The sequence below is a fragment of the Faecalicatena orotica genome (genome assembly GCF_905197545.1).
GTDB lineage: Bacteria > Bacillota > Clostridia > Lachnospirales > Lachnospiraceae > Faecalicatena_A > Faecalicatena_A orotica.
Genome location: NZ_CAJJZH010000006.1, coordinates 1 through 57,671, shown reverse-complemented (window position 1 = coordinate 57,671; position 57,671 = coordinate 1). Strand labels below are relative to the sequence as shown.

General features: G+C 47.6%; 48 protein-coding genes (1 of these 48 running past the window's edge). 43 read left to right on the top strand and 5 right to left on the bottom strand.

Annotated features, from left to right (window positions below; translation table 11 throughout):
* On the bottom strand, window positions 1-1,282 hold the 5' portion of the coding sequence (locus ABIN22_RS13570) for an MFS transporter (protein WP_346909319.1). Its footprint begins 56 nt before the window's first position; 1,282 of the gene's 1,338 nt are visible here — the first part of the coding sequence; it begins with the start codon at window positions 1,280-1,282; its stop codon lies off the left edge, out of view.
* A gap of 189 nt (window positions 1,283-1,471) precedes the next feature.
* Between ABIN22_RS13570 and ABIN22_RS13565 the strand changes: the two genes are divergently transcribed.
* The 11 genes from ABIN22_RS13565 (at window position 1,472) to ABIN22_RS13515 (ending at window position 13,271) form a co-directional block, all read left to right on the top strand.
* On the top strand, window positions 1,472-2,638 hold the full coding sequence (locus ABIN22_RS13565; RefSeq protein WP_346909317.1) for a lactonase family protein: 1,167 nt from the start codon (window positions 1,472-1,474) through the stop codon (window positions 2,636-2,638).
* 9 nt (window positions 2,639-2,647) lie between these two features.
* Window positions 2,648-3,553 (top strand): MBL fold metallo-hydrolase, encoded by a 906-nt coding sequence (locus ABIN22_RS13560; protein WP_346909315.1) that lies wholly within the window; start codon window positions 2,648-2,650, stop codon window positions 3,551-3,553.
* A gap of 29 nt (window positions 3,554-3,582) precedes the next feature.
* The gene (locus ABIN22_RS13555; protein ID WP_346909313.1) at window positions 3,583-4,839 is read left to right on the top strand and encodes an alpha/beta fold hydrolase; all 1,257 of its coding nucleotides are present in this window, start codon (window positions 3,583-3,585) and stop codon (window positions 4,837-4,839) included.
* A 93-nt stretch (window positions 4,840-4,932) separates the two neighbouring features.
* Entirely contained in the window at window positions 4,933-5,823 is an 891-nt protein-coding gene (locus tag ABIN22_RS13550; protein WP_346909311.1) for a LysR family transcriptional regulator, read from the top strand.
* Window positions 5,824-6,013: 190 nt separating this feature from the next.
* Window positions 6,014-6,715 (top strand): hypothetical protein, encoded by a 702-nt coding sequence (locus ABIN22_RS13545; RefSeq protein WP_346909309.1) that lies wholly within the window; start codon window positions 6,014-6,016, stop codon window positions 6,713-6,715.
* A 48-nt stretch (window positions 6,716-6,763) separates the two neighbouring features.
* The gene (locus ABIN22_RS13540) at window positions 6,764-8,389 is read left to right on the top strand and encodes an ABC transporter substrate-binding protein (RefSeq protein ID WP_346909307.1); all 1,626 of its coding nucleotides are present in this window, start codon (window positions 6,764-6,766) and stop codon (window positions 8,387-8,389) included.
* Between the two features lie 58 nt (window positions 8,390-8,447).
* Window positions 8,448-9,395: an ABC transporter permease gene (locus ABIN22_RS13535; RefSeq protein ID WP_346909305.1), complete on the top strand. Its 948-nt coding sequence runs from the start codon at window positions 8,448-8,450 to the stop codon at window positions 9,393-9,395.
* Entirely contained in the window at window positions 9,396-10,262 is an 867-nt protein-coding gene (locus tag ABIN22_RS13530) for an ABC transporter permease (protein ID WP_346909303.1), read from the top strand.
* Window positions 10,263-10,279: 17 nt separating this feature from the next.
* Window positions 10,280-11,263: an ABC transporter ATP-binding protein gene (locus tag ABIN22_RS13525; RefSeq protein ID WP_109731027.1), complete on the top strand. Its 984-nt coding sequence runs from the start codon at window positions 10,280-10,282 to the stop codon at window positions 11,261-11,263.
* Window positions 11,263-12,219, top strand: a complete 957-nt coding sequence (locus ABIN22_RS13520) for an ABC transporter ATP-binding protein (protein WP_346909301.1) — start codon at window positions 11,263-11,265, stop codon at window positions 12,217-12,219. Before ABIN22_RS13525 ends, ABIN22_RS13520 begins: the two co-directional genes overlap by 1 nt.
* Before the next feature lie 11 nt (window positions 12,220-12,230).
* Window positions 12,231-13,271, top strand: a complete 1,041-nt coding sequence (locus ABIN22_RS13515; protein ID WP_346909299.1) for a hypothetical protein — start codon at window positions 12,231-12,233, stop codon at window positions 13,269-13,271.
* 71 nt (window positions 13,272-13,342) lie between these two features.
* On the opposite strand, the gene ABIN22_RS13510 is transcribed toward ABIN22_RS13515, so the two are convergent.
* Window positions 13,343-13,783: a hypothetical protein gene (locus ABIN22_RS13510; protein ID WP_346909297.1), complete on the bottom strand. Its 441-nt coding sequence runs from the start codon at window positions 13,781-13,783 to the stop codon at window positions 13,343-13,345.
* A gap of 191 nt (window positions 13,784-13,974) precedes the next feature.
* Between ABIN22_RS13510 and ABIN22_RS13505 the strand changes: the two genes are divergently transcribed.
* The 5 genes from ABIN22_RS13505 to pgmB are packed head-to-tail and all read left to right on the top strand — an operon-like array spanning window position 13,975 to window position 19,529.
* Entirely contained in the window at window positions 13,975-15,621 is a 1,647-nt protein-coding gene (locus ABIN22_RS13505) for a glycoside hydrolase family 3 protein (RefSeq protein WP_346909295.1), read from the top strand.
* Window positions 15,622-15,651: 30 nt separating this feature from the next.
* Window positions 15,652-16,215: an FUSC family protein gene (locus tag ABIN22_RS13500; protein WP_346909293.1), complete on the top strand. Its 564-nt coding sequence runs from the start codon at window positions 15,652-15,654 to the stop codon at window positions 16,213-16,215.
* A complete protein-coding gene (locus ABIN22_RS13495; RefSeq protein WP_346909291.1) occupies window positions 16,212-17,588 on the top strand; it encodes an MATE family efflux transporter in 1,377 nt (458 codons plus the stop codon). Before ABIN22_RS13500 ends, ABIN22_RS13495 begins: the two co-directional genes overlap by 4 nt.
* 15 nt (window positions 17,589-17,603) lie before the next feature.
* Window positions 17,604-18,890 (top strand): hypothetical protein, encoded by a 1,287-nt coding sequence (locus ABIN22_RS13490; RefSeq protein WP_346909289.1) that lies wholly within the window; start codon window positions 17,604-17,606, stop codon window positions 18,888-18,890.
* Window positions 18,891-19,529 (top strand): beta-phosphoglucomutase, encoded by a 639-nt coding sequence (gene pgmB / locus ABIN22_RS13485; protein WP_109731035.1) that lies wholly within the window; start codon window positions 18,891-18,893, stop codon window positions 19,527-19,529.
* Window positions 19,530-19,624: 95 nt separating this feature from the next.
* On the opposite strand, the gene pepT is transcribed toward pgmB, so the two are convergent.
* On the bottom strand, window positions 19,625-20,842 hold the full coding sequence (pepT, locus tag ABIN22_RS13480) for a peptidase T (RefSeq protein ID WP_346909287.1): 1,218 nt from the start codon (window positions 20,840-20,842) through the stop codon (window positions 19,625-19,627).
* A 176-nt stretch (window positions 20,843-21,018) separates the two neighbouring features.
* Between pepT and ABIN22_RS13475 the strand changes: the two genes are divergently transcribed.
* The 3 genes from ABIN22_RS13475 (at window position 21,019) to ABIN22_RS13465 (ending at window position 24,895) form a co-directional block, all read left to right on the top strand.
* Window positions 21,019-22,311 (top strand): sensor histidine kinase, encoded by a 1,293-nt coding sequence (locus tag ABIN22_RS13475; protein ID WP_346909286.1) that lies wholly within the window; start codon window positions 21,019-21,021, stop codon window positions 22,309-22,311.
* Window positions 22,308-23,099, top strand: coding sequence for a response regulator (locus ABIN22_RS13470; RefSeq protein WP_346909284.1), 792 nt, complete (start codon window positions 22,308-22,310; stop codon window positions 23,097-23,099). The genes ABIN22_RS13475 and ABIN22_RS13470 overlap by 4 nt, the downstream gene beginning before the upstream one ends.
* 89 nt (window positions 23,100-23,188) lie before the next feature.
* Window positions 23,189-24,895, top strand: coding sequence for a sensor domain-containing diguanylate cyclase (locus ABIN22_RS13465; protein ID WP_346909282.1), 1,707 nt, complete (start codon window positions 23,189-23,191; stop codon window positions 24,893-24,895).
* Window positions 24,896-24,941: 46 nt separating this feature from the next.
* Here the strand turns inward: ABIN22_RS13465 and ABIN22_RS13460 are convergent, their stop codons facing one another.
* On the bottom strand, window positions 24,942-25,982 hold the full coding sequence (locus tag ABIN22_RS13460) for a LacI family DNA-binding transcriptional regulator (RefSeq protein WP_346909280.1): 1,041 nt from the start codon (window positions 25,980-25,982) through the stop codon (window positions 24,942-24,944).
* Between the two features lie 306 nt (window positions 25,983-26,288).
* Here ABIN22_RS13460 and ABIN22_RS13455 point away from each other — a divergent pair, with 306 nt between their 5' ends.
* From ABIN22_RS13455 to lgt, 24 genes are all read left to right on the top strand, one after another.
* Window positions 26,289-28,184, top strand: coding sequence for a beta-glucoside-specific PTS transporter subunit IIABC (locus ABIN22_RS13455; RefSeq protein ID WP_346909278.1), 1,896 nt, complete (start codon window positions 26,289-26,291; stop codon window positions 28,182-28,184).
* A 22-nt stretch (window positions 28,185-28,206) separates the two neighbouring features.
* Window positions 28,207-29,487 carry a glycoside hydrolase family 140 protein gene (locus ABIN22_RS13450; protein WP_346909276.1) on the top strand — a complete coding sequence of 427 codons (1,281 nt, stop codon included), beginning with the start codon at window positions 28,207-28,209 and terminating at the stop codon, window positions 29,485-29,487.
* Between the two features lie 39 nt (window positions 29,488-29,526).
* Entirely contained in the window at window positions 29,527-30,933 is a 1,407-nt protein-coding gene (locus ABIN22_RS13445) for a glycoside hydrolase family 1 protein (RefSeq protein ID WP_346909274.1), read from the top strand.
* Between the two features lie 139 nt (window positions 30,934-31,072).
* On the top strand, window positions 31,073-31,741 hold the full coding sequence (locus ABIN22_RS13440; protein ID WP_109731044.1) for a response regulator transcription factor: 669 nt from the start codon (window positions 31,073-31,075) through the stop codon (window positions 31,739-31,741).
* Window positions 31,729-32,652 carry a sensor histidine kinase gene (locus tag ABIN22_RS13435; protein WP_118620119.1) on the top strand — a complete coding sequence of 308 codons (924 nt, stop codon included), beginning with the start codon at window positions 31,729-31,731 and terminating at the stop codon, window positions 32,650-32,652. The genes ABIN22_RS13440 and ABIN22_RS13435 overlap by 13 nt, the downstream gene beginning before the upstream one ends.
* Window positions 32,653-32,782: 130 nt before the next feature.
* Window positions 32,783-33,475: an ABC transporter ATP-binding protein gene (locus tag ABIN22_RS13430; protein WP_118620120.1), complete on the top strand. Its 693-nt coding sequence runs from the start codon at window positions 32,783-32,785 to the stop codon at window positions 33,473-33,475.
* Window positions 33,462-35,951 (top strand): ABC transporter permease, encoded by a 2,490-nt coding sequence (locus tag ABIN22_RS13425; RefSeq protein ID WP_346909271.1) that lies wholly within the window; start codon window positions 33,462-33,464, stop codon window positions 35,949-35,951. The genes ABIN22_RS13430 and ABIN22_RS13425 overlap by 14 nt, the downstream gene beginning before the upstream one ends.
* A 238-nt stretch (window positions 35,952-36,189) precedes the next feature.
* Window positions 36,190-38,787, top strand: coding sequence for an ATP-dependent chaperone ClpB (clpB, locus tag ABIN22_RS13420; protein WP_346909269.1), 2,598 nt, complete (start codon window positions 36,190-36,192; stop codon window positions 38,785-38,787).
* Entirely contained in the window at window positions 38,784-40,010 is a 1,227-nt protein-coding gene (locus ABIN22_RS13415) for a Y-family DNA polymerase (RefSeq protein ID WP_346909267.1), read from the top strand. Before clpB ends, ABIN22_RS13415 begins: the two co-directional genes overlap by 4 nt.
* A complete protein-coding gene (locus ABIN22_RS13410; protein ID WP_346909265.1) occupies window positions 40,000-41,013 on the top strand; it encodes an acyltransferase in 1,014 nt (337 codons plus the stop codon). Before ABIN22_RS13415 ends, ABIN22_RS13410 begins: the two co-directional genes overlap by 11 nt.
* A gap of 103 nt (window positions 41,014-41,116) precedes the next feature.
* Window positions 41,117-42,574: a UDP-N-acetylmuramoyl-L-alanyl-D-glutamate--2,6-diaminopimelate ligase gene (locus tag ABIN22_RS13405; protein ID WP_346909263.1), complete on the top strand. Its 1,458-nt coding sequence runs from the start codon at window positions 41,117-41,119 to the stop codon at window positions 42,572-42,574.
* A 22-nt stretch (window positions 42,575-42,596) separates the two neighbouring features.
* On the top strand, window positions 42,597-44,822 hold the full coding sequence (gene priA / locus ABIN22_RS13400; RefSeq protein WP_346909645.1) for a replication restart helicase PriA: 2,226 nt from the start codon (window positions 42,597-42,599) through the stop codon (window positions 44,820-44,822).
* Between the two features lie 33 nt (window positions 44,823-44,855).
* On the top strand, window positions 44,856-45,332 hold the full coding sequence (gene def / locus ABIN22_RS13395; protein ID WP_109731054.1) for a peptide deformylase: 477 nt from the start codon (window positions 44,856-44,858) through the stop codon (window positions 45,330-45,332).
* Window position 45,333: 1 nt separating this feature from the next.
* Window positions 45,334-46,272, top strand: coding sequence for a methionyl-tRNA formyltransferase (fmt, locus tag ABIN22_RS13390; protein WP_346909260.1), 939 nt, complete (start codon window positions 45,334-45,336; stop codon window positions 46,270-46,272).
* Window positions 46,273-46,327: 55 nt separating this feature from the next.
* Window positions 46,328-47,026, top strand: a complete 699-nt coding sequence (locus ABIN22_RS13385) for a zinc metallopeptidase (protein ID WP_109731056.1) — start codon at window positions 46,328-46,330, stop codon at window positions 47,024-47,026.
* Window positions 47,027-47,052: 26 nt separating this feature from the next.
* Complete coding sequence (rsmB, locus tag ABIN22_RS13380) at window positions 47,053-48,405, top strand: 16S rRNA (cytosine(967)-C(5))-methyltransferase RsmB (protein WP_346909258.1); 1,353 nt, start codon at window positions 47,053-47,055, stop codon at window positions 48,403-48,405.
* A 21-nt stretch (window positions 48,406-48,426) separates the two neighbouring features.
* Window positions 48,427-49,467, top strand: a complete 1,041-nt coding sequence (gene rlmN, locus ABIN22_RS13375) for a dual-specificity RNA methyltransferase RlmN (protein WP_109731058.1) — start codon at window positions 48,427-48,429, stop codon at window positions 49,465-49,467.
* 12 nt (window positions 49,468-49,479) lie between these two features.
* Complete coding sequence (locus ABIN22_RS13370; protein ID WP_109731059.1) at window positions 49,480-50,223, top strand: Stp1/IreP family PP2C-type Ser/Thr phosphatase; 744 nt, start codon at window positions 49,480-49,482, stop codon at window positions 50,221-50,223.
* Window positions 50,217-52,334, top strand: a complete 2,118-nt coding sequence (gene pknB, locus ABIN22_RS13365; protein WP_109731060.1) for a Stk1 family PASTA domain-containing Ser/Thr kinase — start codon at window positions 50,217-50,219, stop codon at window positions 52,332-52,334. Before ABIN22_RS13370 ends, pknB begins: the two co-directional genes overlap by 7 nt.
* Window positions 52,335-52,337: 3 nt before the next feature.
* Window positions 52,338-53,216 (top strand): ribosome small subunit-dependent GTPase A, encoded by an 879-nt coding sequence (gene rsgA, locus ABIN22_RS13360; RefSeq protein ID WP_118620128.1) that lies wholly within the window; start codon window positions 52,338-52,340, stop codon window positions 53,214-53,216.
* Between the two features lies 1 nt (window position 53,217).
* Window positions 53,218-53,880 (top strand): ribulose-phosphate 3-epimerase, encoded by a 663-nt coding sequence (gene rpe, locus ABIN22_RS13355; protein WP_109731062.1) that lies wholly within the window; start codon window positions 53,218-53,220, stop codon window positions 53,878-53,880.
* Complete coding sequence (locus tag ABIN22_RS13350; protein WP_109731063.1) at window positions 53,873-54,526, top strand: thiamine diphosphokinase; 654 nt, start codon at window positions 53,873-53,875, stop codon at window positions 54,524-54,526. Before rpe ends, ABIN22_RS13350 begins: the two co-directional genes overlap by 8 nt.
* A gap of 51 nt (window positions 54,527-54,577) precedes the next feature.
* Complete coding sequence (gene ychF, locus ABIN22_RS13345) at window positions 54,578-55,675, top strand: redox-regulated ATPase YchF (RefSeq protein WP_118620130.1); 1,098 nt, start codon at window positions 54,578-54,580, stop codon at window positions 55,673-55,675.
* A gap of 46 nt (window positions 55,676-55,721) precedes the next feature.
* On the top strand, window positions 55,722-56,669 hold the full coding sequence (gene lgt / locus ABIN22_RS13340) for a prolipoprotein diacylglyceryl transferase (protein ID WP_109731065.1): 948 nt from the start codon (window positions 55,722-55,724) through the stop codon (window positions 56,667-56,669).
* A 169-nt stretch (window positions 56,670-56,838) separates the two neighbouring features.
* On the opposite strand, the gene ABIN22_RS13335 is transcribed toward lgt, so the two are convergent.
* Window positions 56,839-57,671: Rpn family recombination-promoting nuclease/putative transposase (locus ABIN22_RS13335; protein ID WP_346909252.1), on the bottom strand; the 833-nt coding region annotated here is incomplete at its 5' end.

Sequence of the window (57,671 nt, the reverse complement as noted above, 5' to 3'; positions counted from 1 at the left end):
TAAAAATCGCGCCAGCGCATAGAGCAATAGGTATTACCAGGTAAACAGCCTCGATAGAATGTATGGCGGAGGGGGACTGCACAGACAGTTTTTGATTATACCCTCCGATTGAAAGAACAAATCCTGTCAGGGCGCCTCCGGTACTGGACGCAAGCTTTTCCATAAAAGTGGCGGCGGAGAAGGTGACTCCCTGTGTGCGGATTCCTGACTTGTATTCTCCATAATCGATCGCATCTGCAATCATAGCATATAAAAGTCCGGTTGCAAATCCATTTCCAAATCCCGAAATAAACATTCCTATATATAAAACAGGCACTTTGCTGCAGATCAGAATCAAAATCCTTCCAAGAATCCCCAGAAAAAATCCAAAGCATACAAGATTTCTTTTCGAAAATCTTCTGTTCAGGCGTGGTATGGTCAGCATTGCAATGACAGAAGCATAGTTCATGAGCGAAAGTGTAGACATCAGTGCGATGTTATGGACCTTGTATTTCAGATAGTACATGGCTCCGGAATTATAGACAGTCATATACACACTATGAAAAAACGTCAGCGCCATCAGGCAGTACAGTGGTACATTGCCCCTTAATCCGCGCAGGGAGTCCCTTACCCCCAGCTTCGCATGCGCCTGCTTCTCAGGCACAGTTTCCCGAATCATAGTATAACAGAATAACAGACAGGCACCGGCAAAAATTCCGTAGAGGGCAGCTGTCTTAAAATAGCCGGCCTTTTCATTTCCGCGGCCCAGATATGCAACTAATGGTATTGTGATGACAGAAGAGACGGCCCCGGCAAGCTGTCCAAAGACCATCCTCCAGGTGTTTACATTCGTGCGCTCCTGCTGGTCGTTAGTCATATTAGGCAAAATGGCGCCAAGAGGAATATTAACCGCTGTGGCTGCAATGCCATAACCGATATATGTGATGTAGGCAAATGCCAGTTTAAAGCCCCCGGACATGTCTGGAGAGAGAAAACACAGCGCTCCGAAAACTCCGAGAGGGACTGCATCGCCTAAAAACCAGGGACGGCATTTCCCCTTTCGGGAGTGTGTATTATCTACCAGATAACCGAAAAACGGATCATTGACCGCATCGAAAATTCTGGCAGCCAGAAACATAGTACCTACGGCTGCCGGATGAATGCCGGCCACGTCAGTATAAAAGTAGGTAAGATACGACATCTGAACCAGCCTTAGTAAAGTAGTTGATGCATCGCCCAGACCATATGCAGTTTTCGACAGGGCAGAAACCTTCGTTTGTTTGCCGGATTCCATGCTGCTCATACCTCCCCGGATGTGTCCGTTCAGGATTCTGAACGGTTACCTGTATTGTACTATATCCACAGGGTTTCCGGTACCTCATTTGACAATTTTGTGATTCATAATATGAATCAGGACTTGCAACTATTGGCTGATATATTTTCCTTTTCTTCGTGTATTCTGAAAAAAAGAAAAGAAAGGAGCAGCAGAATCATGGACAAGAATTTAGTATTTATGTATGTCAGTTCCTGGGCAGAGCACGGCGGTGTTCCGGGTCTGGGACTGTATACGTTTGATCAGCAAAACGGAGAGATCAGGTTTGTCAGGCAGATCAGTAATAAGGAGTCGTTTAACGGCTCATACATTGACAGCCGGAAAAACAAACTGTATGTGAACAACGAGGTCATGCATTTCATGGGTGCACCCTGTTCTTCCGGGCGTATTTTCATATATGATTTAGACCCCGTAAGCGGCGAAGCAAAGGAAAATATGAGACTTGTTACGGAGTGCCCCAATCCGGCTTATGTAACGGTAGATCCAACCGGGATGTATTTATTTGAGGCACATCATTCATTCCCAATGGGAGTAGCGGTTCATAGAAGAAGCGCGGACGGTACAATTGAGACAAAAGTGACTTATGCGGAGGCCGATCTGCAGGTATACAGCCTGAATGAAGCCGGGAATCCGGTGCGCCTGGTAGAAAATGTCAATCACGGGGACGAAACCGGAAAGAAGGAAGCACATCCGCACTGTGCGGTATTTTCGCCCTCCGGGAAGCTGATTGCAGTGGCAGACAAGGGAAATGGGTTTCTGTATCTGTATTCATTTGACTACAATCAAAAAAGGTTAAGACTGCTGAGCAGGACATTAACAGATACCGGGAATGCCTCTCCGCGATATGTCGTATTCCACCCGGAAAAACCGTATCTTTTTGTGAACCATGAGGCGTCATACGACGGCAAATGTTATGTGACGGCCTTTCGTTATGAGGAAGACGGAAATGTGGAAAAAATCTGTATAGAAAATGCACTGGACCAGAGTCTTCCCGTAAAGAAAACGACGAGGCTGGAGCAGCAGGGGTTTGTGATTGATCCCGATGGAAAGTACCTGTATACATTAATCAATGCGGCCGATGTCATCGCAGTGATGGCGATCGATCAGGAGAGCGGGGCATTAACACGGATTCAGAATCTTGGGGTGCCCGGGAACCGGCCGAGAGGGCTGGCGATTTCCCCGAATGGAAGGTATATCGTGTCAGCCTGCCTGGTCGGCGGTGAACTGACTTCCTACGAGATCGCAAAGGATGGTACGTTATCAGCCGCCTGCCAGGGGCCGGTACAGCCGGGGGCATCGTATATATCCTTTTACTGTCCGGAATAGGAGGCAAATATGAAAAGTGTAAAATTAATTGATTTTTCCAGCAGACATGATCAGTATATTCAGAATCCGGACGGCTCATTCAGCCATATGGATGAAGCATACTTTGAGTCGGTGAAAACAGCCCCGGGGACGTGGAGAATTCTCAGTTCAGGAGATTTCTCTTATCTTGTGGAGGGAGAAAATGAAGCGCTTGCAATTGATACGGGCTACGGGGCCGGAAATATCCGTGAATATATGCAGAGCCTTACCGAAAAACCAGTCAAATCAGTGGTGAATACCCATGATCATTTTGACCATACGGCGAATAACGGCTATTTTGAACAGACATTTATGTCGCAGGAGACAGGGCGTCTGGCGACGATTCCTTCCCCCAGCTTTGCGGGAATCACATTTCCGCAGGATTATAAGCGGATTATCATCAGGGAAGGATACATTTTTCATCTGGGGGAACGGGATCTGGAGGTTTTTGCGTTCCCGGACCATGCAGCCGGCAGCATTGTACTGCTGGACCGCCGGGAGAGGCTTCTGTTCTCCGGAGATGAGCTTACAGAAGGAGAAAAGCATCTGAACGGGGGGCTTACCTCTTTTGCGGAAAATTTAAGAAAACTTGCGGCACACCGCGGGGAGTTTGATACATTATGTGCAGGTCAGGGACACTTTGACGCAGCTGTCATTGACAGACTGCTGGCATGTGCGGAATACATTTTAGACGGACACGAGGGAAAAATTCCCCGCCCCCATAAGTTCAGGCTGCCGGAAATCACGGCACCTGACGGCAGCCGGGCCTATCACAGGCAGATGCCGCATCCTGAAGATATGCATTTTGACGGGGAAGGGGCAGATATGTCCTATCTGCGCCGGGTAGAATATGCAGGGACGAGTATCACGTATGACATTCGATTGAGAGAAAAATAAGAGAAAATGAAGACAGGAAGGAAATCATTATGAACAGTCAATATTATGAAATAAAAAATAAATATATACAACTAACCCACCGTCAGGGCGGTGTGGTCTATGAACCGGTCCGTCAGGAGGAACGTGCAGGCACGGGGATTGTACTGATGCATTCGGACGGAGACTACTATGGGTTCATTCCGGCGCCAGAGCTTGCTAAAAGAGGATTTACAGTGCTGGCATCCAATGTAGGGGAATCCAGGGGGCCTTTTGAGGATAAACTGGAGGATGTCGGGAGAGCCCTGGAATATATGCAGTCGTATGAGGGAATCCAGAGGACTGTGCTTCTGGGGCACAGTGGGGGCGCCACTCTGATGAGCGCATATCAGGCAGTTGCAGAGAACGGAGTCTCTATATTTCAGGATGAACACCGGATTGTGAAGATGAGAGACATGAAGAAGCTGCCAAAGGCGGATGCGGTGATGCTGCTGGATTCAAACTGGGGAAATGGCGTTATGACGCTGGTAAGTCTGGAGCCGGGGATTACAGCTCAGACATCAAGCCGCAGCCTGAAGCCCGGATTTGACCTGTTTGATCCGAAAAATGGATTTCATCCGGAGGGCTCCCGGTACTCCGATGAATTTGTTGCAAATTACCACAAAGCGCAGGAGGAACGCAACAACGCATTGATAGCATATGCTCTGGAGCGGCTGGAGAAGATTGAAGCAGGTGCCGGAGATTTTGATGACGATGAACCGTTTATTATTGCTGGCGGCTCACAGATTGCACCGAATAATAAACTGTTCCCGCAGGATATCCGGTATTTATCCCACACGCAGGAAAAATATGACTTAATCCATGCAGACGCAGCCGTAACAAATGAGGTGATCTGTTCTCTGAGAAGCCCGCACTTCGATAAGAATATGGTGACAATGAATAAATTCGCCACAGATATCACAACAATCCGTACATATTTGACCTGCTCCTGCGTCCGCACGAAGGGATTCGGATATGACAGCACCCATATGTCCGGTATTGACTGGGATTCCTCTTTCAGCTGCACGCCGGGAAATATCCGGCATGTGAGGGTCCCTCTTTTGATTATGGGGATGACGGGAAGCTATGAATTTCTGGCTGCGGAAGAAATATATAAGCAGGCACCGGGAAAGGATAAAACGATCGCATTTGTAGAAGGTGCATCTCATAATTTTACTCCGCAGGAGGACGCAAAGGGTTACCCGTTTGGAGATACGGTGAAGAACTGTTTTGACTACATTGCAGTCTGGCTGGATAAACTGGGGGCCTAGAGTGTAAATCTGCCTGTTGAAATACAGAAAGAGATTCTGGTATACTGGTATCAACAATGTGGTGGTTTTACGAAAGAGGGTAGAGGTTAGGGTATGGAGACAAAAAATATTCAGGACTTTCTGGCACTGGCAGAGCTGGGGAGCTCTTACGCCGCAGCAGAGAAGCTGTTTGTATCGCAGTCCACTCTGGTACGTCACATCCAGTCTTTTGAGGAGGAGTTTGGCATCACGCTGTTTGACAGGACAAGGACTGGCTTTGTGCTGAATGAGGCGGGCAAGACATTTCTTCCATATGCGAAAAAGATTGCATTTGCACAGCAGCAGTGCTATAAGGCACTGCACCATGAAGATGAGGAAAGTAATGTCATTAAGATTACGGCATTCGGCAAAATCATCGATCTGCTGATCGATTTTAAGAAGAAATATCCACAGTATACGCTGGAATATTATCATCCGGAGCATGCCGATATGAAGCTGCGTGAGGGACTTCTGGATGTTGTGTTTATGGCTGGGGCAGATAATCTGGATAATGAACTCGTGCTGTATCCTTTTATGAGCATCCGCATGCTTGCAGTTGTATATGATTCCCACCCTTTGGCAGACAGAGGCGCCGTGTCGCTCGAAGAACTGAAGGATGAGAAGTTCGTTGCCATGACAGAGGATGCCACATTCAGCGATATGTTTATGGAGTTTTTTAACAAGCTTGGATTTACACCTGACATTACGGCCACGGCACCGGTGGGGAATGATGTGCTTAAGATGGTAGAACAAAAGATTGGTATTGCGCTGATCCACGGAACACCAGAGTATGCTCCCAGCCGGCCGGGCCTGAAAATTCTGGATATTGTGCCAAATATAGAGTACAATATCGCTATGTGCTACCGCAATGACGGAAGTCTGTCCAAAGCGGCAGAATCATTTATCAGGTTTGCAAAGAAATGGAAGATAAACAATAAAGATATCAATCAAACACTATTAGAATAAAGATAGGCATATTATACAGAAGTCTGGTTTCACCAGGCTTCTTTTTTTGTGATATATAGAAAAAACTGCTGCACATAAAAATAAAATAAAGTAAAAATGCACAATGCGTTTTGCGCATCACAGCATCCAGATTGTGAAGTAACAAAAGCAGGAGACATATGGTAAATTCATTTTAGGGCAAGGAAACAGCATGAAAAATTCAGGTACGGGAGGGATTAATTTGGCGGATAAAAGGTGGATAAGCCATACAAACCGGAGACTGAGACAGAAGCTATATGAACGGGATGCAGATTTCAGAGGATTTCACAGCCATTCTTACCACAAGCATTTTGAGGATTACACGGAATATCGGAGAATGGGTGCCAATGGAAGGATGAAACTGGTTCGGGAATATACCGGTGTCTGGTACAGACAAAAGCTATCGCTGTGTCCGTATCTGCTGATACGAATCCTGTACGTACTATTGTCGGCAGATATGGTATTTATGCTGATTCAGGCAGGATGCAGGTTAGCCCCTACGGCCTGGTATCTGACAATCTCGGAATTCATGACTGTTCTTGTGCTGACAGCACTTAGTTATATACTGCTGATCAACTATGTGTTCGCTCCCAGGGCGATGACTGTCGGGCAATATAAAAGTGCATCCGTTTCTCTGGGCAGGATTTCGCTGGCCGCGGCAGGATGCTTTGCCGCGGATACGTTGTTTGTACTTCTGTCTTTTTTCCTGAGTCAGACAGGCTCGGGAAAAGGTACAGTTATGGCGGCGGCACAATTTCTTGCATGTGTGCTGTCCGCGCTTGCAATGTCCGTTATAGAGAGGCGGGTTCCTTACGAAGTGTGCGCTGCGGCAGAGCCACCCGGGGATGACGGGGTACAGATCACAGTGGATTAAACAGCCGTCTTGAGAAATCATTTATTCAATCAAAGGAGGAAAAATGAAATGAAGAAAAAAATGTTAGCTTTACTTTTGGCCGTGTCGATGACAGTTACGCTGGCAGCATGCGGTTCCATGACGAACAAGGGGGCAGACTCAAAAGGTTCAGGCACGTCTGCGGAAGCGGACAGTGGGGATGCAAAAAGCCACATTCTGGAGAACGGACGTTATGATAAGCTGGTCGTGGCAATCTCGGAAGATCCGCAGGATCTGGAAGGGGACGATGTCAATCTGGGATCAAGATATTACTGGATTTATGGCATTTATGAGTCTCTCTTTGACATGGCAGATGACAATTCCGGGGAGCTGGTCCCATGTATGGCAGAATCATACGAGCCTTCAGAGGACGGAACATCCTGGACAGTCAAGCTGCACAATGACATCACGGACTGGGAAGGAAATAATATTACGGCAAATGATGTGAAATATTGTTTTGAAAAAATTATTGCAGCCGGGCAGGCGATCCGCTTTGATTATTATGATTCCATCGAAGTAATTGATGACTATACCTTTAAAATGAACTGGAAGGAAGTGCCGCCGGCTATTTCAGAAATTGAATTTCCACTGGTACGAACCCTGATTTTTTCACAGAAGGCTTATGAAGACCACGGCGGGATGGCAACGACTCCGGTCGGGACAGGCTGCTATAAGGTGACGGACTTTGTGACCGGTTCCAAAGTTGTGATGGAAGCAAATGACGATTACTGGGGACTGAAGTATCAGGACCAGCTGACGGGACGCCACAAAGCTACGGTTCAGACGCTGGAACTGGATGTAGTAACAGAATCTTCAACGGCAGTTGTAGGATTGGAAAACGGAACACTGGATGTGTGCAGTTATGTGCCGCTTGCGGATGAAGAAAAGTTTACCTCTGATCCACGCTATAAAGTAGAAGAAGTCGTACAGGGCGATTACTGGTATATTGCTCCAAACGGGCAGCGAATGGGAGAGGATTTAAGAAAAGCGGTTTATTATGCAATAGACAATCAGGCTGTATCAACGGCAATGGGCGGACAGTATGTCCCATCCACATCCCTTGGCAATTCTGCATATGCAGATTATGATGAAGCCCTGGAATTAGACGGAACCTATATTACGGATTATGATGTGGACAAAGCAAAGGATTATCTGGATAAAGCCGGTTATAAAGGGGAAACACTGAAACTTATCTGCGTAAACAATGAGACGGCCACAGCGGCAGCGCAGATGATACAGGTGCTGCTAGAACAGGCTGGCATCAAGCTGGAGATCAATGCGGTAACAAATGACACCTATAATACAATGACAAGTCCAACGTATTCGGACCAGTGGGATATGATGATCAACACAATCGGAGGACCGAGCATGGTAGGCTCATGGCATCTGCTGATGGATAATGAAGTAAACAACGGGCTTACATTTTCACTGATTGAGGATTCGAAGCTTCAGGAACTGTATGAGACAGCGACTGCAGATGCAACCCATGATACGGAGCATATGCGCGAGGTTCTGGACTATGTAATTGATAAGGGATATCTGTATTCGATTGCAAATGTCAGTACCGCACTTGTCTATACGGCTAATATGGAAGAGATGTATTACCGCGAAGGATATTACACTCCGGGTGCAGCAAAATTTATTGGACAGGAATAATTCACTAATTCTGGCAGGCATATGCTTTCCGGGTTAGATAAAAAACAGGAGGAGTCCTATGTTTCGATATATTGTCAAAAGAATATTGATGATGATCGTCATTCTATGGTGCGCCGGTGTGGTAATATTTACGTTGACATATCTGGTTCCCGGAGATGTTGCAAGCCTGATGCTGGGAAAAGAAGCCACTGTAGAAGTAATTAATCAAAAACGAACGGTGCTTGGACTGGACCAGCCATATCTGGTCCAGCTGGGCAGATATATGTATGATACTTTTATACGATTAGATTTCGGGGATTCCTGGATATTCAGCAGCTCTGTCATGGCAGAGCTCGCGGTCCGGCTCCCGAGAACGCTGCTGATCGGACTTTCCGCTATGGTGCTGAACGTTGCGATCGGTACGCTCCTTGGCATATTTGCAGGAACACACGAGGGGAAATGGCAGGACTCTCTTGTGATGATTATTGCGATGGTGTTCATATCAGCTCCGGACTTTTTTGTGGCGCTGCTTTTGATCCTTTTGTTCTCCCTGAAGCTGGGGTGGCTCCCTGCATATGGCATTGAGAGTATGGCCTGCTATATTCTTCCGATCATCTCGTGTGCACTCGGCGGAATCGCAGTGAATGCAAGGCAGGCGCGCTCCAGTATGCTGGAGGTGATCCGGGCGGACTTTGTAACAACGGCCAGGGCTAAGGGACAGAAAGAAAAAGTGATCACGAGAAAGCATATGCTTCCAAATGCCATGATGCCGATTATAACAGGCGTAGGGGGCGGACTGGCTATGGTAGTTGCAGGTTCTCCCGTGATTGAATCTGTATTCTCAATCCCGGGTGTGGGCGCCTACATGCTTGCAGGCGTCAATCAGCACGATTATCCGGTGGTGCGGGCATGTGTTATCTTTTTTGCACTGTTCTGCTCCGTGGCAATCCTGATTATGGATCTGTGCTATGCCTTTCTTGATCCGAGGATCAAGGCCCAGTACAGCAAAGGAAAGAAGGTGAAGTAGATGGCAAAGACCAGAAAGGTACATAAACAGAGTCAGACGCTGGAATTCTTTCAGCGCATGACAAAGGCATTCAGTGCAAAACTCGGGATTATCCTTCTGGCACTCATTGTCCTGGTCTGTTTGGCCGGTCCGTTCTTTTCCCCATATGAAGTGAACGGCGTGGACCTGGCTAATATGTATTCCGGCCCATCCTCACAGCATCTGCTGGGATGCGATTCGATGGGGAGGGACTTGTTCACCCGTCTGATGTATGGAGGGCGGTATTCACTGGCACTGGGAATCTGTGCTTCATTATTCGGGGCGGCAGTGGGCGTCATCATCGGGTCTATCGGCGGATATTTTGGCGGCATGACCGAGACGGTTATTATGAGGCTGATGGATGTATGGTCAGCACTTCCGGGGACCATGCTTTGTATTCTTGTTTCCAGTGCAATGGGCTCAGGATTCTTCGCAACCGTGCTTGCCCTTACGGTGGGAGGCGTGCCGGGAACCGTCCGGATGATACGCGGCCAGATTCTGTCGGAGCGGTCCAGGGAATATATAGAAGCGGCCCAGTCTATTAACTGCAGTAATCTTTCTATTATGTTTAAGCATCTGCTTCCGAATGTCATACAGCCGATTATCGTGACTATGACAATGGGAATCGGCTCCTGCATCATTATGGCAGCCTCTCTTTCCTACATCGGATTGGGAATACAGCCGCCGAATCCGGAATGGGGCGCCATGCTTTCCGAAGGGCGCGCTTATATCAGGACGTATCCGCATCTGATACTGGTTCCGGGGATTATCATTGCTCTGGCGGTGTTTGCAATCAATCTGATGGGTGATGGCGTGCGCGATGCACTGGATCCAAAACTGAGAGACTGATAAAAGGAGGAGACAAGATGTCTGATCATAAAAAGGAAATATTCCTCTCTGTAAAAGACCTGAATGTGATTTATACGCAGTCCCATAAGGTAGTCCATGCTGTAAACGGTGTATCTTTTAGCGTGCCAAAAGGTACAACACTGGGGTTGGTAGGAGAGACCGGTGCAGGAAAGACGACGATAGCAAAATCAATTCTTCGGATTCTGCCTGATCCGCCCGCGAAAATACTAAGCGGGGAAATCTGGATGGATGGGGAGGAGCTGCTGAAAAAACCGGAAGAAGGAATGCTGGATGTCAGAGGACAAAAAATTGCTATGATATTTCAGGATCCTATGACAGCGTTAAATCCTTTGATGACGGTAGGCGACCAGATTCTGGAGGTTCTGCTTCTGCATAATAATTATGGCAGAGAGGAAGGCATGAAGCGTGCAGGTGAAATGCTGGAGACCGTAGGGATTCCGGCGGAAAGATATGGAGAGTATCCGCATCAGTTTTCCGGTGGCATGAAACAAAGGGTAGTGATTGCGATGGCGCTTGCATGTAACCCGGAGCTGCTTCTGGCAGATGAGCCGACGACAGCACTGGATGTTACGATACAGGCACAGGTACTGGATCTGATCAACCAATTGAAAGAGAAGTTCAGGACCTCCATGATTCTGATTACACACGATCTGGGCGTGATCGCCCAGACCTGTGATAATGTCGCAGTCATCTATGCAGGAAAAATCGTTGAAAAAGGCTCGAAAGAAGACTTGTTTGACCATCCCTCACATCCTTATACAAAGGGGCTGTTTGATTCACTGCCCAGTCTGGCAGGAGACGACGAGATGCTGCATCCGATTGCAGGCATGCCTCCGGACCCAACAAATCTGCCGCAGGGCTGTGCCTTTTCACCGCGCTGCCCTTATGCGTCAGAGGCCTGCAGGGAGGGTGACATTCCGATGCAGGAAATCTCACCGGGACATTTCTGCGCATGCATCAGGAAAGGGGGACTTAAGTGATGGGTGAAGAGTTTATAAAGGTAGAACATCTGAAAAAATACTTTAAGGTACCTGCCGGAACGAATCATGCGGTTGATGATGTCAGCTTTGCCATTCAAAAAGGTGAGACTCTGGGAGTCGTAGGAGAATCGGGATGTGGAAAGAGCACACTGGGGCGTACTTTGATCCATCTTTTAGAGGCAACAGACGGGAATATCTGTTTCAAGGGACAGGATATTACACATGTAAAAGGAAAAGAACTGAAAAAAATCAGAGAGAAGATGCAGATTGTATTTCAGGACCCTTATTCCAGCCTGAATCCGCGTCTGCGCATAGAAAATACAGTGATGGAGCCTTTAAAGCGTTCCGGACGCTTTCATTCGAAGGCAGAACTGAGGGAAGAGGCGAACCGGCTGATGGAGCTGGTAGGAATTGATGAACGTCTGCGGATGTCCTATCCCCACGAGCTGGACGGCGGACGCAGACAGAGGGTCTGTATTGCCCGTGCGCTGGCGCTCAATCCGGAATTTATTGTCTGTGACGAGCCTGTCTCCGCGCTGGACGTATCAATACAGGCGGCAGTGCTCAATCTGCTTAAAGAGTTGCAGCAGCAGATGGGGATGGCTTATATGTTTGTTACCCATGACTTATCGGTTGTGAGACATATTTCCGATAACATATGTGTGATGTACCTTGGACAGCTTGTGGAAAAAAGCAGTACGAAAGAGTTGTTTAGCAATACACTGCACCCCTATACAAAGGCACTGCTGTCAGCAATCCCTTCTACAGATATTCATCGTCCGATGCAGCGGATTCAGCTGAAGGGTGAAATTACAAGTCCAATTAACCCCCGGCCCGGATGCCGTTTTGCCTCACGCTGCCCGTATGTGCAGGAAAAATGCCATCAGCCGCAGATATTAGAGGAAGTATCACCAGGACACTTTGTATCTTGCTGCCGGAACAAAGAAATCGGATAAGGAGGCAGGCTATGAATGCAATTTCTGCTTTTGCAAATGGAACATTTGATCCCGGGGCATTCAATACGTCTGAGTATGGAATGAATGCTTTTGAAATGCAGTATGTCTATAAAAGCTATAAGGATGCACCGCTGCATCCTTATGTTTTAAAATACTGGAAAGCACGTGATGTGAAGAAGAAAATATACGATCTGGGGAATCATGGCAGGGTATATTCCGTCCTTTCCCCCCTTCAGGCAGAGATGGGGCGAAGCTATCCGGTTATCTACTGCTATCATGACAGCTCGGATGACATATTCTGTGCCGAGACTTATGGATATAGTGACCTGATTGCAAAGGAGAAGCTCATCTGCGTATATCCCGAGTACCATCTGAAAGAACTGAAAGGGTTGGAGGATGATTTCCGATATATCATGCATCAGTTAGAAGAAAACGGATATGCCGTTGACCGGGAACGGATCTACGTAACTGGTTTTGGCTATGGGGCATCGGCTTCGGCCAAACTGACAGTACGGTTAAAGGACAGGCTTGCAGGCACGGGCCTCGTATGTGGAGCACATATATTCAGAGGCAGTGAGCTCGCAGGAATTTTAAAGGAATCTGTGAAAGAATCCTGTCCGAGACAGGCTCTTATCTGCATCGGAGGAAAGATGGATGGGAAAAATATCTGGCCTCTGGAAGAGGAAGCGTATATCACTACATTTAATCAATGGATGCTGAAATTTGCACAGGCAGAAAACTATCAGCAAATCAGCCTCGCCAGATCTCAGGATATCTTCCATAACTCTGAGGACAGAGTAAAGCGTGAATTTGGTCTGGATTTTGATCATACGTGGATGGATTATATGGAGGGAACCTACTGGTACTGCGGACAGTATGAAAATGTATCGAAGGTGCCTGTGGCCAGATTTATCAGTGTAGAGGGACTTCCCCATATACATTGTAAAAATGTGGCTGTACAGGTATGGGAATATTTGAAACGATTCCGAAGAGACCCCGCTTTTGGGACATTGGAATACATACAGGAAAAAGAGACACAACAGCCGTTTTGAAAGGAAAAGGAGGAGCTGCCATAAAACAGCTCCTTCTTTTTATTTGGCTGTAAATGCCGGTAAAGCAGTGTTTAAATTGCTCCGGCCCTTTTCCAATACTTCCTAAGCTCCTCATATGCCGAGTAAGTAGTATCGGTATTTTCATAATTAAAAACAGCCGTTTTTTCCGCATCCTTTATCAGAATACAGGAGCCAGCTCTGGATGAGGCATAGGCCTGATATGTGCCAAGACGGTCACTGCACCACAGACCGTACATGTTACCGCCATTTGATGTACTGCCGTCCAGACATTTTCCGTAATCAGGTTCTTCTACGAATGAGATTTCCTGTACATTCTTCAGAAGAAATGTGGCGGAGTCAGATTCCCCACCGGAAAATGTGACGGAAAGGTCATTTTCTGAGAACTGCATGGAGGCACCGGGCTGGGAATAAAAGAAATAATATACGCTAATCAGTACAAGGACCGCCAGCAGAAAAAGGGTGTTGCGTTTTTTAAAATCTCCATGAAACATAAAATCTCCTCCTAAAAGTTTTCTCTTCTTATTTTGATTATAAATGTATATGAAGGAGAGAGCCCCTTATATTTTGCATTACAGAGACTGAAATGTGCATCATACAAACTTTTATTTCCTGTTTACAATATAAAGAAAGAAGGGCTGTATTTACAGTTCTGCGGAAGGGACGCAAGGAGGTAAAAATAAGGATGACAGAGAAAATCAATCTGGCAGGGAACCCGTTCTACTTAACGGGAGAGCAAATCAAGTGGGTAGAAGATGCTTATCAGAAACTTACTGTGAAACAAAAGATAGGACAATTGTTTTGTGTTATGGGGCAGGATTACAGTATTGAGGAGTTGACGAATATGGCTGCAGAGCAGGGAGTAGGAGCCGTGCTCTACCGTCCGGCCCCGTCAGGGGAAATCCGGGAGAACTATGCAAGGCTCGATGAGGCAGCCCCGGTACCGTTACTGAAAGCAGCCAACCTGGAAGAGGGTGGTGCGGGAGGAACTGCGGAGGGCACACTGTTCGGATGGCCGATGATGGTCGCAGCGACAGATGATTTGTCGATGGCGGAGAAATTTGCACAGGTCTGTGCGGCAGAGGGGCGGGAAATCGGTATAAACTGGACCTTCTCTCCGGTCTCGGACCTGGATCTGAATTTCAGGAATCCCATTACGAATGTCAGGTCCTATGGAAGCAGCCTAAAGCGCGTCATGGCGTTTACCGAGGTTTACATGAAGACAGTACAGGAATGCGGCGTGGCGGCATGTGCAAAACATTTTCCCGGGGACGGTGTCGATTTCAGAGATCATCATCTGCACCCTACTTATAATAGTCTTTCATCAGAAGAGTGGTATGCATCCTATGGAAGAATCTACCAAAACATGATAGACAAGGGACTTCTCAGTATCATGGCGGGCCATATTGTACAGCCGAATGTGGCAATGAGAAAAAATCCGGATCTTACCATCGGGCAGTGCCTGCCGGCATCACAGAGCAGGGAACTGCTGACGGGAGTTTTAAGGGAAGAGTTCCACTTTAACGGGGTGATAACGACCGATGCTACAATTATGGGTGGTTATTGTATGACGATGCCCCGGCGGGAAGCTATCGTGGCTTCCGTCATGGCGGGCAGTGATATGCTTGTTTTCAACACGGATTTTCAGGAGGATTATCAGTATATGATGGATGCCTTAGAAAGTGGTGCATTGACAGAAGAAAGACTGAATGAGGCTGTTCTGCGTGTCCTTGCATTAAAAGCAGCTGTGTGTCAAAGGGCATTTGTGCAGCCCGAGACAGATGCCCGCGGATGGCACAGAGAGTGTGCAGATAAGGCGGTGACACTGGTAAAGGATATCCAGCACATTCTGCCGGTGACAACAGATAAATACTCCGTGATTCGGCTGATTGTAATCGGAAAGGATGATATACGGGGAAAAAGTATGACTGCGACAGCCGTTTCCTATCTTGAACAGGAAGGCTTCAGGGTGGAGGTATACGAACCTCTCAGGGATGACCTCCACGGCAGTAAAGGTCTTCCCGGGGACAGGCTGACCCTGTATCTGGCGAACATGGAAACGGCGAGCAACCAGACAACGGTACGTATCGGGTGGTGTCCGAAGCATGCCCTCGAAATACCGCGCTTTGTTATGGAGGAGGATGCAATTTTTGTATCCTTTGCAAATCCTTACCACTTGCAGGATATCCCAAGAATCCGTACATATATCAATGCCTATACGGCAACCGAAGATAGCATTTATGCAGTACTCGATAAAATTATGGGAAAAAGTGAATTCAAAGGCGTGAGTCCGGTAGACGCATTCTGCGGGCTTGCGGATACGAGATTATAACAGTACAAATACCAAAAGGAGGGAACGAAATTGCAGCCTGAAGAAGTAAAAGTAAGCTGGCTGGATGTCAGAATAGCGGTGGCAGTTATGCTCTGCAGCCTGACTGCGGCAATGCTAAATCATTTTGGAATCAAATTTACGTTTGGAGAGATGAAACTGGAGGTGATACAGAAAATGACAGCATGTATAGCATGCCTGCTGTGCTGCCAGGATAATACGAAAATCAGCCTGAAGGCAGGAATAAACCGTTTGATCATTACGGCGCTGGGCGGGATTGTCGGTATCGCTGTCATCCTTATTGATGGTGCACTGGGAAATGAGTGGGGGCTTTCTGTCATGGTCGGGGCGGGGGTTTTGCTGACCCTGTTTCTGTGCAAAGCAGCCAAAGTACCTTATATCAATGCGAGGATTGGCGGGGTCACTTTCGTACTGGTATCCTGCACTCTGTCCGGAAATGCCAGGATATGCTATGCAGTGTTCAGGCTCATTTCAACATGTTACGGCGTACTGGTTGTCATGCTCGTGACATGGGTATTCAGTAAGGCAGTAAGAGAAAAGCCGGATAAGTGTCAGGGGGAAGTTCTGAAAGCATGAAAACGCAGTCTAATATTGAGAAAAGGGATCTGACAAGCGGGAGTGTGTTTCAGACACTGATCGTATTTTCACTTCCTTTTATGCTCTCTACATTACTTCAGACATTGTACAGTATGGTGGACATGATGGCGGTCGGAAATTTTGTCGGGAAGGAAGGTTTGTCTGCCGTAGCAACGGGCGGACAGCTTATGGAGCTTATCACCGTATTCTGTGTCGGGTTTTCTACAGCGGGACAGATTATCATCTCCCAGCATATGGGGGCGCATCAGGAAGCAAAAGTCTGCAGGATCAGCGGTACTCTATGTACAATACTGGCAGGACTGGCTCTCTTCTTAACGGCAGTGGGTATTCTGGGGGCAGATGTATTTCTGAAAATTTTGAACATACCGCCGGAAGCGGCGGGCCATGCACATACATATGTTACCATCTGCAGTCTGGGAATTTTGTTTACAGGATTCTACAATATGATTGCGGCAGTGTTCCGGGGCATGGGGGACAGCAGACATCCGCTGATCTTTATCGCCATTGCATCTGTTATTAATATTGTACTGGATCTGTTCTTCATCGGGGTTCTGAAGTGGCAGGTGGCAGGCGCCGCTGCCGCAACAGTGATTGGACAGGCATCCTCTGTAATATGTTCCGTCATTTTTTTGTACCGGCATCAGAAAGAGTTTTATTTTTCGTTCCGGCTTCAGAATTTCAAACCGGACAGACGAATGGCAAAGCTGCTGCTGAGTCTGGGCATCCCTCTTGGTTTACAGTCCAGTGCAGTACAGATTTCATTTCTGTTTGTTAATAGTATGATTAACGGGCTCGGCGTATCTGTGTCTGCTGTATTCGGGGCAGGGCAGAAATTGAGGAATATACCGGGCATCATGACGCAGGCAATCGGGCTTGGGGCCACCGCGATGATCGGGCAGAGCTTTGGCGCGGGGTTAACAGATCGGGTGTCAAAAATCTATAAGAGTGGCTGCATGGTAAATGCAGCGATCGGAACCGTGATAACCGTTGTATTCTTTCTTTTTCCGGAGGCATCCTTCCGTCTGTTTACTACGGATAAGGGAGTGCTTGAATATGCACCCGTATTTATGTTTACCCTGTTGATTGAAATACCTGCCAAGATCTTCATGCCGAGCGGGAGCGCCCTGATAAGCGGCGTAGGAAATACAAGGCTGTCTATGACGCTGGCATTGTGTGATGCATTTGCCGGAAGAATATTCCTGACCTGGCTGTTTGGAAATAAGCTGGGACTCGGTGCCTTTGGATGCTTCTTAGGATACACGCTGGCTACTTATGTGACTGCTGTCCCGCAGGTGGTTTATTATCTGGCCGGAACATGGAAAGGGCGGAAGCGCCTCATTGCAGAATCGTAGAAAGGAGAGCAGTATATGCGAGTTGGTGCGGGGAAAGCGAGAATAATTTTAAAAGAGGAATTCATGGAGCCGGAGGAATTTGGAAGCATTCATCTCCCGCTTCATGCCCGGGCACTTTTCATCGAAAGTGTGAACTGCGTACTGATCGTCTCACTGGAATTGACATCGCTGCCGGATACAGAAGCCAATGAGATGAAACGGGAGATTGCCGGATATACCGGGCTGGGGGAAGAACAGATATGGATATGCACGACGCATACCTTTTCCGCGCCACATCTTGGGATAGTCCGTGATGGAAAAAAGGAAGATAGAGTGTCCGTGGAATACGGATATCTGGAAGCTGTGAAAACAGCCGTATCAGAGGCAGTCCGGATGGCAGCGGACAGTCTGGAGGACGCAGGTTTGCAAATCGGAACGGGGTACTGTGATATCAATACCGGAAGAGATGTCGAACTTCCGGACGGATGGTGGATCGGGAAAGGGGATGGGCTGACTGACCATGAGGTTACTGTTCTTCGTTTCCTCGGCCGGCATGGCAGGACAATTGCCATACTCTACCACTATGCCGTGCAGTCTTCTGTCCTGGACGGAATGCGTTTGAGTTCAGGAATGAAAGTCGTTTCACCGGACATTACAGGAATCGCCGGTAATACCATTGAAAAATATTATGAGGAAGACGGTGCATATGCCCTGTTCCTTGTCGGGGCGGCAGGGGATCAGGCACCGGTTGAAAAGGCAGTTGCTGAAACATATAAAAATGGAAACAAGGTTATAACGGATGCGGGGGAACAAGCAATTTCTGTCTGCGAGAAGCTGGGGAGGAAGCTGGGACGCACTGTGATTGAAATATCACAGCATACGCAGTGTGTGCGCGAAAACGGTAAAGTTTCATTGGGAAAGATTTCGTTCAGAGTTCGCGGCAAGAAAATGGAAGCCAATGTGAAACACCTTTATCCGGCCAGGGATTACGTCTATGTACCGGACCAGGAGCGGGAAGTTTGTGTGGAGGCCTTATGCCTCGGAAATCTCGCAGTTATAGGAGTAAAGCCCGAACTAAACTGTATTACAGCCATTGGGATTAAGGAACGGTCGCCCTTCCCTTATACAATCATTGCCACTATGGTCAATGGTTCTGCAAAATATATGGCAGATAAAAAATCGTATGAGCGCTGTACATATGAAGCAATGAATTCGCCGTTCTATGCAGGAGCAGCCGAAATCCTGGCCGAAAAAGCAGCCCTTCTGCTGGAACAGATGCAGGCAGAAAATTCATTTTTAAATCATACAGGAGATAAAAAATAGATGAAAGCATTTATATTTGATTTAGACGGTGTGCTGGTATTTACGGACCGGTTCCACTATCAGGCATGGAAAACGATTGCAGACCGTATGGGGATTTCCTTTGACGAGTCGGTGAATGACCGTCTTCGGGGAATAAGCAGGGCGGAGAGTCTGGAGATTATTCTGGAAAAGTATGACAAAGCATTGCTGTCAGATTCTGAGAAAAGGGACCTGCTGGAAGAGAAGAACCAAATCTACAGAAAATATCTCTCTGGAATGACACCCGAGCATGTTTCACCGGAGGTCAGGGAAACGCTGCTGAGTCTGCGTGAGGCAGGGTTTAAACTGGCAGTGGGCTCATCCAGCAAGAATGCCATTTTTATTCTTGAACAGACAGGATTGATGGATATATTCGATGCAATAGCAGATGGGAACCATATTACCCGTTCCAAACCGGATCCGGAGGTGTTCCTGAAGGCGGCTGAATATCTGGGGGTCGAACCGGCAGACTGCATGGTCGTGGAGGATGCATATGCAGGGATTGAGGCAGCCAGAGCGGCCGGAATGAAAACAGCCGGAATCGGAACCGCTTCAGGAGATGAACGGGCAGACTATAAAATACAGTCATTCCGGGAGCTGTTAAAAATCGCCGGAATATAAGAAAAGACAGAGAATGCTTTATTCCCGCGGGCGTCTGGGCTCCTATAGAATAAGGTTTTCTCTGTCTTTCATTCATTGATTATAAAAAATACCAGCTATTGTGCGTAAATCTTTACAAGTTCTACAGTGATATCCGCTGCCAGATCCATTCCCTCGGCAGTGATATGCTCATAAGGCCCATGATAACCATGTCCGCCTGTTCCCAGATTCGGGCACGGCAGGCCCTTAAAGCTTAACTGTGCCCCGTCTGTGCCTCCGCGGATTGGAAGTACGAGCGGTGTGACTCCGGCATTCTCACATGCTTTTTTTGCATTCTCGATGAGGTGTCTGCAGCCATCGATAACTTCTGACATATTGCGGTACTGCTGTGTAATCGTCAGTTTTGCCGTTCCTGCGCCCCACTTCTCATTGATGAGTTTCTCGATGTGGCGGAGTGTCTCCTGACGTACTTCGAATACCGCCGGGTCATGGTCGCGGACAATATAATTCAGTTCGGCATGTCCAACTTCACCGGACATGCTGACCAGATGATAGAATCCCTCGTAATCTTCCGTGCCGCGCGGAGTGTCCCCTGACGGAAGCATGGAGTTGATTTCCATAGCTACCAGGCTGGCATTGATCATTGTGTCCTTGCTGGAACCGGGATGCACGTTGATACCTTCGATTTCGAAAACTGCCTTGCAAGCATTGAAATTCTCAAACTGAATCTCTCCCTCAGTATCCCCGTCCAGAGTATAACCAAATTCCGCACCAAATTCTTCGACGTTAAAATGTGATGCCCCGGTACCGATCTCTTCATCTGGTGTGAATGCAATGGACAACGGTCCGTGCGGGATGTTCTCCGCATTCAGACGCTCGATCATGGTCATGATCTCTGCGATGCCGGCTTTGTCATCGGCCCCCAGAATGGTCGTCCCGTCACTTGTGATCAGGGTGCGCCCCTTTAAGTCAGGCAGATGTTTGAATGTTTCAGTGCTGATGGTACGTCCGCTTGTCCCCAGAACAAAGTCTTTTCCATCATAATTCTCTGTAACGACCGGAACGATCTCATGGTCACAGAAATCAGAAACTGTGTCCATGTGGGCGATAAAGCCCAGCTTTGTCTTGTCCTCATATCCGGGAGTTGCAGGGATGTGGCCGTATACATAACACTGCTCATCCACTCTTGTGTCAGACACCCCAAGGTCCTTTAACTCCTGTACAAGCACATGTGCCAGGTCAAACTGGCAGGCAGAAGATGGAACAGTCTCGCTGCTCTCATCACTTGGTGTACGCACAGTGACGTACTTCAAAAGTCTTTCATAAGCTCTCATAATGACATTCTCCTTTTTTTATGACATTTCCTGCTGAATATTATACCATAAATACTAAACTCGTGAAATACCTCGTTAAGTATTTTGGTGAAAGCCTGCTGACAGGATCAGTTCTATACATTTTATACATTATTTGATACAATGTTACACAAAAGAAACAGCAAGGAGAATCTTCTATGAGTACAATCGGGTATATCAATGTTGCTTTGGAGTTTTTTGGCGGCCTGCTTTCCCTTATTTTTATACTCTGCCTCTGTATGTCCAACCATACAAAGGAGAAGCTGGACCGGCTGTATATACGGGTTCTTGCTGTAAATACCATAGTATTATTCTGCGATGCCGCTGCATGGCTTTTTAAAGGCAGATCCGGTACCTTCTGTTTCTGGGCCGTGCGGACTGCGAATTTTTGCGTATATGTTTTTGGGTATGTGCTTCTGGCCGTGTTTACGGATTATCTGACCGGTTTTATTGCTTCCAGAGGGGCAAAGATTACGAGGACCCCACTGCGGATTATGTGGTGTTTTACGTCTCTGGCCATTTGTCTTGTCATTGTTTCCCAGTTTACACATATGTATTACTTCATAGACAATGGGAATATTTACCACCGGCAGGAATGGTTCTGGGTATCCCAGATGTTTGGAGTCATCTGCATGCTGCTGAACAGTACCCTCCTGATCCGCTACAGGAAATGGATGACGGGCCGGGAACTGGGCGCTCTGGGGGCATACATCGCCATGCCGGTTATTGCCCTTGTGATCCAGATGTTTATTTACGGGGTTGCCGTCCTGTATTTGGCCACGACGCTTTCTGCACTATGTATTTATATCAGCATACAGGTGGAGCAGTCACATAAACTTGAGCAGGAGGAGCTTGAACTGGAAAAAAAACGCACCGCGATTATGCTCTCGCAGATCCAGCCTCATTTTTTATATAATTCCCTCTCTGTCGTGAAAGGCCTGTGCCAGACAGATCCCGGGCAGGCAGAGCTGGCGGTAGACCACTTCTCGGACTTCCTGCGGGGGAATATGGACTCTTTAACCAATCCGGATCTGATTCCTTTCGAACAGGAGCTTTTGCATACACAGCATTATCTGGAACTGGAGCAGATGCGTTTCGGCGAACGGGTTAAGGTAGTCTACGATACACCTGCCCTTCAGTTTATGGTTCCGCCCCTCACGCTGCAGCCTATCGTAGAAAATGCTGTCCGGCATGGCATCACGAAGTGCGAGGACGGGGGGACGGTTACAATTGCTACAGAAGAAACAGCATCCGCCTATAGAATCATTGTTACAGACAATGGGGCCGGTTATAATACGGCCAAGCCTGTAAAAAACAACACACGGCACATTGGTACTTCCAATGTTAAGAAAAGGCTGCAGTCACAGTGCGGTGGCGAACTCACGATTCAGAGTGTGGAGGGAGAGGGAACAACGGCTGTGATAACAATCCCGAAGGAGGAAAATCCATGATATTTATTGCGGTAGATGATGAACCAATCGTCCTTAGTGTCCTGACCCGGGTTCTGTCCGAGGTTGAGCCATCCAGTGACATACACAGCTTCGGCAGTGCACGAAAAGTCCTGGCAGCTCTGGAAGGCGGCCTTCGGCCGGATGTGGCTTTCCTGGACATTGAGATGTTCGGAATGAACGGCCTTGAGCTGGCGAAACATATCCGTGAGGTTTCCAACAAAACTAAAATCGTATTTGTGACCGGATATCCTCAGTACGCACTGGAGGCTTACCGGCTCCATGCAAGGGGGTATTTGCTGAAACCGGTATCCATCAAAAAGGTCCGCGCGGAGCTGGAAGAGTTAAAAAGCCCCCCACTGCAGGATTATGGACGCATCCATGTACAGACTTTCGGCAATTTTGAAATATTTGCAGACGGTAAGCCGCTCCATTTTAAACATTCAAAAACGAAAGAGCTCCTTGCATTCCTGATCGACCGCCGCGGCTCTGCCGTGAACACAAGTGAACTTTGTGCGGTGTTATGGGAACAAAAGCCGGACAGCCGATCTGTCAGGAGCCATCTGCGGACATTGATAGCCGATTTAAACCACACGCTGTCGGATGCCGGAGCGGAAGAAATTCTGATCAAAAAACGAAACAGCTTTTCCATTGACTGTCAGCAGCTTGACTGTGACCTGTATGATTTCCTGCGCCGGGAGACTTATGCGGTCAATTCTTACAATGGGGAATATATGTCGCAGTACAGCTGGGCGGAAATGACACTGGCCACTTTAGAACAGCAGGAATAGGTCATTTGCCGACTTTCATTTCTTTTGCGCTTCTTTTGCGCTCTCTCTGCTATAATGGTCCCAAAATTCGCAGAGGGGGAATCGAATTTATGAAGTCAATTCAGACAAAATTCATTGTTTTAATATTAGGCTGTGTCCTGAGTTCATCATTTGTCATCGGAGGTGCGGGGATTCTCAGTTCCAAGAAAGTAGCGGATGAGGATTCTGCACGTATTATGAATCTCCAGTGTGAGAATAATGCAGAGGACATCAATGGCCTGCTTTCGCTGATTGAACAATCCGTTAATACGCTTGCCGTCTATGCCAGCGAAGAACTGACGGATGTGGAACGGCTCAAGACAGATCCTGCTTATGTCAGTGAGTATACTAAAAATATCCGGTCTGTCGCCGTAAATGCAGCCAATAATACTGAGGGAGCCCTTGCCGTTTATGTCCGGTACAACCCAGAATTTACGGAGCCTACATCGGGACTTTTCTGGAGCAGGACTGCTCTGGATAATACCTTTCAGCAGCTGACACCTACAGATTTTTCCCGCTACAGCCCGGATGATGTGGAACATGTAGGCTGGTATTACATCCCGGTAAAGAGCGGGAAAGCAACCTGGCTGGAGCCCTATGAAAATAAGAATATCAATGTTGAGATGATCTCCTATGTTGTCCCGCTCTATGCAGATAATACAACAATCGGTGTCGTGGGTATGGATATTGATTTCAACGTTATTAAAGAAATTATCGCATCGACCAAGGTCTACCAGTCAGGATATGCATTTCTGACTGATGAGGATGCAAACATCATGTATCATAAAGAACTGGAAAAAGGAACGGCCATGTCCGGTCTGGAAACCACTCTTCAGCCGGTGGCAGAGGAACTGAAAAACGGCGGCGGAATTAATCACTTGTTTCCTTATTCATGGAGATCTGAAAAGAAGGAGATGACCTTTGCTACTCTGATTAATGGAATGAGACTTGCAATTACTGCCCCTGCCTCTGAGATCAATGCAACTAAAAATACTTTGATTTTGCAGATGAGTATTGCATCGGTGGTAATTGCACTATTGGCGGTCCTGCTGACAATTTATATGACACGCCGCCTGATCAAGCCGCTCCGTGAACTTAATACGGCGGCACAGAAGATTGCGGGAGGAGACCTCTCCGTTTCCCTGTCTTACCAGACAAAAGACGAAGTCGGCACACTGGCAGACAGCTTCCAGCAGACAGTCAACCATCTTAGGAAATACATTGATTACATTAACGGTCTGGCCTATCGCGACGGCCTTACCGGGGTTAAGAATAAAACGGCTTATCAGGAAGCAGTGGCCCTTCTGGAAGAGAAATCCCGGACAGGAAAGCCAGAGTTTGCAATGGTTGTCCTCGATATCAATAACCTGAAGACGGTTAATGATACCTATGGCCATGACTTTGGAGATATGGTTATCATCGAGGCATGTAAGGTCATTTGCAAGGTCTTTAAGCGCAGTCCTGTCTACCGCACCGGCGGGGATGAATTTGTGGTTATTCTGGAGAACGGTGATTACGACCACTATGAAGAACTTCTTGACCGGTTCCAGATGGCACTGGATGAGTTTAATGAATATGCAAGACACGACGGCAAACTGTCTATTGCACGCGGCATTGCCGTATATGATGAATACATTGACCTGTCCGTTGATAATGTATTCAAACGGGCGGACGAAGCCATGTACCAGAATAAAATGATGATGAAAAGGATGCAGAAGGAAGAGGCCAAGGCCGGTCTCGAATCCGCGCAGGAATCCGGGGCGCCGGATCCATACTGATATACATGAAAACTGTTTAAGGCCGGAACATGAAAAAGGTCCGGCCTTAAGTATAAATATATTTTGTTTTATCATGAACACTGCTGCCCTCAATAAGCCGTGTCTTATAATAAACTCTCATGATCTCTTCGTTCTCATCTTCAATATGTCTCAGCAGGTGCTTCACTGCAGCCAGATGCCTTTTTGTATGTGTCCCTTTCACAAGTGTCAGCTCCATGCCCAGGAGGCTGACCGGGGGCAGGGCATCAAAGCCGAGCAGAGAGATGTCTCTTGGAATACGAATATGACGCTCTAAAAGAGCCTTACTCACGCCTAATGATACGACCGAGCTTTCCAGAACAAAGGCGGTTGTCTGCTTTAGCCCCTCGTCCAGATGATGGCACATCGATTCATATACTGTGTCTACATCACTTCCCAGATGCCAGATCCGGCTGCTCGCATCCCCGCATTCCCGCTTTGCCATTTCCAGTACAAATGCCTCTCTTCTTTCGATAAAATTAAAAATATCTATATTCTCGGCAAGATAGATGATGTGGCTGTGTCCTTTGTCTACCAGATAATCCACCGCCCGGCCGATTCCTTCTCTGTTATCTATAAGAAAGCTGTCAATGCCTTCTTCGTAAAACAGATTATCTCCGGTGACAATCGGTATGTTTAATTTTAGGAACGGGTAAATGTCACTGTGGCGCATTTCCGCAGCCATAATGTAGATCCCCTTCACGTCCAGCCTGCGGCATTCCAGGAGCAGTTCATCCAGACTCTGTGCCTGTTCCAGAAATACCCTGTGGTAAAACTGGTAACCGCTGTTCTGGACAGTCCGTTTGATTTCAAGCAGGACAGGGTGGTTCTCATCACTGCGGTTCATGATAATGCCGTTCTTGATATAATTTATCATCATAACAGCGCCTTTCGGAGACTTTTCCGTCAGGCGTGTCTCTTTTAAGAAAGTTTCTTCTTTTTCCCGTATATATTCGAGTATCCGTTTTTTCGTCTCTGCATTCACTCCCGGACGGTTGTTTAATGCAAGAGAGACGGTCGCCGGGGATACACCGAGCTCCTCTGCAATTTCCTTTGATTTTATACGCATATACCTGCCCTCATTTACGTGCATAGTAACCTGTTGCTTTGTATTATATCCTCCCTTGTATTGAAAAACAATATGCAATGCAAACAGTACACACTAGCATTCATTTAAAGAAAATTTAAAAACATGTTATTTTTGTATAAATTTTTTTAGCCACGGCCCCGGAATTTATTTTCAAATTCTCGAAAACATAGAAAAAAGCAAAGGGGATTGAGGGTAAAAAGAAAAAATGATAAGGTGGATTCAGATAAAGAGAGCGCGCTTTAGTATCGAATGAAAGAAAAGTGGAAAGATAGCGGAGGTAAAATCATGGCTAAGAAGAATTACGATACTCTGTCAAAAGACATCGTGAAATATGTAGGGGGAACGAAAAATATCATTTCCCTCGTCCATTGCGCAACCAGACTGCGGTTCAAGGTGAAGGATCATGACTGTGTCGATAAAGAAAATTTAAGTCAGCTGGAAGGTGTGATTACAGTGCTGGACAGTGGCGGACAGATACAGGTGGTAATAGGAAACCATGTTTCAGACGTTTACGAGGCAGTTTTCAAAAATACAGATTTAAAACAGGAAAATCAGGAGGCACAGCCGGAAGAGGGAACTAAGAAGAATCTGTTAAATACCTTTATGGATACGATATCCGGGATCTTTGCACCGGTACTGGGCGCAATGAGCGGCGCAGGTATGTTAAAGGCGCTGCTGATTCTCTGCACGACATTTGGAGGGCTCACGGCGGATATGGGGACCTACCGCATTCTTTATGCGGCGGCAGATGGTGTATTTACATTCATACCGGTATTTCTGGCTTTTACAGCGGCTAAAAAATTCAAGGCGAATGAATTTGTTGCGGTTGGTATTGCGGCGGCCCTTGTGTATCCTGACCTGACGGCGGCGTATTCAGCAGGAGAAGCACTGACATTCCTAAAGATTCCGGTTGTCCTTGTCAGCTATACATCTTCTGTTATTCCGATTATTATTGCAGTGTATGCCCTGAGTAAGCTGGAAAAGGTACTGAAGAAAATCGTACCGGCTGTTTGTAAGACGTTCCTGACACCACTTGTCAGTCTGGCTGTCATGGTCCCGGCGACGTATCTGCTCATCGGGCCGATTGCGGATACAGCAGGAAAATTACTCGCATCCGGCTACACAGGACTTGTGGCCCTGAACCCGGTTATTGCGGGAGGCTTACTCGGCCTGATCTGGCCGGCGGCAGTTATGTTCGGCGTACACTGGGGATTTGTGCCGATTGTTATGAATAACATTGCGGAATATGGAAGAGATACCTTATTTACGATTACAGGACCAAATAACATGGCTCAGGCAGGTGCAACATTAGGTGTATTCTTAAAGACAAAGGATAAAGCAGTGAAGGAAATTGCGGGACCGGCGGCTCTTTCAGCGGTTCTGGCGGGAATCACAGAACCCGCAATATATGGTGTTACCCTGCGCTTTAAGAGACCATTTTTCATAGGTGCGGTGTTCTCCGGCATAGCGGGCGCAATCGTAGCGGCAGCCGGCACAGGTGCCCCTACGCTGCTTGGGACGAGTATCCTGACATTGCCGGGGTATATCGGAGTCGGATTCGTTGGATTTCTGATTGCCTGTGCAATCGCTTACTTCGGATCAGCAATCGTGACCTATTTCTTTGGATACAGTGATAACATGCTTCCAAAACCAAAACAGGATGCAGCTTCTTCTGAATCGGTTACCAGAGAAGAAAAGGCAGGTGCAGTTAAGGGGAAAATTACGGATGCCGAGATTGCGGCTCCCGTCAGCGGGAAAGTCATTTTGCTGTCAGACGTAAAGGATGAAGCATTTTCCGGAGGTGCTTTAGGACAGGGGATTGCGGTCATCCCGGAGGATGGAAAAGTTTGTGCCCCCTGTGACGGCATCGTCAGTGTAATGTATCCCACAGGTCATGCCATCGGTATTACTTCGGATACCGGGGCAGAGATTCTGATTCACATCGGAATGGATACAGTAACACTAGACGGAAAGGGATTTGATATAAAAGTTAAGGAAGGACAGAGGGTCCGGATGGGTGAACTTCTGGTGGTGGCCGATTTAGCTCAGATTAAAGAGGCAGGACTCGACATTACGACACCGGTAATTATAGCAAATACAGAAGAATATCTGGAAGTCAGGCCATTTAAACAGGAAAGTGTCAGGCAGGGGGAACGTCTGCTGGCATGTATAGGGAAATAGCGTGGAAGAAGAGGAGTATCAGATGAGCAGATTAGAAGTGGATCAGAATCAAAGTAATTTTGTTCTGGACGGGAAACCGTTCTTTTACCTTGGAGATACGGTATGGAGCGCTTTTACGAACATCACGACGGAAGAATGGGAGTACTATCTGAAGAAACGGAAGGAACAGGGATTTACTGTGCTCCAGATCAATACAATGCCCCAGTGGGACCGCTGTGCATCGAATCAGAAGTTGTACCCGTTTGCGACAAAGGATGGATATACGTTTGATTTTACGAGGTGGGATGAACGGTATTATGAAAATGCCCGCAAGATGTGCCGGATGGCGGTGGAAAAGGGATTTCAGCTTGCACTGGTAGTTCTTTGGCTCAACCATGTTCCGGGAACATGGGGGAGCCGGATGATAGATGATAATGTGATGCCCAAGGAAATGATAAGGCCGTACACGGAGAAAATAGTGGAGGAATTCGACGAGTTCCATCCGGTCTATGTGATCAGCGGGGATACAGATTTCGACACACCGCAGGCTGTGGAATATTATAATATAGCTTTGGAAACTGTGTGTGAAAAAAGCCCACTGTCTCTTAAGACGATGCATATCAAACGTGGATATGACCTGATTCCGGAAGAATTTCTGGACCGGATTGATTTTTATATGTTTCAGTCCGGACACAACAAAGAGGGACAGGACATGGCATATAAGCTGCCTGAGAGTTTCCGGGAAAAGTATCCGGAGAAACCGATGATCAATGCAGAACCATGTTATGAACAGATGGGATACAGCAGGAAGGCCTATGGCAGGTTTCAGCAGGAAGATGTGAGAAAAGCGGCATGGAGCAGCATCCTCTCAGGTGCATGTGCGGGGGTTACATACGGGGCGCATGGTGTCTGGAACTGGCAGAAAATCAATAAACCACAGAACCCGGTGCTTGGAGAGGGATTTGACGCACCATTCCCCTGGCAGGAGGCACTCCAGTTTCCGGGGGCATGGGATTACGGGCTGATCCGACGGATTCTTACTGATTTGAGAGTCAGGAAATTAGTCCCGGCAAATGAACTGCTGGAAAACGACACAGAAGAGATCCGAATGGCAGTATCCGGTGACGGCAGATATTTTATTTATCTGCCCTACAGCACAAGACTGTCCATCCGAAAAGAACTGCCAGACTGTACGGCCAGAGCAGTTGATCTTGAAAACGGAAGAAATGCAGATGTGGAAAGCAGTGTGGAAAACGGCAGGACAGTGCTGGGGATGCATCCGTTTCAGAAAGACGTGCTGCTGATTGTGGAAGAGATGCGTTAGGATGTATTAAAATAATTCATTAGACAGGGAGTGAAAGAGATGGGAATATTTCCAGATAATTTTCTATGGGGCGGCGCAGTGGCCGCAAATCAGTGTGAAGGAGCTTTCGATGAGGATGGAAAAGGCTTAAGCGTACAGGATGTGCTTCCTCATGGCATCAGGGGGGAACGTACTGCGGTGCCGACGGAAGATAACATGAAATTAAAAGGAATTGATTTTTACCACAGATATGAGGAAGATATCAGGCTGTTTGCGGAAATGGGATTTAAAGTATTCAGAACATCCATTGCGTGGAGCCGGATTTTCCCGAAAGGAGATGAAAGCGAACCTAATGAGAAGGGACTTGAATTTTATGACCGTTTGTTTGATGAATGCCATAAATACGGGATAGAACCACTTGTGACGATTTCTCATTATGAAACACCGCTCTATCTGGCGGAACACTATAATGGCTGGGCGAACCGGAAACTGATCGGGTTCTTTGAGAATTATGTAAGGGTGATTTTCGAAAGGTATAAGGGCAAGGTAAAATACTGGCTGACCTTTAATGAAATCAACTCCATACTCCATGCACCTTTTATGAGCGGCGGGATTACGACTCCCCCGGCAGAACTCTCGGAACAGGAATTATATCAGGCGGCTCATCATGAACTGGTGGCAAGTGCACTGGCAGTGAAGATTGGGCATGAGGTGATGCCGGGGGCAAAGATCGGATGCATGATATTGAGTATGCCGGCTTATCCACTGACACCTGCACCGGAAGATGTTTTAAGGGCGATGGAAGATGAGCATAAGAATTATTTCTTCGGGGACGTCCATGTAAGGGGAGAATATCCGGGATATATGAAGCGATATTTTAAGGAGCATGGGATTGAGATCCGGTTTGAGCCGGAGGACGGGGAAATCCTGAAGAATACGGTTGACTTTGTATCTTTCAGTTATTATATGAGCTGCTGTGCTGCTGCCGATGAGGATAAGCAGGCCAGTGGAACCGGAAATCTCTTGGGCGGCGTGCCTAACCCGACGCTTAAGGCAAGTGAATGGGGATGGCAGATCGACCCGAAAGGTCTGCGCTATGTGCTGAACCAGTACTGGGACCGTTACCAGAAACCGCTGTTTATTGTTGAAAACGGGCTCGGTGCGGTGGATGAACTTGTGGAGGATGAAAACGGGAATAAGACGGTGGAAGATGACTACCGGATTGAGTACCTGAGATCTCATTTGGAGCAGGTAAAAGAGGCTGTCAAAGACGGCGTTGAGCTGATGGGATATACCTCCTGGGGATGCATAGATGTTGTGAGTGCATCCACGGCGGAGCTGAAAAAACGTTACGGATATGTTTATGTGGACAGAAATGATGATGGAAGCGGGACATTAAACCGGTATAAGAAAAAATCATTCTACTGGTACAGAGACGTGATTAAGAATAATGGTGAAACACTTTAGGGACACAGCGCCATACCCTGTGGGGCGGGCGCTATTTTTGCGTTATTTATTTCCAGAAACTGTCACGATACTGTGATAATTCCCCGATTGCAGTGTGCAGTCCGCATCTGTATAATAAAGACATAAGCAGGAGGTTCATATGCAGAAAATATTGATTATAGAGGATGACAGAGAACTGAATAAGGGGATTTCTTATGCGCTGGGGAAGGCGGGGTACAGGACGGTATCTGCGTACTCTCTGGAACAGGCAGAATTTTCTTACAGAGAGGGGGAACCGGACCTGATCCTGTTGGATATCAACCTGCCGGATGGGGAGGGATTTGAGTTCTGCAGACAAGTGAAGAAAAATTCCTCAACACCGGTGATGTTTCTTACTGCAAGGGATCTGGAAAGGGATGCGCTTAAGGGCTATGATGCGGGGGCGGACGATTACGTGACAAAGCCGTTTTCCATTAATGTCCTGATGAAAAAGGTCGGTGTGATGCTGAAACGCACGGAGGGCAGCAGGCCCCAGATATATGATGACGGTTTTCTGAGAGTTGACTTTGATGCGGCAAAAGTAAGGGCAGGGGCGGCAGAATGTATTCTTACGCCGACAGAGTTCCGGATACTGAGGCTTTTTATCGAGAACAGGGGGCAGCTGCTGACATATTCTGTGCTGTTGGAACGGCTTTGGGACAGTCAGGGGCAGTTTGTCGACAAGCATACGCTGGCTGTGAACATGAACAGGCTGCGTGGGAAGATTGAGGACGGGCAGCATAAATATATTTCGAATGTATATGGGATGGGATATCAATGGCTGAAATAATAGCAGTACTCTGCCTGATTGCAGTGGCCGTAATGTGGCACAGGATAAGAATGTTGAAAAAAGATATATATTCATTTTCAGACAGGCTTGAGCAGTGTCTGGATGCGATGATTTCCGGACAGGATATCGAGAATTTTGGTGAGCTTAAGGATTCCCTTTGGGATAAGATCTATGAGAAGCTTCGCAAGCTGGATCATATGTGGCTGGGACAGAACCAGTATAACCAGGAGGAAAAGCGGCAGATCAAAGAGCTGATTTCCGACATTTCCCACCAGACGAAAACACCGATTGCGAATATTAAGATGTATCTGGAAATTCTGGAAAATGAAGAAGATGCCGCCCGGAGGACGGAATTTTTGGGGCACCTCAAGGGGCAGACGGAGAAGCTTGATTTTCTGCTCCAGAGTCTGGTGAAAATGTCCCGTCTGGAAACCGGAATCATCGAAATAAGCAAACAGGCAGCCAGAATATATGAGACACTGGGACGCTCGGCGGCGTCCATTGTGCCGAAGGCGGAGCAAAAAGGGATCAGCCTGTTTGCAGACTGCGATGAACGGCTGATGGCTGTCTATGATAAAAAATGGACAGAGGAAGCTGTTTTCAATATTCTGGATAATGCGGTGAAATATACACCGTCAGGCGGAAGTATTCATATTACGGTCAGTGTACAGGAATTTTTTACAAAGATCAGCATTAAGGACAGCGGGAAGGGAATTGCCCGGGACCGGCAGGCACAGATATTCGGAAGGTTTTACAGGGAGCCGGAGGTACATGATGAGGAAGGGATCGGTGTCGGGCTGTATCTGGCGCGAAAAATTATCACCCTGCAGAACGGGTACATCGAGGTGGTATCCGAACCCGGGAAGGGTGCGGATTTTCAAATATATCTTCCAAACGAAGCGATCAGCTGAAATAGTGTTACTATGCATGGCCAGAGGCCATGCATAGTAACGAAATAGTCACAGTTTTGTGAAAATATCTGATTGAGAACGGTTTGTGATTTTTCGGGACTATGCTTGCAGTATAAGGAGGGACACCAATATGAATGAAATTGTAAAGACACAGGCATTGAAGAAATATTACAAGCTCGGGGAGAATACGGTGAAGGCTCTGGACGGGGTGGATTTTACGGTCAGAGAAGGAGAATTCGTAGCGATTGTCGGCAAATCCGGCAGCGGGAAAAGTACTCTGCTCCATATGATCGGGGGTCTTGACTACCCAACCGGCGGTAAGGTATATGTGGATGGGAAACAGCTGTATAAGCTGAATAAAGAACAGCTTGCAGTGTTCAGGAGGAGAAAGGTCGGTTTTGTGTTTCAGAGTTTTAACCTTGTGCCGGATTTGAATGTGTATGAAAATGTCGTCCTGCCGATTGAACTGGACGGCGGGCATATTGACCGGGATTTTGTGGACGAAATCTTAAGGATATTAAAACTGGAGGAAAAGAAGGAGGCTCTGCCCGGCACGCTTTCGGGCGGCCAGCAGCAGAGGGCGGCAATCGCAAGGGCACTGGCCAATAAACCGGCAATACTGCTGGCGGATGAGCCCACAGGGAATCTGGACACCGGAAGCAGCCATGACGTTATGGGACTTTTGAAAATGGCGGCAAAGCGGTATCACCAGACGGTCGTTTTGATTACCCATGATGCAGATATTGCACAGCTTGCGGACCGGATCGTACAGATTGAAGACGGACGGATCGTGAAGGGAAGTGACACTTATGCTGGAGAATAATAATAGCAGGATCGTCACAAGAATGGCTGTGCGTTCTATCAAAAGCGGCAGGCAGAAGAATCTGATTATGGCCGCGGCAATCACACTGTCGACCTTTATGCTGTTCTGCATTTTAACGGTGGGAAGTACTTATTTTAAGATGCAGCGGCTTCAGAATATCCGTATGAACGGGGCAGATTATGACGCATTTATTTATGGCGGTTTTACAGAGGAACAGAAAGAAACCTGTGAGAAAAATCCTTATATTCAGACTGTCGGCGTACAGGGGATGGCGGGATGGACCGTAAGTACGGATACTGACGACACGCTCAATACAGTGATGCTGTGGTCTGACGGGGCACAGTGGGATGTATTGTCGAAACCTGCGGTTATCTGGCAGAAAGGAGAATATCCGCTAAAGGAGAATGAAGTGATGGCGACGGCCGCGGCATTAAAAGACTGCGGACTTGAGGATGCCGGGGTGGGGGATTCGTTTACCTTAACTTACGGAGACAAACAGGGCGAGCATACGGCGGAATTTACGATTTCGGGGCTTCTGAAGACTTATAAAAATGAAAAGATATTCTATGTTTCGAAGCCATTTCTGGATAAGTCCGGTTTCTCTCTGGACGATTACGGGAGAGGCTTCCTCTATATGAAGTTTAAGTATCCGGTTGTGCCGGAGCGTGTTTTCCGGGAACTGGAGAACAGCCTGAATCTGGGGGAGCAGCAGTATCTGCTGATAGAGCCGGCTGCACAGAGTTCGGTGCAGATACTGGCCGGGCTCGCAGGTCTGGTATTGATTACTTGTTTCAGTGCCTATCTCCTGATCTATAATATCCTTTATATCTCTGTTTCCAGCAATGTCAGACATTACGGGCTGTTGCAGACAGTAGGCATGACTGGCAGGCAGATATACCAGATGGTCCTGAGACAGATGTTCATGGTGGGGGCATGCGGTATTGCCGGAGGAATCCTGCTCGGAATGCTGACGTCTTTTCTCCTGATACCAGAAGCGGTGAAAGTCCTTGGCATCCGGAAGGAAGAGATTTCGATTGCATTTCATCCCGCGGTCTTTCTCCTGAGTATACTGATAGCCGGGGGCACGATCTATCTTGGAAGCAGAAAACCTGCGAAAAAGGCAACAGAAGTTTCCCCAGTGGAGGCATTGGGGTATCGCGGGGATTTCGGGAAACGCAATTCACATGGAACAAGGAAAGGAAGGCTGGTCTGGCGGCTTGCATGGGATCAGGTTACCAAGGATAAGAAAAAGACGATGATCGTCCTCCTCTCACTGGCTGCAAGCCTGTCAGTGTTCCTTTGCCTGACAACACTAATAGAAAGCCAGGGGCCGCGTACAATCGTTTCTAATTATATGGATGCGGATATGGTCCTCATTAATGATACTATCAAGAAGGATGATAAAAACGATTGGAAACAGCTGATGGATGAAGCATTTCAGGTAAAAATCAAAGAAGGCGGCCGGATCAAAGAGTCACATCAGGTGCTGATTGACCAGATTGTGGTTCCGTGGGAGCCCGAATTCGTAGATACTTGGATGAAAGCATTTTACGAAAAATGGATGGAAGAATCTTACGCTGATATAGAGACAGAATTTAAACAGAATCCGGAGAAGTTTTCTTCTTATATAATCGGTATTGATGAAGCAGCATTTACTTATTTAAACAGTACTCTGGAAACACCGATAGATGAACAGAGCTTCAAGGAAGGCAAAAGCTGTATCCTGTACCGAGATTCACTGAATCTTAAAGAGGCGGATTATCAGGAAGAAAATATAGCCTGCTATTTATATGAAGGGGACGGGGAATCCCATTCGTTTCAAATCGGAGGCCTGACGGATGATTCTTATTATAGAAGAGGCGGAATCACTCCAACTATCATTGTAAGTGATGCATACCTGAATCGTATTTCAGATGCCCCATATGTTTTCAAAACGAGTATACAATATGAGCAGGAGTATGACACGGCCGCAGAAGCAGACGTGAAAAACGCGATAGACACCAGTGCATACCCGAAAGATTTTTCCTGCGAATCAAAAATTGAAGAAATGAAGAGTGTCAGTAAGGCACAGGGGAATATGATGGGAATTGGAATCGGGATCGCCGTCATCCTCGCTTTGATTGGTATCCTGAATTATGTCAATACAGTTACAGGAAACATCCATAACCGTCAGATGGAGCTGGCGATCATGGAAAGTGTCGGAATGACAGAAAAGCAGGTAAAAAGCGTATTGATAAGAGAAGGAATCCTCTTTGCGGGCGGATCACTTGCACTGACGGCAACGCTGGGCCTTTTCATAACATATCTCCTGTACCAGTCCATGAACTATATGCAGGTCACATTTGCAATACCCGTACTGCCGTCCGCCTGTATGATCCTGTTCATCCTGTGCGTCTGTGTGGCGGTTCCACTGGCTGTATACCGGGTGGTGACGGGGAAAAAAGCAATCGTGGAGAGAATAAAAACGAATGAGTAGTAGAAAATAGAATGGCAGGAAATGAAGGGGAAGATTGATATGAAGAAACACCGTCTAAGTCGAAACTTTGTTTTAGGCGGTGTTTTTGTGTGCCCGGCCATAGTAAATCAATGTTTTCCAGACTTCATAATTTTTTTATAATTAAATTAGCACTCGAACCTTGACAGTGCTAACAACAGGTGCTATTGTTATATTGTTAGTAGAACAAAGCACATGAAATGACAAAGGAGGTCTTTCTATGAACATAAATAAGTTTACTCAGAATTCTCTTCAGGCGGTCCAGAATTGTGAAAAGGTGGCCTACGATTACGGCAATCAGGAGATCGCGCAGGAGCATCTGCTGTATGCACTCGTCACACAGGACGACAGTCTGATTTTAAAATTACTTGAAAAAATGAATATTCAGGGCACATTGTTTATCAACCGTGTGGAAGAAGCACTTTCCAAGCGTCCGAAGGTTCAGGGCGGACAGGTGTATGTGGGGCAGGATCTGAATAATGTCCTGATCCATGCAGAAGATGAAGCGAAACAGATGGGTGATGAGTATGTATCTGTAGAGCATCTCTTCCTTGCACTTTTGAAGTATGCAAGCCGTGACCTGAAGGGGCTGTATAAGGAATTCGGCATCAGCCGGAACTCATTTTTGCAGGCCTTGTCCACGGTCAGGGGAAATCAGAAGGTGACAAGTGATAATCCGGAAGCAACCTATGATACTCTGAATAAGTATGGTCAGGATCTTGTGGAACGTGCAAGAGACCAGAAGCTGGACCCGGTAATCGGCAGAGATGAGGAAATCCGTAATGTGATACGGATTCTTTCCCGTAAGACAAAGAACAACCCGGTGCTTATAGGTGAACCCGGTGTTGGTAAGACAGCGGTCGTTGAAGGTCTGGCACAGAGAATCGTCAGAGGTGACGTGCCGGAAGGGCTGAAGGATAAGACGATCTTCTCTCTGGACATGGGCGCACTTGTTGCAGGGGCCAAGTACAGGGGGGAATTCGAGGAACGTCTGAAGGCAGTTCTGGAGGAAGTGAAAAACAGTGACGGAAAGATCATTCTGTTTATTGATGAGCTGCATACCATTGTCGGCGCAGGGAAGACAGACGGGGCGATGGATGCGGGCAATATGTTAAAGCCTATGCTGGCGCGCGGTGAGCTGCACTGTATCGGTGCGACGACACTGGATGAATACCGTCAGTATATTGAAAAAGATGCGGCTCTGGAACGTCGTTTCCAGCCGGTTATGGTAGCGGAACCGACTGTGGAGGATGCCATTTCTATCCTCCGTGGTTTGAAGGAGCGCTATGAAGTGTTCCACGGTGTCAAGATTACCGACAGTGCACTTGTTGCGGCGGCAACGCTTTCCAACCGTTATATTTCTGACAGATTCCTGCCCGATAAGGCGATTGACCTTGTAGATGAGGCCTGTGCCCTGATTAAGACGGAGCTGGATTCCATGCCGACAGAGATGGATGAACTGAGCCGCCGTATCATGCAGCTGGAAATCGAAGAAGAGGCACTGAAGAAAGAGGAAGACCGGTTAAGCAGAGAACGACTGGAGCATCTTCAGGAGGAACTGGCCGGCCTGCGTGAAGAATTTGCAGGGAAAAAGGCACAGTGGGATAATGAGAAAGCATCTGTGGAGCGTGTCCAGAAGATCCGTGAGGAGATCGAACAGGTGAACAAGGACATTCAGAAGGCCCAGAGGGAATACGACCTGAACAAGGCGGCCGAGCTGCAGTACGGACTTCTGCCGCAGCTTCAGAGACAGCTTGAGGAAGAAGAGGAGCGGTTAAAGGAAAAAGAAATGTCGCTTGTACACGAGGCGGTTACGGATGAAGAAATTGCAAAGATCATCTCCAGATGGACCGGGATTCCGGTTGCGAAGCTCAATGAGAGCGAGAGGAGCAAGACGCTGCATTTGGGGGATGAACTGCACAAACGTGTCATCGGCCAGGATGAGGGTGTAGAACTGGTAACAGAGGCAATCATCCGGTCCAAGGCAGGTATCAAGGACCCGTCCAAACCGATCGGATCATTCCTTTTCCTCGGACCTACCGGTGTTGGTAAGACGGAACTGGCAAAGGCTTTGGCGGAAAGTCTGTTTGACGATGAGAACAATATGGTCCGTATCGATATGAGTGAGTATATGGAGAAATACTCCGTATCCAGACTGATCGGAGCGCCTCCGGGATATGTCGGATACGATGAAGGCGGCCAGCTTACAGAGGCTGTCAGAAGAAAACCTTATTCCGTTGTATTGTTTGATGAGATCGAGAAAGCACACCCGGATGTATTTAACGTACTGCTTCAGGTGCTGGATGACGGCCGTATCACGGATTCACAGGGGCGTACCGTTGACTTTAAGAATACCATCCTGATCATGACCTCCAATATCGGGGCAAACTACCTGTTGGAAGGCATTGAGGAAGACGGTACGATCGATCAGGCGAGCGAGGACATGGTAATGAACGAGCTGCGTGCACACTTCAGGCCGGAATTCCTGAACCGTCTGGATGAAATCATTATGTTTAAACCGTTGACGAAAGACAATATTTATGCAATCATTGACTTGTTAGTAACTGACGTCAACAAACGGCTTGCCGATAAGGAACTTTCCATCGAACTGAGCGAAACGGCCAAGAATTTCATCGTAGACGGCGGGTATGAACCGATGTATGGTGCAAGGCCGCTGAAGAGATACCTGCAGAAAAATGTAGAGACACTTGCAGCAAAACTGATTCTGGCAGGCAATGTCGGCCGGGGAGATGTAATTGTAATCGAGGTTGTTGACGGGAAATTAAATGCAAGAGCGAAAGGACAGTTAGTTTCATGACGCCGATCATTTTCCACATTGATGTCAACTCCGCATATTTGAGCTGGACAGCGGTAGAACAACTGAAAAATGGTGCAAAGCAGGATCTGCGGGAGATTCCAGCCATTATTGGCGGGGATCAGAAAGCACGCCGCGGCGTGGTACTCGCTAAATCAATTCCCGCTAAAAAATATGGCATTCGCACGGGGGAACCTGTTGCGAATGCCTTTCGTAAGTGTCCGAATCTCGTGAGTGTACCGCCGGACCACCGGATGTACCGTGAAAAAAGTGACAGGCTGATGGACTATCTGAAAAGTTTTACAACAAAGATCGAACAGGTCAGTGTTGATGAGTGCTACATGGATTTTACAGAGATCGCCTGGAAATACCCGTCTCCCGTGGATGCGGCGCTGATTATAAAGGACGGGATAAGGGAGCAGTTTGGCTTCACGGTCAATATCGGGATATCTTCCAACAAACTGCTGGCAAAGATGGCATCTGATTTTGAGAAGCCGGATAAAGTACATACACTGTTTCCTGAGGAGATACAGGTGAAAATGTGGCCGCTCCCGATCGGGGAACTCTATATGGCCGGCCGTTCCAGTGTGGAGACACTGAAGAAACTGGAAATCTATACGATCGGGGATCTTGCACAGGCGGACCCGGAAGTAATCAGCCTGCATATGAAGAGCCACGGCAGGATGCTGTGGGAGTCTGCCAACGGGGCCGGGGATTCTCAGGTTCAGTCGGAGCAGGCAGAGGCAAAGGGGATCGGGAACTCTACCACGCTGTCTGAAGATGCAGTCACGGCAGAAGAAGCGATGGAAGTATTCCGGGAGCTGGCAGCAAGTGTAGGCAGGAGACTCCGTAAAGCGGGACAGAAGGCGAACATGGTCAGCATGGAAATCAAGTACCATGATTTTCAGACAGTATCCCACCAGAAGCAGCTAAGCAAGCCTTCCAGTGAAGATGATGTGCTATACGGGGCGGCATGCCAGTTATTTGAGGAGACGTGGGACGGTGAACCCATCCGCCTGCTGGGAATAAGGACGGCTAAGCTGGTGGATGCGTCGGAGCCTGTGCAGCTTTCGATCTTTGATATTGAGATGCCAAAGCCTCCGGATGAGAAGCACCGGAAACTAAACATGGCAATGGATGAAATACGGAAAAAGTACGGTAAGGATGCCGTGGTCAAGGCGAGCCTTATGAAAACGGGAAAAGGGAAAAAGGGACATGAAGACTAAGAACTACAATATGGAACTGATCAGGACCGTCTCATTTGTGATGGTCATTATCATACATGTAACAAATTATTACTGCAGGGCATATGCGGATATTGGCCGGGATGAATATCTGTTTTCGGTCATTCTGGACACGGTATCCAGAGTCAGTGTGCCCTGTTTTTTCATGCTCAGCGGCGCCCTGCTGCTTGGAAGGACGGAACGGCTTAGGAAGAACGGGGAAAGGCTGGTACGGTTTCTGGTTGTACTGGTGTTCTGGAGCGTTGTTTACTATTTCTTTAATGTATACTATATGGACACACCAGTTGACTTGCGCGAAATCTTCTTTGAGCCCGCAGAGCCGCATCTCTGGTACCTGTATGCAACGATCCCGATCTATCTGGTGCTTCCTTTTTTCCAGACCATGTGCAGGGGGATGAGTGCAAATATGGATAAGGCATTTCTGCTGATGGGAAGTCTGGCGTCTCTGTTTCTATATGTTTCCTCCCTGCTCCATGCAGAAGCATATTATGATGTGCCGATCATCGGGGACCGGGTATATACATTTTATTTTTTCCTTGGATATTTTATCAGCAAATACAGGGAAAGAATCACATGGAGTATCTGGCGGACATTGGGCATCTTTCTGGGAAGCACCTCTCTGAATATACTCCTGACGGTGCTGATTACTTTCCGCAGGGGGGAACATTATGAAAGACTGCTCGAGTATGGCTGCCCGCTTGTCATCATCAGCGGGGTGTCATTCTTTGCATTATTTATGCAGATAGGGGGAGGGCATGTCAGACTGAAAGATAATACAAGAAAATGGATCGACAGGTGGTGCGCCTGCTCCTTCGGTATCTATCTGATACATATCATCTTTCTGGATAATTATAAGAAATTCGTGGACCCGGAGGAACTGTCGGCATGGATCGCAGTCCCTTCGCTGACACTTGCGATTCTGATTGTGTCCTTTATCTGCATATACTTTATCAGGAAGCTGCCTTTCGGAAAAATGATTTCATAAACTGTTTTTTTAACTTCACGAAGTTTTCATGAATAGAATTTTGCAACAAGGAAAGGTTTGTGTTATTCTATAATAGTATACCCAAAAAGCAGGAGGAATGCAGATGAAACTAACACAGTTATTAGAACGTTTAGAATATGAAGTAATACAGGGAAACGATGAGATCGAGGTCCGGGAGCTGATCAATGATTCCAGAAAAGTCAGGGAAGGCAGTGTATTTGTCTGTATCAGCGGCGCAGTCGTTGACGGACATGAATTTGTCGGCGATGTGGCGGCGAAAGGGGCGGCCGCGGTTATTGTAGAGAAGGACGTAGAAGCCCCGGAAGATATGACGGTGATCCGGGTACCGGATACAAGATATGCTCTGGCACTGATGTCCGCGGCTTATTTCGGATATCCGGCGGATAAGATGAAGATCATTGGAATTACCGGTACAAAGGGGAAGACAACAACGACTTACATGATCAAGTCTATCCTTGAAGGGGTCGGGCATAAGGTCGGCCTGATCGGAACAATAGAGGCGATTATCGGGGACGAGACGATACCGGCCGCTAATACGACGCCGGAGTCTTATACGATCCACCAGTATTTTGCCAGAATGGCGGAAGCAGGCTGTGACTGTGTTGTCATGGAAGTTTCATCACAGGGGCTGATGCTCCACAGGACCGCAGGGATCCCGTTTGAGATCGGTATTTTCACCAATCTGGGAAGAGACCACATTGGGCCGAATGAACATGCGGATTTCGAAGATTACAAGCGGTGCAAGGGGCTTTTGTTCCAGCAGTGCAGACTCGGGATCGCCAATGTGGATGACCCATATTTCGTGGATGTGTTTGCAAAGGCAACTTGTACAACGGAGACTTTTGGATTTTCAGAAAAGGCAGATCTAAGGGCCACGGATACACATCTTGTTTCCAGACCCGGGTATCTGGGCGTGGCCTATCATGTGAGCGGCCTGATGGATTTTGATGTAGAGATTGATATTCCGGGCAAATTCAGTGTCTACAATTCGTTGACGGCCATTGCAGTCTGCAGACATTTCCAGGTGCCTGCTGATAAGATAAAGAAGGCTCTGAAGATGGCAAATGTGAAGGGCCGCATCGAGATGGTGAAAGTATCGGATGAGTTTACACTGATGATTGATTATGCACATAACGCCATGAGTCTGGAAAGCCTGCTGACAACGCTGAAGGAGTATCAGCCGGCCCGTCTGGTCTGTCTCTTCGGATGCGGAGGCAACCGGTCTAAGGACAGACGCTATGAGATGGGGGAAGTATCAGGCAGGCTCGCGGACCTGACAATTATTACATCGGATAATCCAAGGTTTGAGGACCCACAGGCAATCATTGACGATATCAAGACAGGAATCGGCAGGACAGACGGGAAGTATGTGGAGATCTGTGACAGGAAAGAAGCCATCCGGTATGCGATCGAGCATGGGCGGCCGGGGGATGTCATCGTGCTGGCCGGAAAGGGACACGAAGATTATCAGGAGATAAAGGGTGTGAAGTATCCGATGGATGAAAGGGTTCTCATTTCCGAAATCCTGTCCGGAAAGTAGAAAAGTAGGTGATGACATTTACATGTATGCGGATATCATTGTAGATATTACACATGAAAAACTGGACAGAGTCTTTCAATACAGGATCCCCTCCCGTCTGGAAGGGGAACTTTCTGTCGGGATGGAAGTGATCGTTCCTTTTGGCAGGGGCAACCGTGAGACAAAAGGTTATGTAACCGGCCTGTCGGATAAATGTAATTATGATGAAACAAAAGTAAAAGAACTGCTGGACATTTCCAGAAGCGGCATGGCGATCGAAGGAAAACTGGTCGCACTCGCCGCGTGGATGAAGGAACAGTACGGTGGGACGATGATACAGTCACTGAAGACGGTCCTCCCGATCAAGCAGAAAGAGAATGCGAAGGTGAAGAAACGGGTACGGCTTCTTCTGGACGAGGAAGAGGGAAAGAAAAAGCTGGACTTTTATCTGGAGAAGAACCAGAAGGCCAGGGCAAGACTTCTGGCGGCGCTTCTGGATGAGCCAATTCTTGACTATGAACTGGTATCGCGCAAGCTGAACATAACGCTTACCGTCATCCGGGCAATGGAAGAACAGGGGATCGTGGCTCTGGAATCTGAGCAGGTTTACCGGAATCCTGTGAAAGGGGAACGGATTGAGAACGGTATTACGTTTACAGAGGAACAGAGGCATGCCATCCAGAGATTCTGGGAAGACTATGAACAGGGAAAACGCGGCACTTATCTGATCTACGGAGTGACCGGGAGCGGCAAGACGGAGGTTTACATCGAGATGATACGCCGGGTTGCGGCACAGGGAAAGCAGGCAATCGTACTGATCCCCGAAATTGCCCTCACATATCAGACTGTTATGCGGTTCTACAGGAACTTCGGGGACAGGGTGTCCATTATGAATTCCAGGCTCTCTGCAGGAGAGCGTTATGACCAGATGATGCGGGCAAAGGAGGGGAAGATCGATGTCATGATCGGTCCCCGTTCTGCTTTATTTACCCCGTTTCCGAATCTTGGGCTGATTGTGATGGATGAGGAACATGAGACGACTTATAAAAGTGAGCAGGTGCCCCGTTACCATGCGAGGGAAACGGCCATTGCGAGGGCGGAAATGGAACATGCGAGTGTGATACTCGGTTCTGCGACCCCGTCTCTTGAGGCCATGTATCGTGCGAAAAAGGGCGAGTACCATCTCCTGGAGATGCGTAACCGCTCCGGAATGCAGGATATGGCGGAAGTATATACAGTGGACCTGCGCGAAGAACTAAAAAACGGGAATCGTTCCATCCTGAGCATAAAACTACAGGAACTGATGGCCGACAGGCTCGAAAAGAAAGAGCAGATCATGCTTTTCCTGAACCGGCGCGGATATGCGGGATTCATATCCTGCCGGGAGTGCGGACATGTCATCAAGTGCCCGCACTGTGACGTGTCCCTGTCTTCCCACAGGAACGGGAAGATGGTATGCCATTACTGTGGGTTTGAAGAGCCGAAGCCATCTGTCTGCCCGGAATGTGGTTCCCGGCATATCGGAGAGTTCAGGGCCGGGACCCAGCAGATCGAGGAGATCGTAAAAACGTTGTTCCCACAGGCCCGGGTGCTGCGTATGGATATGGATACGACCCGGCAGAAAGACGGCCATGAGAAGATCCTGTCGGCATTTGCCAATGAGGAGGCTGACATTCTGGTCGGCACGCAGATGATTGTTAAGGGACATGATTTCCCGAATGTGACACTGGTCGGCGTCCTTGCCGCGGATATGTCACTGTATTCCGATGATTACCGGGCGGGAGAGCGGACATTCCAGCTGCTGACACAGGCGGTTGGCCGTGCGGGGCGCGGTACAAAGAAGGGGGAAGCGGTCATTCAGACATACAGTCCGGAGCATTACGGGATTGTGACTGCTGCGGAGCAGGATTACGAGGCATTTTATGAAGAAGAGATCCGGTACCGGGAACTGATGGGTTACCCGCCCGCCGAGAATCTGCTTGCAGTGCTTGTGAGCTGTGAGGATGAGCCGCTCCTTGAAAAGGGGTGCAGGTATCTGAAAGAGTATGCACTGCGTTTCAGGAAAGATGCACAGATGGATATCATCGGGCCAGCCAGCCCGGGGATCGGGAAGATCAACGATGTATATCGGAAAGTACTCTACCTGAAAGCGGAAAGATATGATACACTGATAAGGATGAAAAATTATATGGAGCAGTACATCGAGGTGAATCCGGGATTTCAGAAGATGAGAATCCAGTTTGATTTTAACCCGATGAATGTTTTTTAGTAAAAATAGCAGAATAGTAATGTGGAGGAAGTTATGGCAATCAGAGAGGTCAGAGAAATTGGAGACGAGATCTTAACGAAAAAATGTAAAGAAGTGACAAAGATGACTCTTCGGACAAGAGTACTTATCGAAGACATGCTGGATACGATGTATGAGAAGTTTGGTGTAGGGCTTGCGGCCCCGCAGGTCGGAGTGCTGAAGAACATCGTCGTGATTGATGTGGGAGAGGGGCCGATCGTCCTGATCAATCCCGAAATCATTGAGGCGGATGGCGAGCAGACCGGAGAGGAAGGGTGCTTAAGCGTGCCGGGAAAATGGGGGATTGTAACCAGGCCGGACCATGTGAAAGTCCGTGCCCTCAATGAGGAGATGGAGGAATTCGAGATAGAAGGCGAAGGGCTGCTGGCAAGGGCATTCTGCCATGAGATCGACCATCTTTCAGGTGATCTGTATGTGAACAAAGTGGAAGACGGGCTTCATGATGTACAGACTGAGGAGGAAGAAGAATAAAATGAGAATCATATTTATGGGAACCCCTGATTTTTCAGTCGGAACACTGGAGGCATTGATTGCGGCGGGACATGACGTATGTCTGGCCGTGACACAGCCGGATAAGCCGAAAGGCAGAGGTAAGGAGATGCAGTTCACCCCGGTCAAGGAGGCCGCAGTGAAGCATGGAATCCCTGTATACCAGCCGGTCAAAGTAAGACAGCCGGAATGCGTGGCGAAGCTTCGCAGCTATCAGGCTGATGTGATCGTCGTTGTAGCGTTCGGACAGATCCTGCCGAAAGACATTCTGGATCTGACTCCTTATGGCTGCATCAATGTCCATGCGTCCCTGCTTCCGAAATACAGAGGCGCGGCCCCGATCCAGTGGGCGATCATCAGAGGGGAAGAAGTGACCGGTGTTACAACGATGCAGATGGATGAAGGTCTGGACACAGGTGATATGATTTTAAGGACAGAGATTTCGATTACTGAAGAAGAAACAGGAGAGAGCCTGCATGACAAGCTGGCAAGGGCTGGTGCAGACTTATGTGTAGAGACACTTGCGGCACTGGAGGACGGGACGGCTGTATTCGAGCACCAGCAGGAAACGCCGACCCCGTATGCGAAGATGCTGAACAAGCAGATGGGAAATATCGACTGGACACAGTCCGCCCGGGAGATTGAACTTCTGGTGAGGGGACTGAACTCCTGGCCGAGTGCCTATACCCACTGGGGGGATAAGGTGGTAAAGATCTGGAAGGCAAAGGCAGTGTCAGGTGAGGCGTTTTCCACTAAAGAGCCGGGAACGGTACTTACGGTAGAGAAAGACTGCTTCACGGTGCAGACCGGAAACGGGGTACTGAAGATCAGCGAACTCCAGCTTCCCGGGAAAAAGAGAATGGAGACGAGTGCATTTCTGAGGGGATATACACTGGAACCCGGTACCATATTCACGGCTTAGTTTCCCTGTAAGGGGCTTTCATGCCGTGTATCTTAACTAGACAGGAGGAAGTCATATGTTTTTTTATTATGATCCTACGTATATACTTGTATTAATAGGGGCGCTGATCTGTATCATAGCTTCAGGCAGGGTCAACAGCGTGTTTAACCGTTACTCTCAGGTGCGCAGCCATTCCGGCATGACGGGGCGCGAGGCGGCGGAGAAGATTCTGAGGGCAAACGGAATCCATGATGTGACCGTCCAGCATATATCAGGGAATCTGACAGACCACTATGATCCAAGAAACAAGACATTGAGTCTGTCCGACGCCACATACCAGTCTGCATCGGTGGCGGCGATCGGGGTTGCGGCACATGAGTGCGGCCATGCGGTGCAGCACCATGTCGGTTATGCACCGCTGAAGATCAGGGGTGCACTTGTACCCGTTGCGAACTTTGGTTCTATGGCGGCATGGCCGCTGATTATCATCGGGCTGTTTATAAACGGCAACATGTCCCTGATGCTGATCAATCTGGGAATCTTGCTGTTTTCAGCAGCAGTCCTGTTCCAGCTTGTGACACTGCCGGTGGAGTTTAACGCATCCAGAAGAGCCGTTAAGGTTCTCGAAAATACCGGAATGCTTTACCCGGAGGAAGTAGATGCAACAAAGAAGGTACTCGGGGCCGCTGCGCTGACTTACGTGGCGAGTGCGGCATCAATGATTCTGCAGCTGTTAAGATTACTATTGATCAGCGGACGCAGACGCGGCGATTGAGAATAAATGAAATTGGAGGATATAGTATGACAAAACCGTTAAGCGAGCGGGAGATTGTGCTCGGAATTTTAATGGATGTGACGGAACATGATGTTTACAGCCATATTGCACTGGGAAATGTGCTCAGTAAATATCAGTATCTGGATAAGAAGGAGCGCTCGTTTATCACAAGGGTGACAGAGGGGACGCTCGAGCATATGATAGAGATTGATTATATCCTCAATCAGTTTTCAAAAGTAAAAGTACAAAAGATGAAGCCGGTCATCCGCAATATTCTGCGCAGTGCGGTATACCAGTTAAAATACATGGACAGTGTGCCAGATTCCGCCGTCTGTAATGAGGCAGTAAAACTGGCTGTGAAAAAAGGATTCGGCACACTGAAAGGATTTGTGAACGGTGTGCTTCGGAATGTGGCACGGAAAATGGATGAGGTCAGTTATCCCAAAGAGCCGGTGGAGGCCCTTTCTGTGAAGTACTCCATGCCGGGCTGGATACTTGATTTGTGGCTGGAAGAATACAGCATCGATACCGTGGAGAAGATCCTTGCCGATTTCCAGAAGGAGAAGCCAGTGACAATCCGCTGTAATACAAGCCGTATCAGTCCGGAAGAACTGGAAGAGAGGCTGAAAGCAGAAGGTGTTACGGCTGTGAAACATAAGTACCTGCCTTATGCGTACAGTATCACCGGATATGATTATCTGGGGGAGATGGAGAGCTTCCGGCAGGGACTTTTTGCGGTTCAGGACATAAGTTCCATGTTGGTAGGGGAAATTGTATCCCCGAAGGAAGGCGACAATATTCTTGATGTGTGTGCGGCTCCCGGCGGGAAGTCCATCCACCTTGCGGATAAATTAAACGGGACAGGGCATGTGGAGGCACGGGACCTGACAACATATAAGACAGGGCTGATTCAGGAAAATGTAGGCCGGATGCAGTTTGGCAATATATCCGTGGTACAGTGGGACGCGACAGTTCCGGATGAGGCCGCGTTTGACAGTGCGGATATTGTGATAGCTGACCTGCCGTGCTCAGGTCTGGGTGTGCTGGGCAGAAAGACAGACCTGAAGTATAAGACGATGAAAGAACAGATACAGGAACTCTCAGGGCTTCAGAAGAAGATACTGGATGTTGTCCGCCGGTATGTGAAGCCGGGCGGTGTCCTGATCTACAGCACCTGTACGATCAGCCGGGCCGAGAATATGGATAATGTACACTGGTTTTTAGAGAAATACCCGGAGTTTACACTGGATAACATAGAAGATAAGGTGTGCAGTGAATTAAAGGACAGTGTGACAGAACAGGGGTGTTTAAGGCTCCTGCCGGGCGTACATGAGAGTGACGGGTTCTTTATTGCAAGATTTCGCAGAAGTTTAGAGTAATTAAGGAAGGCACGGAGTATTATGAAAAAAGATATTCGCGCATATACATATGAACAACTACAGGAAGAAATGGCATCCCTGGGGGAAAAGAAGTTCCGCGCAAAGCAGATTTACGAATGGCTCCATGTAAAACTGGCGGAAGATTTTGAAGAGATGACAAATCTTTCAAAAAGTTTACGTGAAAAGCTGGAAAAAGAATATACGATACTGCCGGTGAAAATGCTGGAAAGGCAGGAATCGGCTCTGGACGGCACCAATAAGTTCTTATTCCGGCTGTATGACGGGAATGTGGTGGAAAGTGTTCTGATGCGCTATAAGCACGGTAATTCCGTGTGTATTTCCTCACAGGTAGGGTGCCGGATGGGATGCCGTTTCTGTGCATCCACCATAGGCGGCCTTGTCAGAAATCTTTCCCCGTCGGAGATGCTCGGCCAGATCTACCAGATTCAGCGGATCATCGGAGAGCGGATTTCTAATGTTGTCATCATGGGGACCGGAGAGCCTCTGGATAATTTTGAAAATTTTCTCCGTTTTATCAGGCTTCTGACAGACGAACACGGACTAAATATCAGCCAGAGAAATGTGACAGTTTCTACATGCGGAATCGTGCCGAAGATGCTGGAGCTGGCAAAAGAAAAACTACAGATCACACTGGCACTTTCCCTCCACGGGGCGACTCAGGAGAAGCGGAAAGAGCTGATGCCTGTGGCAAATAAATACAGCCTGGATGAAGTGCTGGATGCGTGCGATGCGTATTTTGAAGAAACAGGACGGCGTATCACGTTTGAATACAGTCTCGTACACGGTGTGAATGACCGGGATGAAGATGCAAAAGAGCTGACAGCCATACTGAAACAAAGGAACTGCCACTTGAATCTGATCCCTGTGAATCCGATCAAAGAACGCACTTTTGAACAGCCGAGCAGGAAAAATGCTCTTAATTTTAAAAATAAACTTGAAAAAAGCGGAATAAATGTTACTATAAGAAGGGAAATGGGCGCAGATATCGATGGGGCCTGTGGACAGCTCAGACGACGTTATGTGCAGACAAACAACGAATAAAGGAGATATGCTATGAAGACATTTTCCATTACCGATGTAGGAATGGTAAGACAAGTGAATCAAGATTATGTCTATACGACAGATAACGCTCTTGGACCTCTCCCAAACCTGTTTGTGGTGGCTGACGGGATGGGCGGGCATCAGGCCGGCGATTATGCTTCAAAATATACAGTAGAAGTTCTGCAGAGAGAATTAAAACAAAGCGATGAGGAAGACGTGGAAAAGGCTCTGGTTGCGGCGATCAAGACGGCTAACAGGGAGATTATTAAAAAAGCGTCTCAGGATTCCCACCTCAAAGGAATGGGAACAACTGTCGTAGCGGCTACAATCGTGAATCAGATGATGTATTTTGCTAATGTAGGGGACAGCAGGCTTTATCTGATCAATCAGGGAATAACCCAGCTGACAAAAGACCATTCTCTTGTGGAGGAGATGGTGCGTCTCGGCGGTATCAAGCCGGAGGAGGCAAAGCACCATCCTGACAAGAACATTATCACAAGGGCAATCGGTGCAAAGGACAGCGTTGAAGTAGATTTTTATGAGCACCGTCTGAAAAAGGGAGACATCATACTGATGTGTACAGACGGACTCAGTAATATGGTGGAGGATGAAGAACTCTTCCATATTGTACAGGGGGGCAGGGACATTGTGGAAGCCGCAGAGTCTCTGGTAGAAACAGCAAAAGAAAACGGCGGTACGGATAATATAGGGATTATCCTTGTAGAGCCGTTTGCGGATGAGGTGAGTATATGTTAAAAGAAGGAGTATTTTTAGGGAAACGTTATGAAATATTAGGGCGTGTCGGTTCAGGCGGTATGGCGGATGTCTACAAGGGCAAAGACCATAAACTGAACCGCTACGTTGCAATTAAGGTATTGAAAAGTGATTACCGCACAGACGAGGTATTTATCCAGAAGTTTTTAAGCGAGGCACAGGCTGCGGCAGGCCTGATGCACCCGAATGTGGTCAATGTCTACGATGTGGGCCAGGACCGTGGACTGTATTATATGGTCATGGAACTGGTTGAGGGAATCACTTTAAAGGAATATATTGAGAAAAAGGGAAGACTCACCGCTAAAGAAACAATCAGCATTTCTATTCAGATGGTGACTGGTATTCAGGCTGCCCATAATCAGCATATCATTCACCGTGATATCAAACCTCAGAACATCATCATTTCCAAGGAAGGAAAAGTAAAAGTAACCGATTTTGGGATTGCGCGGGCAACGACGTCCACCAAGACCATTAGTTCGAGTGTCATGGGTTCCGTCCACTATACGTCACCGGAACAGGCGAGGGGCGGCATTGTGGATGAGAAGAGCGATATCTATTCCGCAGGTATTACCATGTATGAAATGGTGACAGGCCATGTGCCTTTTGACGGTGACTCCACAGTAGCTGTTGCGATTAAGCATCTGCAGGAGGAGATTGTCTCCCCGGCGGAGGAAGTACCGGATATCCCGTACAGTCTGGAATGTATTATCATGAAGTGTACCCAGAAGAATCCGGAACGCAGATATCCGAACTGCCAGGCTCTGATTCTGGACTTAAAACGTTCCCTCGTCAGCCCGGATGGTGAATTTGTAAATATGTCTCTTTATTCGAATGATACCACGGAGACCGTCATGATGACGCCGGAAGAACTGGAACGCATCCAGGGACGCGGATATAATGATGATGATGAATATGACGACGATTATGATGATGATTACGACGATGATTACGACAGCGATGATTATGATGATGATTACGACTATGACTATGACGACGATGATGAAGACTACGAGGGCGGCGGGGACTACGAAGCTGACAGAAAGAAAAAGAGCGATGTAGACCCGAATACAAAAAAAATCATGAAGATTCTGATGATTGTCGCAGCAGTCATTATTGCGTTTATTATAATTTTTGCAGTTGGCAAGGCTGCCGGTATGTTTAAAAACGGAACAGGTACGACCCAGACAGAAACTACGACCAAAGTGAAGGTGCCTGATGTACGCGGAATGACAGTGGATGAAGCAACGACGACTTTGAGCAAGAAGAAACTTGGTATTAAGATTGCGAAGCAGGAAGCGTCGGACACCTATGAAAAGGGTACGATTATCAGGCAGGACCCGGAGGGTGATTCAAAAGTAGATAAGAATACGGAAGTCAGGGTTGTTGTCAGCACCGGAAAAGAAATCAAGACGGTTCAGGTACCTGATGTATCCGGTAAAGATGAAAATAGTGCACAGAAAGCTCTTGAGGCAAAGAATCTGGTTGTTGAATTCAAATCAGAGTATAACGACAGTGTGGATGAAGGAAAGGTTATTTCTACAGACCCTGCGGCAGGCACGGAAGTAAAAGAAGGAACAACCGTGACGATGATTGTGAGCCAGGGGGCAGAGAAGGCCACCGTTCCGACACTCGTGGGACTGAGCCAGGAAGACGCAGACGCTGCACTGGCGGCGGCAGGGCTGGTTACCGGAAGTGTGACAGAGGATTACAGTGACCAGTATGAGGCCGGAATTGTAATGTCCCAGAAGACAAAAGAGAATAAGAAGGTAAACAAAGGGACAACGGTGGATTATGTGGTAAGCAAAGGACCAAAGGTAGAGAAGGTATCTGTACCGGGTCTGGGGAATATGACCTATGATATGGCTATGCAGGCATTATCTGACCGGGGCCTTGTCGGGAATGGAACAGAGGAATACAGCAATGTGACTGTCGGATATGTGGTGTCACAGTCAGCACCGGAGGGTACTATGCTGGAAAAGGGCTCAACAGTTAATTTTGTAATAAGCCTGGGGCCAAAACCGTCGGAAGTTCCTGAAAATCCGGATAACGGAAATGGAGACGGCGGTAATTCAGATTATACAGAAGGTCAGTAATATATGCAGGGAAAGATAATAAAGGGAATTGCCGGATTCTACTACGTTCACGTAGTAGAATCCGGTGTTTATGAGTGTAAAGCAAAAGGTGTATTCCGCAAGGAGAAAATAAAACCGCTCGTAGGAGATAATGTTGAGATTGAAGTGCTCGACGAGTCAGAAAAAACAGGGAATATCACAGAGGTCCTGCCAAGGAAGAATGAACTGGTCCGGCCTGCAGTGGCGAACATTGATCAGGCACTGGTTGTATTTGCCGTTACTGAACCGGAACCGCATTTCAATCTTCTTGACAGGTTTCTGGTTATGATGGAATGCAAAGAGATTCCGGTTGTCCTGTGTTTTAACAAAAAGGACATTGCAAGCAAGCCGGAGCTTGCCTCCCTTCAGGAAATCTACCGCGCCTGCGGATACCAGGTAGTCTTTACGAGTGCACTGAATCAGGAAAACATAGAGGAAGTCGGGAAACTGCTTTCCGGTAAGACGACAGTTATCGCCGGTCCGTCCGGGGTCGGGAAGTCTTCTCTGATCAATCTGCTGCAGAGCGGGGTGCAGATGGAGACGGGCAGCATCAGCAGGAAAATAGCCAGAGGGAAGCATACGACCAGACATTCCGAGCTGATTACAATAGATGAAAATTCATATATCATGGACACACCGGGTTTCAGTTCCCTGTATGTCAATGATTTTGATAAAAGCGAACTGAAGTACTACTTCAGGGAATTCGCACCCTATGAGGGAAAATGCAGGTTCAGTGGATGTGACCATGTCCATGAACCGGGATGTGCGGTAAAGGAAGCATTGGATGAAGGGAAGATCCATCCTGTCCGCTATGAGGATTACCTGGAGATGTACCGGGAATTACAGGAAAAGAAGAGGTATTAGTATGAAGAAGATATTAGCACCATCCATATTGTCAGCAGATTTTAAGGTACTGGGGGATCAGATACGCACGACTTCGGACAACGGGGCAGAGTATCTGCATTTTGATGTCATGGACGGCATGTTTGTGCCAAGCATTTCTTTCGGCATGCCGGTTCTGCAATCCATTCAGGGGGTGAGCAGTCAGGTGATGGATGTCCATCTGATGGTGACCGACCCGATCCGCTATGTAGAAGCCTTCAAAGAGGCAGGGGCGGAAATCTTAACCGTGCATCTGGAGGCGTGTGAGGATATTCAGGCTGTGCTTGATAAAATCCATGCATGCGGTATGAAAGCAGGTGTGTCTGTGAAGCCGGCTACTCCGGTGGATGCGCTTCTGCCGATTCTTGACCAGGCGGAAATGTTCCTGATCATGAGTGTAGAGCCGGGATTCGGGGGACAGGCTTTTATTCCGGAATCACTGGATAAGATCCGTGCTTTACGTGCACTCCTGAATGAGAAGGGGCTGGATACGGATATCGAGGTAGACGGCGGCATCTATCTGACGAATGTGAGGGAGGTTCTGGATGCGGGTGCCAATGTGATCGTGGCAGGCTCCGCGGTATTCAAAGGGAACATCGGTGAAAATGTAAAAGGATTTATGGAGATATTCAAAGAAAATGAGTAAACGAACAGTGATTGTCAGCGGCGGTCTTCTGGAAGAGGATTTTGTAGTTGATATCTTAAAAGACGAAGAAACAGAATTTATAATTGGCGTGGACAGCGGTCTTAGCTTCCTGTATGAACATGGAATACTGCCGGACTATATTGTCGGGGATTTTGACAGTGCACCGGAAGAGATCATCACGTACTACAAAGAAGAGACAAAAGTTCCGGTCCGGGAGTTTAACCCTATCAAAGATGCCTCTGATACAGAGATTGCACTCAGGCTCTGCCTTGACCTGCGCCGGCAGAATATATTAATCCTCGGCGGGACAGGCACAAGGCTTGACCATGCGTGGGCGAATGTCCAGACACTGAAGATTGCCCTGGATGCGGGGGCAGACGCCAGAATCGTGGACAGGCATAATCAGATCCGGCTTCTGGACAGAGATTTTGTACTGAAAAAAGAAGAGGCGTTCGGACCATATTTTTCAGTTTTCCCACTGGACGGCACGGTAGAGAACTTCTGCCTGAAGGGCGCCAAATACCCTCTTAACCACCACGCACTGACGCCGTTTGACAGCCTCTGCGTGAGTAACGAGATCGCGGGGGACGAGGTAGAGATTACATTCCCGTTCGGGGTGGTCGTGCTCATGGAGACGCGGGACTGAAATTAAATCTAATCAAATAATGCACTATAAATATAAGGAGTACAAAGAATTATGAAATTAGGAATTGTTGGTTTACCCAATGTAGGAAAGAGCACGCTGTTTAACTCACTGACGAAGGCAGGCGCAGAATCTGCGAACTACCCGTTCTGCACAATCGACCCAAATGTGGGGGTGGTTACAGTACCGGATAAGCGTCTGGATGTTCTGGGAGAGATGTATCATACGAAGAAAATCGTTCCGGCGGCCATTGAATTTGTTGATATTGCGGGCCTCGTAAAAGGTGCTTCCAAAGGGGAAGGACTGGGAAACCAGTTTCTGGCCAATATCCGTGAGGTAGATGCAATTGTACATGTTGTAAGATGCTTTGAAGACAGTAATATCGTTCACGTGGACGGGAATATCGATCCTTTACGTGATATTGAGACGATTAATCTGGAGCTGATCTTTTCTGATCTGGAAATTCTGGAGAGAAGAATCGCAAAAACGACAAAGGTTGCAAGAAACGATAAGGCGGCAGCAAAAGAGCTTGAGCTTCTGGAGCGTATCAAGGCACATTTGGAAGATAATAAAATGGCAAAGAGTTTTACGACAGATGATGAGGATGAGCAGGAATGGCTGGGCAGTTATAATCTTCTGACAGCAAAACCGGTTATCTTTGCAGCTAACGTGACAGAAGACGATCTGGCAGATGACGGTGCGTCCAATGCAGGGGTTCAGGCTGTCCGCGAGTATGCGGCACAGGAGGACTGTGAGGTATTCGTCGTATGTGCACAGATTGAGCAGGAGATTGCCGAACTTGATGATGAAGAGAAGAAAATGTTTTTGGAAGATTTAGGTTTAGAAGAGTCAGGACTGGAAAAACTGATAAAGGCAAGTTATCATCTTCTGGGCCTGATCAGTTATCTGACAGCAGGCGAACCGGAAGTCCGCGCGTGGACGATCACAAGGGGGACCAAGGCACCGCAGGCAGCCGGAAAGATCCATACAGACTTCGAACGCGGATTCATCCGCGCCGAGGTAGTCAGCTACGATGACCTGATGGCATGCGGCACACATGCGGCAGCGAAGGAAAAAGGTCTTGTCAGACTGGAAGGAAAAGACTATGTAGTACAGGACGGGGATATCATCTTATTCCGCTTCAATGTATAAAAAATAAAATTGTAGTTCCAAGCAGCATAGAAAGGGAGCATGAAATATGCACTATAACATTAATTTTCCACATCTGGGAATCCATCTGGACCATGTCGGAAAATCCATCACCGTATTCGGTTTCGAGATCGCGTATTACGGGATTATCATAGGCACGGCGATTCTGATCGGTTTCCTGATCGCCACACAGGAGGCTAAGAGAACGAGACAGAATCCGGAAAATTATCTGGATATGGGAATCATCGGCGTGATCTGCGGTATCGTTGGTGCCAGACTCTTTTTTGTCATATTTTCCTGGGATATGTACAAAGACGATCTTCTTGAAATCTTCAACACCCGGCATGGCGGTCTGGCAATTTATGGAGGAGTTATAGCGGCAGTCATCACTGTGTTTGTGTATGCCCGTATAAAACGGCTGAGTGCCCCCCAGATATTCGATACAGTAGCAATGGCTCTGGTCAATGGCCAGATGCTTGGCCGCTGGGGAAACTTCTTTAACAGAGAAGCCTTCGGAGAATACACGGACAACCTCTTTGCCATGCAGCTGCCGCTGGATGCGGTCAGAAGCGGGGATGTGACAGAAACGATGCGCAGCCATATACAGGTAATTGACGGCATCAGCTACATTCAGGTGCACCCGACATTTCTCTACGAGTCTCTCTGGTGCTGCGCCATACTGATCATTCTGTTTGCCTATAGAAAACACAAAAAATACGAGGGTGAGCTGTTTCTCATTTACCTGTTCGGATATGGTCTCGGCAGAGTCTGGATAGAAGGCCTGAGAACGGACCAGCTCCTGATCCCCGGACTTGGCTTCCCGGTATCACAGCTTCTCGCCGGTACCATCGTAGTCGTAACAGGGGCTATGCTGCTATACTGCAGAAAGAACCATAAAAGAATGCCCTTTTTAAAAAGCGGCAAAAAATATGAACCAATGCCTGACAAACCTGAAGGAAAAAAACGGCCAAAGGCAAAGGACAGGCTCTTTAAGTAGAAGCCCAAATATTGAATAGATTTTTGGAGACTGTTATGAGCTAAAAATAGATGGAAAAACCACCCACAAGTGGCTTGACCAGTGGAAAAAGTAGAAAAACCACCCTGATACTGGTTAAAGTTTTTTTAGGGTGGTTTTTCTATATGTCTGCATTCGGAATGATACAAGGTTATTCTAATATTTGATTCACTTTATCTATACTCATGTTACAGATGTCAGCAATTTCTTCCGGAGATTTGCCCTGCATGTATAGTTTGAAAACCTGACGGGCCTCCTGAACCCCCATACGTATTCCGGCTTCTTGCCCAGCTTTCAGTCCTCTTTTTTCAGCACTGCTGATCTGGGTATTATAATCCTTCAATGCCTTTTCCCTTGCTTCATATTCCAGCCGTTTCTTCTCGTCAGCACTCAGATTGAGCAATGTATTGTATGCTTCATCGAGATATTCGTTTGTTTTAGCCATATTCTGAAATTCCTCCTTGCTTTTGCTGCTGAAGAACCTCATCCATGCAAGAACATCTTCTCCGGTCTTAACCTCAGGAGGCAGTTTTTTCAGCTCCAGTATCTGAAGTTCCATTTTATCGGAATACAGTTGTGATGTCTGATCATCCCGGAAATGAATCCTGCGGTAACACTTGTTGTCATTCGGAAAATGGATGAAGTCTAAAATACTTACATGGATACACTTCTGCAGCTTTTCATAGGACTCACCTTTACGGATCTGGCTGTCAAACATCTTACTTAAGTAGAACAAGGCGCGTTCATCCCAGTATTCAAAGTATTTGACCTGCATTTCCATGTTCATCTGCGTCCCGTCCTTAAGCAGTACCCGCACATCCATGATTCCCAGCTTATCATCAGCCGAGTCTCTCGGAAGCAGCGTGGGCAGAAGGACCGTATCCTCGACTTCATCCGGCGACAGGTTCAGCAATGCTGAAATGAAGCCCTTCCTGACTTTGGGGTTCTGCATCAGTTCCTTGAAACAAAAGTCCACAGTGGGTA

Excerpts from the sequence above, each read along its gene's own strand:
- ABIN22_RS13470 (WP_346909284.1), top strand. The coding sequence starts at position 22,308 with ATGATATTTATTGCGGTAGATGATGAACCAATCGTCCTTAGTGTCCTG.
- ABIN22_RS13515 (WP_346909299.1), top strand. The coding sequence starts at position 12,231 with ATGAATGCAATTTCTGCTTTTGCAAATGGAACATTTGATCCCGGGGCA.
- ABIN22_RS13455 (WP_346909278.1), top strand. The coding sequence starts at position 26,289 with ATGGCTAAGAAGAATTACGATACTCTGTCAAAAGACATCGTGAAATAT.
- rsgA (WP_118620128.1), top strand. The coding sequence starts at position 52,338 with ATGCAGGGAAAGATAATAAAGGGAATTGCCGGATTCTACTACGTTCAC.
- rpe (WP_109731062.1), top strand. The coding sequence starts at position 53,218 with ATGAAGAAGATATTAGCACCATCCATATTGTCAGCAGATTTTAAGGTA.
- ABIN22_RS13465 (WP_346909282.1), top strand. The coding sequence starts at position 23,189 with ATGAAGTCAATTCAGACAAAATTCATTGTTTTAATATTAGGCTGTGTC.
- ABIN22_RS13545 (WP_346909309.1), top strand. The coding sequence starts at position 6,014 with ATGAAAAATTCAGGTACGGGAGGGATTAATTTGGCGGATAAAAGGTGG.
- ABIN22_RS13425 (WP_346909271.1), top strand. The coding sequence starts at position 33,462 with ATGCTGGAGAATAATAATAGCAGGATCGTCACAAGAATGGCTGTGCGT.
- pepT (WP_346909287.1), bottom strand. The coding sequence starts at position 20,842 with ATGAGAGCTTATGAAAGACTTTTGAAGTACGTCACTGTGCGTACACCA.
- ABIN22_RS13510 (WP_346909297.1), bottom strand. The coding sequence starts at position 13,783 with ATGTTTCATGGAGATTTTAAAAAACGCAACACCCTTTTTCTGCTGGCG.
- ABIN22_RS13410 (WP_346909265.1), top strand. The coding sequence starts at position 40,000 with ATGAAGACTAAGAACTACAATATGGAACTGATCAGGACCGTCTCATTT.
- ABIN22_RS13460 (WP_346909280.1), bottom strand. The coding sequence starts at position 25,982 with ATGCGTATAAAATCAAAGGAAATTGCAGAGGAGCTCGGTGTATCCCCG.
- ABIN22_RS13525 (WP_109731027.1), top strand. The coding sequence starts at position 10,280 with ATGTCTGATCATAAAAAGGAAATATTCCTCTCTGTAAAAGACCTGAAT.
- ABIN22_RS13505 (WP_346909295.1), top strand. The coding sequence starts at position 13,975 with ATGACAGAGAAAATCAATCTGGCAGGGAACCCGTTCTACTTAACGGGA.
- pknB (WP_109731060.1), top strand. The coding sequence starts at position 50,217 with ATGTTAAAAGAAGGAGTATTTTTAGGGAAACGTTATGAAATATTAGGG.
- ABIN22_RS13385 (WP_109731056.1), top strand. The coding sequence starts at position 46,328 with ATGTTTTTTTATTATGATCCTACGTATATACTTGTATTAATAGGGGCG.
- ABIN22_RS13475 (WP_346909286.1), top strand. The coding sequence starts at position 21,019 with ATGAGTACAATCGGGTATATCAATGTTGCTTTGGAGTTTTTTGGCGGC.
- pgmB (WP_109731035.1), top strand. The coding sequence starts at position 18,891 with ATGAAAGCATTTATATTTGATTTAGACGGTGTGCTGGTATTTACGGAC.
- lgt (WP_109731065.1), top strand. The coding sequence starts at position 55,722 with ATGCACTATAACATTAATTTTCCACATCTGGGAATCCATCTGGACCAT.
- rlmN (WP_109731058.1), top strand. The coding sequence starts at position 48,427 with ATGAAAAAAGATATTCGCGCATATACATATGAACAACTACAGGAAGAA.
- ABIN22_RS13540 (WP_346909307.1), top strand. The coding sequence starts at position 6,764 with ATGAAGAAAAAAATGTTAGCTTTACTTTTGGCCGTGTCGATGACAGTT.
- rsmB (WP_346909258.1), top strand. The coding sequence starts at position 47,053 with ATGACAAAACCGTTAAGCGAGCGGGAGATTGTGCTCGGAATTTTAATG.
- ABIN22_RS13440 (WP_109731044.1), top strand. The coding sequence starts at position 31,073 with ATGCAGAAAATATTGATTATAGAGGATGACAGAGAACTGAATAAGGGG.
- fmt (WP_346909260.1), top strand. The coding sequence starts at position 45,334 with ATGAGAATCATATTTATGGGAACCCCTGATTTTTCAGTCGGAACACTG.
- ABIN22_RS13565 (WP_346909317.1), top strand. The coding sequence starts at position 1,472 with ATGGACAAGAATTTAGTATTTATGTATGTCAGTTCCTGGGCAGAGCAC.
- ABIN22_RS13350 (WP_109731063.1), top strand. The coding sequence starts at position 53,873 with ATGAGTAAACGAACAGTGATTGTCAGCGGCGGTCTTCTGGAAGAGGAT.
- ABIN22_RS13530 (WP_346909303.1), top strand. The coding sequence starts at position 9,396 with ATGGCAAAGACCAGAAAGGTACATAAACAGAGTCAGACGCTGGAATTC.
- ABIN22_RS13535 (WP_346909305.1), top strand. The coding sequence starts at position 8,448 with ATGTTTCGATATATTGTCAAAAGAATATTGATGATGATCGTCATTCTA.
- ABIN22_RS13560 (WP_346909315.1), top strand. The coding sequence starts at position 2,648 with ATGAAAAGTGTAAAATTAATTGATTTTTCCAGCAGACATGATCAGTAT.
- clpB (WP_346909269.1), top strand. The coding sequence starts at position 36,190 with ATGAACATAAATAAGTTTACTCAGAATTCTCTTCAGGCGGTCCAGAAT.
- ABIN22_RS13445 (WP_346909274.1), top strand. The coding sequence starts at position 29,527 with ATGGGAATATTTCCAGATAATTTTCTATGGGGCGGCGCAGTGGCCGCA.
- ABIN22_RS13550 (WP_346909311.1), top strand. The coding sequence starts at position 4,933 with ATGGAGACAAAAAATATTCAGGACTTTCTGGCACTGGCAGAGCTGGGG.
- ABIN22_RS13435 (WP_118620119.1), top strand. The coding sequence starts at position 31,729 with ATGGCTGAAATAATAGCAGTACTCTGCCTGATTGCAGTGGCCGTAATG.
- ABIN22_RS13555 (WP_346909313.1), top strand. The coding sequence starts at position 3,583 with ATGAACAGTCAATATTATGAAATAAAAAATAAATATATACAACTAACC.
- ABIN22_RS13490 (WP_346909289.1), top strand. The coding sequence starts at position 17,604 with ATGCGAGTTGGTGCGGGGAAAGCGAGAATAATTTTAAAAGAGGAATTC.
- ABIN22_RS13520 (WP_346909301.1), top strand. The coding sequence starts at position 11,263 with ATGGGTGAAGAGTTTATAAAGGTAGAACATCTGAAAAAATACTTTAAG.
- ABIN22_RS13405 (WP_346909263.1), top strand. The coding sequence starts at position 41,117 with ATGAAACTAACACAGTTATTAGAACGTTTAGAATATGAAGTAATACAG.
- ABIN22_RS13415 (WP_346909267.1), top strand. The coding sequence starts at position 38,784 with ATGACGCCGATCATTTTCCACATTGATGTCAACTCCGCATATTTGAGC.
- ABIN22_RS13370 (WP_109731059.1), top strand. The coding sequence starts at position 49,480 with ATGAAGACATTTTCCATTACCGATGTAGGAATGGTAAGACAAGTGAAT.
- ABIN22_RS13450 (WP_346909276.1), top strand. The coding sequence starts at position 28,207 with ATGAGCAGATTAGAAGTGGATCAGAATCAAAGTAATTTTGTTCTGGAC.
- ychF (WP_118620130.1), top strand. The coding sequence starts at position 54,578 with ATGAAATTAGGAATTGTTGGTTTACCCAATGTAGGAAAGAGCACGCTG.
- priA (WP_346909645.1), top strand. The coding sequence starts at position 42,597 with ATGTATGCGGATATCATTGTAGATATTACACATGAAAAACTGGACAGA.
- ABIN22_RS13495 (WP_346909291.1), top strand. The coding sequence starts at position 16,212 with ATGAAAACGCAGTCTAATATTGAGAAAAGGGATCTGACAAGCGGGAGT.
- ABIN22_RS13430 (WP_118620120.1), top strand. The coding sequence starts at position 32,783 with ATGAATGAAATTGTAAAGACACAGGCATTGAAGAAATATTACAAGCTC.
- def (WP_109731054.1), top strand. The coding sequence starts at position 44,856 with ATGGCAATCAGAGAGGTCAGAGAAATTGGAGACGAGATCTTAACGAAA.